65 protein-coding genes and 1 pseudogene (1 of these 66 running past the window's edge) are annotated in these 54,113 nt (G+C 65.7%); 48 read left to right on the plus strand and 18 right to left on the minus strand.

Going from position 1 to position 54,113, the window contains the following annotated elements:
* The 15 genes and pseudogenes from tuf to ASC78_RS25145 all read left to right on the plus strand — a co-directional run.
* Positions 1-174 (plus strand): annotated as a pseudogene (gene tuf / locus ASC78_RS27235) (elongation factor Tu); the annotation flags it as partial.
* Positions 175-195: 21 nt separating this feature from the next.
* A complete protein-coding gene (gene rpsJ, locus ASC78_RS25080; RefSeq protein ID WP_007838118.1) occupies positions 196-510 on the plus strand; it encodes a 30S ribosomal protein S10 in 315 nt (104 codons plus the stop codon).
* Between the two features lie 187 nt (positions 511-697).
* Positions 698-2,260, plus strand: a complete 1,563-nt coding sequence (locus ASC78_RS25085; protein WP_235505211.1) for a hypothetical protein — start codon at positions 698-700, stop codon at positions 2,258-2,260.
* 14 nt (positions 2,261-2,274) lie between these two features.
* On the plus strand, positions 2,275-2,817 hold the full coding sequence (locus ASC78_RS25090; protein ID WP_055807930.1) for a hypothetical protein: 543 nt from the start codon (positions 2,275-2,277) through the stop codon (positions 2,815-2,817).
* Between the two features lie 245 nt (positions 2,818-3,062).
* A complete protein-coding gene (gene rplC, locus ASC78_RS25095; RefSeq protein WP_055807931.1) occupies positions 3,063-3,743 on the plus strand; it encodes a 50S ribosomal protein L3 in 681 nt (226 codons plus the stop codon).
* A complete protein-coding gene (gene rplD, locus ASC78_RS25100; RefSeq protein WP_013543942.1) occupies positions 3,743-4,363 on the plus strand; it encodes a 50S ribosomal protein L4 in 621 nt (206 codons plus the stop codon). Before rplC ends, rplD begins: the two co-directional genes overlap by 1 nt.
* Positions 4,360-4,695, plus strand: a complete 336-nt coding sequence (rplW, locus tag ASC78_RS25105) for a 50S ribosomal protein L23 (protein ID WP_007838129.1) — start codon at positions 4,360-4,362, stop codon at positions 4,693-4,695. Before rplD ends, rplW begins: the two co-directional genes overlap by 4 nt.
* A 2-nt stretch (positions 4,696-4,697) precedes the next feature.
* Positions 4,698-5,522: a 50S ribosomal protein L2 gene (rplB, locus tag ASC78_RS25110; RefSeq protein ID WP_055807934.1), complete on the plus strand. Its 825-nt coding sequence runs from the start codon at positions 4,698-4,700 to the stop codon at positions 5,520-5,522.
* A 10-nt stretch (positions 5,523-5,532) separates the two neighbouring features.
* Entirely contained in the window at positions 5,533-5,811 is a 279-nt protein-coding gene (gene rpsS, locus ASC78_RS25115; RefSeq protein ID WP_007838132.1) for a 30S ribosomal protein S19, read from the plus strand.
* A 9-nt stretch (positions 5,812-5,820) separates the two neighbouring features.
* Entirely contained in the window at positions 5,821-6,153 is a 333-nt protein-coding gene (gene rplV / locus ASC78_RS25120; RefSeq protein WP_007838134.1) for a 50S ribosomal protein L22, read from the plus strand.
* Between the two features lie 17 nt (positions 6,154-6,170).
* Positions 6,171-7,097, plus strand: coding sequence for a 30S ribosomal protein S3 (gene rpsC / locus ASC78_RS25125; RefSeq protein ID WP_015867665.1), 927 nt, complete (start codon positions 6,171-6,173; stop codon positions 7,095-7,097).
* A 28-nt stretch (positions 7,098-7,125) separates the two neighbouring features.
* Entirely contained in the window at positions 7,126-7,542 is a 417-nt protein-coding gene (gene rplP, locus ASC78_RS25130; protein WP_015867664.1) for a 50S ribosomal protein L16, read from the plus strand.
* Between the two features lie 55 nt (positions 7,543-7,597).
* On the plus strand, positions 7,598-7,807 hold the full coding sequence (gene rpmC, locus ASC78_RS25135) for a 50S ribosomal protein L29 (protein ID WP_041946241.1): 210 nt from the start codon (positions 7,598-7,600) through the stop codon (positions 7,805-7,807).
* A gap of 9 nt (positions 7,808-7,816) precedes the next feature.
* Positions 7,817-8,086: a 30S ribosomal protein S17 gene (gene rpsQ, locus ASC78_RS25140; RefSeq protein ID WP_015867662.1), complete on the plus strand. Its 270-nt coding sequence runs from the start codon at positions 7,817-7,819 to the stop codon at positions 8,084-8,086.
* Between the two features lie 94 nt (positions 8,087-8,180).
* Entirely contained in the window at positions 8,181-8,687 is a 507-nt protein-coding gene (locus ASC78_RS25145; protein WP_055807935.1) for a peroxiredoxin, read from the plus strand.
* Positions 8,688-8,691: 4 nt separating this feature from the next.
* Here ASC78_RS25145 and ASC78_RS25150 read toward each other — a convergent pair whose 3' ends face one another.
* Both ASC78_RS25150 and ASC78_RS25155 read right to left on the minus strand, forming a co-directional pair.
* Entirely contained in the window at positions 8,692-9,279 is a 588-nt protein-coding gene (locus ASC78_RS25150) for a GNAT family N-acetyltransferase (protein WP_055807937.1), read from the minus strand.
* Complete coding sequence (locus ASC78_RS25155; protein WP_055807939.1) at positions 9,276-9,995, minus strand: cytochrome b/b6 domain-containing protein; 720 nt, start codon at positions 9,993-9,995, stop codon at positions 9,276-9,278. Before ASC78_RS25155 ends, ASC78_RS25150 begins: the two co-directional genes overlap by 4 nt.
* 159 nt (positions 9,996-10,154) lie before the next feature.
* Here ASC78_RS25155 and ASC78_RS25160 point away from each other — a divergent pair, with 159 nt between their 5' ends.
* A complete protein-coding gene (locus tag ASC78_RS25160) occupies positions 10,155-10,601 on the plus strand; it encodes a c-type cytochrome (protein WP_055807941.1) in 447 nt (148 codons plus the stop codon).
* A gap of 95 nt (positions 10,602-10,696) precedes the next feature.
* Here ASC78_RS25160 and ASC78_RS25165 read toward each other — a convergent pair whose 3' ends face one another.
* Positions 10,697-11,194 (minus strand): TlpA disulfide reductase family protein, encoded by a 498-nt coding sequence (locus ASC78_RS25165; protein ID WP_055807942.1) that lies wholly within the window; start codon positions 11,192-11,194, stop codon positions 10,697-10,699.
* A gap of 90 nt (positions 11,195-11,284) precedes the next feature.
* Here ASC78_RS25165 and ASC78_RS25170 point away from each other — a divergent pair, with 90 nt between their 5' ends.
* The 10 genes from ASC78_RS25170 (at position 11,285) to ASC78_RS25215 (ending at position 19,362) form a co-directional block, all read left to right on the plus strand.
* Positions 11,285-11,827: a hypothetical protein gene (locus ASC78_RS25170; protein ID WP_055807944.1), complete on the plus strand. Its 543-nt coding sequence runs from the start codon at positions 11,285-11,287 to the stop codon at positions 11,825-11,827.
* 180 nt (positions 11,828-12,007) lie between these two features.
* A complete protein-coding gene (locus tag ASC78_RS25175) occupies positions 12,008-12,463 on the plus strand; it encodes a PTS sugar transporter subunit IIA (RefSeq protein ID WP_055807946.1) in 456 nt (151 codons plus the stop codon).
* On the plus strand, positions 12,432-12,701 hold the full coding sequence (locus tag ASC78_RS25180; RefSeq protein ID WP_055807948.1) for an HPr family phosphocarrier protein: 270 nt from the start codon (positions 12,432-12,434) through the stop codon (positions 12,699-12,701). The genes ASC78_RS25175 and ASC78_RS25180 overlap by 32 nt, the downstream gene beginning before the upstream one ends.
* Positions 12,698-14,491 (plus strand): phosphoenolpyruvate--protein phosphotransferase, encoded by a 1,794-nt coding sequence (ptsP, locus tag ASC78_RS25185; protein WP_055807950.1) that lies wholly within the window; start codon positions 12,698-12,700, stop codon positions 14,489-14,491. Before ASC78_RS25180 ends, ptsP begins: the two co-directional genes overlap by 4 nt.
* Before the next feature lie 140 nt (positions 14,492-14,631).
* Entirely contained in the window at positions 14,632-15,003 is a 372-nt protein-coding gene (locus ASC78_RS25190; protein ID WP_055807952.1) for a hypothetical protein, read from the plus strand.
* A 42-nt stretch (positions 15,004-15,045) separates the two neighbouring features.
* Complete coding sequence (locus tag ASC78_RS25195; protein WP_055807954.1) at positions 15,046-15,513, plus strand: Spy/CpxP family protein refolding chaperone; 468 nt, start codon at positions 15,046-15,048, stop codon at positions 15,511-15,513.
* A 112-nt stretch (positions 15,514-15,625) separates the two neighbouring features.
* Positions 15,626-16,006: a DUF4260 domain-containing protein gene (locus tag ASC78_RS25200; protein WP_235505212.1), complete on the plus strand. Its 381-nt coding sequence runs from the start codon at positions 15,626-15,628 to the stop codon at positions 16,004-16,006.
* 112 nt (positions 16,007-16,118) lie between these two features.
* On the plus strand, positions 16,119-16,820 hold the full coding sequence (locus ASC78_RS25205) for a response regulator transcription factor (protein WP_055808441.1): 702 nt from the start codon (positions 16,119-16,121) through the stop codon (positions 16,818-16,820).
* 38 nt (positions 16,821-16,858) lie between these two features.
* Positions 16,859-18,211 carry a HAMP domain-containing sensor histidine kinase gene (locus ASC78_RS25210; protein WP_200934366.1) on the plus strand — a complete coding sequence of 451 codons (1,353 nt, stop codon included), beginning with the start codon at positions 16,859-16,861 and terminating at the stop codon, positions 18,209-18,211.
* A 107-nt stretch (positions 18,212-18,318) separates the two neighbouring features.
* Positions 18,319-19,362: an NADP-dependent oxidoreductase gene (locus ASC78_RS25215; RefSeq protein WP_055807959.1), complete on the plus strand. Its 1,044-nt coding sequence runs from the start codon at positions 18,319-18,321 to the stop codon at positions 19,360-19,362.
* A 7-nt stretch (positions 19,363-19,369) separates the two neighbouring features.
* On the opposite strand, the gene ASC78_RS25220 is transcribed toward ASC78_RS25215, so the two are convergent.
* The 15 genes from ASC78_RS25220 to ASC78_RS25290 form a co-directional block, all read right to left on the minus strand.
* A complete protein-coding gene (locus ASC78_RS25220; protein ID WP_055807961.1) occupies positions 19,370-19,693 on the minus strand; it encodes a hypothetical protein in 324 nt (107 codons plus the stop codon).
* A 79-nt stretch (positions 19,694-19,772) separates the two neighbouring features.
* A complete protein-coding gene (locus ASC78_RS25225) occupies positions 19,773-20,618 on the minus strand; it encodes a DMT family transporter (protein WP_055807963.1) in 846 nt (281 codons plus the stop codon).
* A 70-nt stretch (positions 20,619-20,688) separates the two neighbouring features.
* Complete coding sequence (locus tag ASC78_RS25230) at positions 20,689-21,402, minus strand: helix-turn-helix domain-containing protein (RefSeq protein WP_055807965.1); 714 nt, start codon at positions 21,400-21,402, stop codon at positions 20,689-20,691.
* 37 nt (positions 21,403-21,439) lie between these two features.
* Positions 21,440-22,570, minus strand: a complete 1,131-nt coding sequence (locus ASC78_RS25235; protein WP_055807967.1) for an SLC13 family permease — start codon at positions 22,568-22,570, stop codon at positions 21,440-21,442.
* On the minus strand, positions 22,551-24,089 hold the full coding sequence (locus ASC78_RS25240) for a class I adenylate-forming enzyme family protein (RefSeq protein ID WP_055807969.1): 1,539 nt from the start codon (positions 24,087-24,089) through the stop codon (positions 22,551-22,553). Before ASC78_RS25240 ends, ASC78_RS25235 begins: the two co-directional genes overlap by 20 nt.
* Positions 24,086-25,240: a DegT/DnrJ/EryC1/StrS family aminotransferase gene (locus ASC78_RS25245; protein WP_055807971.1), complete on the minus strand. Its 1,155-nt coding sequence runs from the start codon at positions 25,238-25,240 to the stop codon at positions 24,086-24,088. The genes ASC78_RS25240 and ASC78_RS25245 overlap by 4 nt, the downstream gene beginning before the upstream one ends.
* Positions 25,237-26,193 carry a Gfo/Idh/MocA family protein gene (locus ASC78_RS25250; RefSeq protein ID WP_055807973.1) on the minus strand — a complete coding sequence of 319 codons (957 nt, stop codon included), beginning with the start codon at positions 26,191-26,193 and terminating at the stop codon, positions 25,237-25,239. Before ASC78_RS25250 ends, ASC78_RS25245 begins: the two co-directional genes overlap by 4 nt.
* A 46-nt stretch (positions 26,194-26,239) precedes the next feature.
* Positions 26,240-27,115, minus strand: a complete 876-nt coding sequence (locus tag ASC78_RS25255) for a sulfotransferase family protein (RefSeq protein ID WP_162246116.1) — start codon at positions 27,113-27,115, stop codon at positions 26,240-26,242.
* Positions 27,116-27,129: 14 nt separating this feature from the next.
* Complete coding sequence (cysC, locus tag ASC78_RS25260; protein ID WP_082517655.1) at positions 27,130-27,732, minus strand: adenylyl-sulfate kinase; 603 nt, start codon at positions 27,730-27,732, stop codon at positions 27,130-27,132.
* On the minus strand, positions 27,671-28,447 hold the full coding sequence (locus tag ASC78_RS25265; RefSeq protein WP_055807979.1) for a hypothetical protein: 777 nt from the start codon (positions 28,445-28,447) through the stop codon (positions 27,671-27,673). Before ASC78_RS25265 ends, cysC begins: the two co-directional genes overlap by 62 nt.
* A complete protein-coding gene (locus ASC78_RS25270) occupies positions 28,444-29,919 on the minus strand; it encodes a glycosyltransferase family 4 protein (protein ID WP_055807982.1) in 1,476 nt (491 codons plus the stop codon). Before ASC78_RS25270 ends, ASC78_RS25265 begins: the two co-directional genes overlap by 4 nt.
* A gap of 35 nt (positions 29,920-29,954) precedes the next feature.
* Positions 29,955-30,956, minus strand: coding sequence for a lipoyl synthase (gene lipA / locus ASC78_RS25275; protein ID WP_055807983.1), 1,002 nt, complete (start codon positions 30,954-30,956; stop codon positions 29,955-29,957).
* 7 nt (positions 30,957-30,963) lie between these two features.
* On the minus strand, positions 30,964-31,665 hold the full coding sequence (gene lipB, locus ASC78_RS25280; protein ID WP_055807985.1) for a lipoyl(octanoyl) transferase LipB: 702 nt from the start codon (positions 31,663-31,665) through the stop codon (positions 30,964-30,966).
* Between the two features lie 10 nt (positions 31,666-31,675).
* On the minus strand, positions 31,676-31,984 hold the full coding sequence (locus tag ASC78_RS25285) for a YbeD family protein (protein WP_055807987.1): 309 nt from the start codon (positions 31,982-31,984) through the stop codon (positions 31,676-31,678).
* Positions 31,981-32,874, minus strand: coding sequence for a D-amino acid aminotransferase (locus tag ASC78_RS25290; RefSeq protein WP_055807989.1), 894 nt, complete (start codon positions 32,872-32,874; stop codon positions 31,981-31,983). Before ASC78_RS25290 ends, ASC78_RS25285 begins: the two co-directional genes overlap by 4 nt.
* 157 nt (positions 32,875-33,031) lie before the next feature.
* Between ASC78_RS25290 and ASC78_RS25295 the strand changes: the two genes are divergently transcribed.
* From ASC78_RS25295 to ASC78_RS25400, 22 genes are all read left to right on the plus strand, one after another.
* Positions 33,032-33,517 (plus strand): ATP synthase subunit I, encoded by a 486-nt coding sequence (locus ASC78_RS25295; RefSeq protein ID WP_055807991.1) that lies wholly within the window; start codon positions 33,032-33,034, stop codon positions 33,515-33,517.
* Between the two features lie 4 nt (positions 33,518-33,521).
* The gene (gene atpB / locus ASC78_RS25300; protein ID WP_055807993.1) at positions 33,522-34,391 is read left to right on the plus strand and encodes a F0F1 ATP synthase subunit A; all 870 of its coding nucleotides are present in this window, start codon (positions 33,522-33,524) and stop codon (positions 34,389-34,391) included.
* Between the two features lie 60 nt (positions 34,392-34,451).
* Positions 34,452-34,715 carry a F0F1 ATP synthase subunit C gene (atpE, locus tag ASC78_RS25305; RefSeq protein ID WP_007830191.1) on the plus strand — a complete coding sequence of 88 codons (264 nt, stop codon included), beginning with the start codon at positions 34,452-34,454 and terminating at the stop codon, positions 34,713-34,715.
* Between the two features lie 77 nt (positions 34,716-34,792).
* The gene (locus tag ASC78_RS25310) at positions 34,793-35,263 is read left to right on the plus strand and encodes a F0F1 ATP synthase subunit B (RefSeq protein ID WP_055807994.1); all 471 of its coding nucleotides are present in this window, start codon (positions 34,793-34,795) and stop codon (positions 35,261-35,263) included.
* Positions 35,264-35,271: 8 nt separating this feature from the next.
* Positions 35,272-35,802, plus strand: coding sequence for a F0F1 ATP synthase subunit delta (locus ASC78_RS25315; RefSeq protein ID WP_055807996.1), 531 nt, complete (start codon positions 35,272-35,274; stop codon positions 35,800-35,802).
* A 48-nt stretch (positions 35,803-35,850) separates the two neighbouring features.
* Entirely contained in the window at positions 35,851-37,404 is a 1,554-nt protein-coding gene (atpA, locus tag ASC78_RS25320) for a F0F1 ATP synthase subunit alpha (RefSeq protein ID WP_055807998.1), read from the plus strand.
* Positions 37,405-37,425: 21 nt separating this feature from the next.
* Entirely contained in the window at positions 37,426-38,301 is an 876-nt protein-coding gene (gene atpG, locus ASC78_RS25325; protein ID WP_055807999.1) for a F0F1 ATP synthase subunit gamma, read from the plus strand.
* 86 nt (positions 38,302-38,387) lie between these two features.
* Positions 38,388-38,768 carry a hypothetical protein gene (locus ASC78_RS25330; protein ID WP_055808001.1) on the plus strand — a complete coding sequence of 127 codons (381 nt, stop codon included), beginning with the start codon at positions 38,388-38,390 and terminating at the stop codon, positions 38,766-38,768.
* A gap of 124 nt (positions 38,769-38,892) precedes the next feature.
* Positions 38,893-40,293: a F0F1 ATP synthase subunit beta gene (gene atpD, locus ASC78_RS25335; RefSeq protein ID WP_055808003.1), complete on the plus strand. Its 1,401-nt coding sequence runs from the start codon at positions 38,893-38,895 to the stop codon at positions 40,291-40,293.
* A 12-nt stretch (positions 40,294-40,305) separates the two neighbouring features.
* Positions 40,306-40,725, plus strand: coding sequence for a F0F1 ATP synthase subunit epsilon (locus ASC78_RS25340; RefSeq protein WP_055808004.1), 420 nt, complete (start codon positions 40,306-40,308; stop codon positions 40,723-40,725).
* A 245-nt stretch (positions 40,726-40,970) separates the two neighbouring features.
* A complete protein-coding gene (locus ASC78_RS25345) occupies positions 40,971-42,140 on the plus strand; it encodes an ROK family protein (protein WP_055808006.1) in 1,170 nt (389 codons plus the stop codon).
* A complete protein-coding gene (locus tag ASC78_RS25350; protein ID WP_055808008.1) occupies positions 42,137-43,675 on the plus strand; it encodes a sugar ABC transporter ATP-binding protein in 1,539 nt (512 codons plus the stop codon). Before ASC78_RS25345 ends, ASC78_RS25350 begins: the two co-directional genes overlap by 4 nt.
* A complete protein-coding gene (locus ASC78_RS25355) occupies positions 43,638-44,663 on the plus strand; it encodes an ABC transporter permease (protein WP_055808010.1) in 1,026 nt (341 codons plus the stop codon). The genes ASC78_RS25350 and ASC78_RS25355 overlap by 38 nt, the downstream gene beginning before the upstream one ends.
* 43 nt (positions 44,664-44,706) lie before the next feature.
* A complete protein-coding gene (locus ASC78_RS25360; RefSeq protein ID WP_055808012.1) occupies positions 44,707-45,669 on the plus strand; it encodes a substrate-binding domain-containing protein in 963 nt (320 codons plus the stop codon).
* Between the two features lie 157 nt (positions 45,670-45,826).
* A complete protein-coding gene (locus ASC78_RS25365) occupies positions 45,827-46,993 on the plus strand; it encodes a Gfo/Idh/MocA family protein (protein ID WP_055808014.1) in 1,167 nt (388 codons plus the stop codon).
* 183 nt (positions 46,994-47,176) lie between these two features.
* Positions 47,177-47,770, plus strand: a complete 594-nt coding sequence (locus ASC78_RS25370; protein ID WP_055808015.1) for a hypothetical protein — start codon at positions 47,177-47,179, stop codon at positions 47,768-47,770.
* Positions 47,767-48,156, plus strand: coding sequence for a hypothetical protein (locus ASC78_RS27595; protein WP_055808017.1), 390 nt, complete (start codon positions 47,767-47,769; stop codon positions 48,154-48,156). The genes ASC78_RS25370 and ASC78_RS27595 overlap by 4 nt, the downstream gene beginning before the upstream one ends.
* A 105-nt stretch (positions 48,157-48,261) precedes the next feature.
* Positions 48,262-50,343, plus strand: a complete 2,082-nt coding sequence (locus ASC78_RS25380; RefSeq protein ID WP_055808019.1) for an NAD(+) synthase — start codon at positions 48,262-48,264, stop codon at positions 50,341-50,343.
* Positions 50,344-50,454: 111 nt separating this feature from the next.
* A complete protein-coding gene (locus ASC78_RS25385; protein WP_082517657.1) occupies positions 50,455-50,982 on the plus strand; it encodes a DUF3617 domain-containing protein in 528 nt (175 codons plus the stop codon).
* Positions 50,983-51,052: 70 nt separating this feature from the next.
* On the plus strand, positions 51,053-52,165 hold the full coding sequence (locus tag ASC78_RS25390) for a ligase-associated DNA damage response exonuclease (protein ID WP_055808445.1): 1,113 nt from the start codon (positions 51,053-51,055) through the stop codon (positions 52,163-52,165).
* Entirely contained in the window at positions 52,162-53,817 is a 1,656-nt protein-coding gene (locus ASC78_RS25395; protein ID WP_055808021.1) for an ATP-dependent DNA ligase, read from the plus strand. The genes ASC78_RS25390 and ASC78_RS25395 overlap by 4 nt, the downstream gene beginning before the upstream one ends.
* Positions 53,814-54,113 carry the beginning of a ligase-associated DNA damage response DEXH box helicase gene (locus ASC78_RS25400; protein ID WP_055808023.1) on the plus strand. Its footprint extends 2,454 nt past the window's final position, so only the first 300 of its 2,754 coding nucleotides appear in the window; its start codon is at positions 53,814-53,816; its stop codon lies beyond the right edge, outside the window. The genes ASC78_RS25395 and ASC78_RS25400 overlap by 4 nt, the downstream gene beginning before the upstream one ends.

Here is a 54,113-nt window from a genome sequence, read left to right on the forward strand (position 1 = left end):
ACCGGCGCGATCGAGCTGCCTGCGGACAAGGAAATGGTCATGCCTGGCGACAACGTCAGCATCACCGTGAAGCTGATCAACCCGATCGCGATGGAAGAAGGCCTCCGCTTCGCCATCCGTGAAGGCGGCCGTACCGTGGGTTCGGGCGTCGTGGCCAAGATCCTCGACATCTAAGCCGGACGCAAAGGAATCATCATGGCTACCAAGCAAAAAATCCGCATCCGCCTGAAGGCGTTCGACTACAAGCTGATCGACCAGTCGGCAGCCGAAATCGTCGATACCGCCAAGCGCACCGGCGCGATCGTCAAGGGCCCCGTGCCCCTGCCGACCCGCATGAAGCGTTTCGACATCCTGCGTTCGCCGCACGTCAACAAGACGTCGCGCGACCAGCTCGAGATCCGCACGCACCAGCGCCTGATGGACATCGTTGACCCCACCGACAAGACCGTGGACGCGCTGATGAAGCTCGACCTGCCAGCCGGCGTGGACGTCGAAATCAAGCTGCAATAAACATTGCGGCCTCGCGCCGCATCTTGTGACAAAGCCCGACTGCAGAAATGCAGGCGGGCTTTGTTTTTTGTCGCGCAGATGTGGCATCCTCGCCGGCGGCGGCCTCTCCCACCATGGAGAGGCATCGGTCTGCGGACAACAGGGGCAGCACGGCATGAGACAAAGCTTCTCTTTCGCGTCGGGTTTGATGGCGTGCTTCGCGGTAGCGGCGCTGCTGGCCGGTTGCGGCGGTGGGGGCGGGGGAGGCGGCGGCGGTGGCCTTCCCTTCTTGCCGATGACACCAATCACGCCGGGGACGGCGAACCAGGTGACGCTGAGCGGCACGGCCACCTATGAATTCGTTCCGAATCCGAACGGCACGCTGGTTTATGCCAGCGCCGCGTCCAGGCCCGTGCGCGGCGCACCAGTGGAAGTGCTCGATGCGGCAACTTCCACGCAACTGGCGGCGGCGACCACCGACGACAACGGTGCCTACTCGGTGTCGGTCCCGGCCAATACAGCGATTGCGGTGCGCGTCAAGGCCCAGCTGGCCCGTAGCGGCCCGGGCGCCAGCTGGGATGTCACGGTGCGCGACAACACCCGCTCCGACGCGCTGTACACCATGCAGACCCCTGCTTTCTCGTCGGGTGCGGTGGCCATGGTTCGCGACATCCACGCGCCGTCGGGCTGGGGCGGATCGGGCTACACCGGTGAACGGGTGGCGGGGTCGTTTGCCGTACTCGACACGGTCTACACCGCCATGCAGAAGGTGACGTCGGTCGCGCCGGCCACCGTGTTTCCGGCGCTGCGCGTGTACTGGAGCGTCAACAATGCGCCGTCCACCGGCAGCGTTGCGGCGGGGCAGATCGGCACCACTTTCTTCGTCAACAGAAGCAGTGGCCGCGAAATCTATGTGCTCGGGAAGGAAGATTCGGACACCGACGAATATGACAGTTCGGTGGTCGCACACGAGTGGGGGCATTACTACCAATCCGCCCTGAGCCGCGACGACTCGATGGGCGGTGAGCATGGACAGAACGACCGGCTCGATCGCCGCCTCGCCTTCTCCGAAGGTTGGGGCAATGCATGGTCGGGCATTGCACTTGGGCGCCGAAATTATGTCGATTCGATTGGCCCGCAGCAGTCATTGCCCGGCGCCAACATCGATCTCGCTGCCGGTGCCGCAACCACGCCGGGCTGGTACCGAGAACCTTCGATCCAATCGATTTTCTGGAATCTCAACCAGCAGGTCGGCTTCAAGCCGATCCATGACACGCTGACCGGAAGTCAGTTCAGGACCGGAACTGCCGTCACGTCGATTCATCCTTTCGCGGTGGCCTTCAATGCGGCGGCACCGGCGAGCGCGGCATCGCTGGCCGCCCTGCTCGCCGGGCAAAACATCCAAGCTACCAACGATCCTTACGGCGGAGCGGAGACGAACGACGGCGGAATGCCGATCACGCTGCCGATGTACAGGCCCGCGACCGTTGGCGGCACCCCGACGCAGGCTTGCGTTTCCAATACGCAGGGTTCCGACAACAAGCTGGGCAGCTTTTTCTACCTTCGCTTCACCGCGCCTGCCAGCCGCAGCTACCAGATCGACGTCAACGGAGGGCCTGCCGGGTCCAACCCCGATTTCGACATTTTCAGGGGCGGGTTCATCGCGCGAGAAAGCAACGCAGTCAGCCTGCCGGCCGGCGAGTACGTTCTTGCCGTCTCGGACCTTAACAATTCCGGCGCGCTGACATGCTTCAACGTCTCGATCCAGTAACAGGAAGGGCTGCCATGAACATCCGCTCACGTTCGCTGATGGGCATCGCATGCCTTGCGCTGGCCACGTTGTCGGCGTCCGCCGCGGCGGACGGCGATCCCGAGGGGCGCAGCGCCAAGCCCAGCCATTCGGCCGCGCAGCACCGGAACGCTCCCATGACCACGGCAGCGCAAAAGCCTGGAAGCTCCGGCGTCAAGCTCCGATACCGTCTCGACGCGGTGCCGCAGGTGGGCCGCGCGACGCCCATCGTGCTGGAGTTCGACCGCGTGACCGAGTCGGACGGCGCCACGGTTCGCCTGAGTGCCGACCGTGGACTGACGCTCCAGGGCAACACCACGTTGACATTGCCAAAAGGCAAGCGAACCACGGCCACCGTGGTCGTGGTGAGCGATGGTGAAGGCCTGGCCTACCTCAATGTGTTCATCACCCAGGGCGGCGCCTCGAGCGCAATTTCCGTCCCCGTCCAGACCGGCACGGCGGCACCGGCCCTGAAATCCACAGGGGAAATAAAGCCCACGCCAGGCGGCGACAGCATCATCACGATGCCGGTGAAGTAGGTAAAAACTGCACTTTTCGGGGGCGGAACACGCCCCCGGCCCCGCTTTGCAACGCTGCTTGCACGGCGCCCGCATCGCGGGCTATAATCGCTGGCTCTGCCCTTGTTGCGTCCATATGGTTGCATGTGGTTGCCGTGGGGAGTGGAGATTTATCAACCTTCTTTCGCAGGCTGGGAAACCAGCCAAACGCTGTCGCCAATTGAAGTGGCAGCGGCGAAGGAAGCTTCCATTTTTGGAGAAAACAAATGAGTCTGAGCAACTCCCTCGGGTTGCTGGGCCGCAAGGTGGGGATGATGCGTCTCTTCACCGATGACGGGGACGCAGTTCCTGTCACGGTGGTGGATGTGTCCAACAACCGTGTGACCCAGATCAAGTCGCAAGAGACCGACGGCTACGTCGCACTGCAAGTGACGTTCGGTTCGCGCAAAGCATCGCGCGTGACCAAGCCGCAAGCCGGCCACCTCGCCAAGGCGGGTGTCGAAGCTGGTGAAATCATCCGCGAATTCCGCGTGACCGCCGACACCGCTGACCAGCACAAGGCTGGCGGCGTCATCGCCGCGAGCAGCGTGTTCTCGGTGGGCCAGAAGGTCGACGTGCAAGGCACCTCGATCGGCAAGGGCTTCGCCGGCACCATCAAGCGCCACAACATGAGCTCGCAGCGCGCGTCGCACGGTAACAGCCGTTCGCACAACGTTCCCGGCTCGATCGGCATGGCACAAGACCCCGGTCGCGTGTTCCCCGGCAAGCGCATGACGGGCCACCTCGGCGACGTCACCAAGACGACGCAGAACCTCGATGTGTTCCGCATCGACGAAGCGCGTCAACTGTTGCTCATCAAGGGCGCGATCCCGGGCGCAAAGGGTGGCTTCGTCACCGTGCGTCCCGCCATCAAGGCCAAGCCGCAAGCGGCTGAAGGAGCGAAGTAATGCAACTCGAACTCCTGAACGAACAAGGCCAGGCCGCGTCGAAGTACGACGCCCCCGAGACCGTGTTCGGCCGTGACTACAACGAAGACCTGGTTCACCAGATCGTCGTTGCATTCCAGGCCAACGCCCGCCAAGGCACGCGCGCCCAGAAGGACCGCGAGCAGGTCAAGCACTCGACCAAGAAGCCTTTCAAGCAAAAGGGAACGGGCCGCGCCCGTGCCGGTATGACGTCCTCGCCGCTGTGGCGCGGGGGTGGCCGGATTTTCCCGAACATGCCTGACGAAAACTTCTCGCAGAAGATCAACAAGAAGATGTACCGCGCCGGCATGGCCGCCATCTTCTCGCAGCTCGCTCGCGAAGGCCGTCTGGCCGTGGTGGATTCGCTGACCGTGGATTCGCCCAAGACGAAGCCGCTGGCAGCCCGTTTCAAGGCAATGAATCTCGAGTCCGTGCTCGTGATCGCCGAAGAAGTCGACGAAAACCTGTACCTTGCCTCGCGCAATCTGGTCAACATCCTCGTGGTCGAACCCCGCTACGCCGATCCGGTGTCGCTGGTCCACTACAAGAAGGTGCTGGTCACCAAGGGTGCCGTCGACAAGCTCAAGGAGATGTTCGCATGAGCCGCGTGAACCCTACCGCCGCTGAACGTACGTTCGAAGAAGGCCGCCTGATGGCGGTGCTGGTCGCCCCGATCGTGTCCGAAAAGGCAACGATGGTCGGCGAGAAGTCGAACGCTGTCACTTTCAAGGTGCTGCAAGACGCCACCAAGCCCGAGATCAAGGCCGCTGTTGAACTGATGTTCAAGGTCGAAGTCCAGGGCGTGTCGGTGCTCAACACCAAGGGCAAGACCAAGCGCTTTGGCAAGTCCATCGGCCGCCGCGACAACGTTCGCAAGGCCTATGTGACCCTGAAGCCCGGTCAAGAGCTCAACCTCGTCGGGGAAGGCGCTTAATCATGGCCGTCATCAAGATGAAACCCACTTCGCCGGGCCAACGCGGCGCGGTGAAGATTTCGCGGGACCACCTGTACAAGGGTGCCCCTCACGCACCGTTGCTCGAGCCGCAGTTCCAGGCTGCCGGTCGCAACAACAACGGTCACATCACGATTCGCCATCGCGGCGGTGGTCACAAGCATCACTATCGCGTTGTCGACTTCGTGCGCAACAAGGACGGCATTCCGGCCAAGGTCGAACGCATCGAATACGATCCGAACCGTACCGCCCACATTGCCCTGGTCTGCTACGCCGACGGCGAGCGCCGCTACATCATCGCCCCGCGCGGTCTTGAAGCCGGTGCAACGCTGCTGAGCGGTTCGGAAGCCCCGATCCGCGCCGGCAACACGCTGCCGATCCGCAACATTCCGGTCGGCTCGACGATCCACTGCATCGAACTGCAACCCGGCAAGGGCGCGCAGATCGCGCGTTCGGCTGGTACGTCGGCCACGCTGCTGGCTCGCGAAGGCGTCTACGCCCAGGTCCGCATGCGTTCGGGTGAGGTGCGCCGCATCCACATCGAATGCCGCGCCACCATCGGTGAAGTCGCAAACGAAGAGCACAGCCTGCGCCAACTCGGCAAGGCCGGTGTGAAGCGTCACATGGGTATTCGCCCGACCGTTCGCGGTGTGGTGATGAACCCGGTCGACCACCCGCATGGTGGTGGCGAAGGCAAGACCGGCGAAGGCCGCCATCCTGTCGACCCATGGGGCAACCTGACCAAGGGCTACCGTACCCGTAACAACAAGCGCACGCAGGTCTTCATCGTGTCGCGCCGCAAGAAGTAAGGGATAGCAAATGACTCGCTCTCTCAAAAAGGGTCCGTTTGTTGACCATCACCTCGTGGCCAAGGCCGACAAGGCTGTGACAACGAAGGACAAGAAGCCGATCAAGACCTGGTCGCGCCGCTCGATGGTTCTGCCCGAGTTCATCGGCCTGACCATTGCCGTGCACAACGGCAAGCAGCACGTGCCTGTCTACATTACCGATCAAATGGTCGGCCACAAGCTCGGCGAATTTGCGCTCACGCGCACGTTCAAGGGGCACCCCGCGGACAAGAAAGTCCAGAAGAAGTAAGGAACGACCATGTCTGAAACACGTGCAGTCCTCCGCGGTGTCCGCCTCTCGGTCGACAAGGGCCGTCTGGTCGCTGACCTGATCCGCGGCAAGAAGGTTGATCAAGCGCTCAACGTTCTGCAATTCACGCAGAAAAAGGCCGCTGTGATCATCAAGAAGGTGCTCGAGTCGGCAATTGCCAACGCCGAGCACAACGATGGCGCCGATATCGACGAACTGAAGGTCAAGACCATCTACGTCGAACAGGGCGCAACGCTCAAGCGCTTCACCGCGCGAGCCAAGGGTCGCGGTAACCGCATCAGCAAGCCCACGTGCCATGTGTACGTGACGGTTGGCAACTAAGAACGCCTGGAAGAAATATGGGACAGAAAATCCATCCGACCGGCTTCCGCCTTGCGGTTACCCGTAATTGGTCCAGCCGCTGGTACGCAAGCGACCGCGATTTCGCGGGCATGCTGGCCGAAGACATCAAGGTTCGCGAATACCTGAAGAAGAAGCTGAAGAACGCTTCGGTGTCGCGCGTCATGATCGAGCGTCCCGCCAAGAACGCACGCATCACGATCTACTCGGCTCGTCCGGGCGTCGTGATCGGCAAGAAGGGCGAAGACATCGAGAACCTCAAGCGCGAACTGGGCAAGCAGCTCGGCGTGCCGGTGGCAGTGAACATCGAAGAAGTGCGCAAGCCCGAAATCGATGCCCAGCTGATCGCCGACAGCATCACGCAGCAGCTCGAAAAGCGGATCATGTTCCGCCGCGCCATGAAGCGCGCCATGCAAAACGCCATGCGTCTGGGTGCCCAAGGCATCAAGATCATGTCGGCTGGCCGCCTGAACGGTATCGAAATCGCTCGTACCGAGTGGTATCGCGAAGGTCGCGTGCCCCTCCACACGCTGCGCGCCGACATCGACTACGGCACCTCGGAAGCCAAGACCACGTACGGCGTCATCGGCGTCAAGGTCTGGGTCTACAAGGGCGACACGCTGGGTCGTAACGACCTGCCGGCCGTCGAAACGCCGCGTCCCGACGATGAGCGTCGTCCGCGTGGTCCGCGCCGCGATGGCCGCCCGGGTGGCGACCGTCCGGGTTCGGACCGTCGTGGTCCCGGCCCGCGCGCCGGTGCCCGTGGTCCGATCGGTGGCAACACCGCCCCGGCCGACGGCAGCGACAAGCCCGCAGAAGCCACTGGCGCAGCTCCCGCTGCTCCGGGTGCAGACTCGAAACCCGCCGTTAAGCGCGTCCGCAAAGCCGCGCCAGCTGCAGCAGCTGACGGTGCCAAGACCGAGTGATCGGTCTTAGAACTACGGAGTATTAAAAATGCTGCAACCTGCACGCAGAAAGTTCCGCAAGGAACAAAAGGGCCGCAACACCGGCGTCGCAACCCGGGGTAACTCGGTTGCCTTCGGTGATTTCGGTCTCAAATGCACCGACCGCGGCCGCCTCACGGCGCGCCAGATCGAAGCCGCTCGCCGCGCGATTTCGCGTCACGTGAAGCGCGGTGGCCGTATCTGGATCCGCGTGTTCCCGGACAAGCCAATCTCTACCAAGCCCGCCGAAGTGCGGATGGGTAACGGTAAGGGCAACCCCGAGTACTACGTCGCTGAAATCCAGCCTGGCAAGATCGTGTTCGAGATCGTCGGCGTGCCCGAAGAACTCGCCCGCGAAGCGTTCCGCCTGGCCGCCGCCAAGCTTCCGCTGCGCACGACGTTCGTCGCTCGCCAGCTCGGCGCCTGAGAGGAGAACATCCATGGCAACACGTAAGAAAAAAGAAACCGCGGCTCCGGCCAAGGTGACCAAGGCTGCAACCCTGCGCACGAAGGACGTCGCAGCGCTGCAAACCGAAGTCAAGGAACTGCAAAAGGCCCATTTCGGCCTGCGCATGCAGAAAGCCACGCAACAGCTGTCGAACACCTCGACGCTGCGCGTGACGCGTCGCGACATCGCGCGCGCCAAGACCATTCTTGCTCAGAAGCAGCAAGAAACCCAAGCCGCCAAGTAAGGAGTGAACATGACGGAAGCTAAAAAATCCCTCAAGCGCACCTTGATCGGCAAGGTGGTCAGCGACAAGCGTGCCAAGACCGTGACCGTGCTGGTCGAGCGCCGTGTGAAGCACGAGCTCTACGGCAAGATCGTGGCCAAGACGAGCAAGTACCACGCCCATGACGAAAAGGGCGAGTACAAGCTGGGCGACACCATCGAGATCACGGAAAGCCGTCCGATCTCGAAGACCAAGAACTGGGTCGTGACCCGTCTGGTCGAGAAGGCCGTGCTGGTCTGATCACTGGTTGATCCCCCTCGGGAAGCCTCTTGAAGGCAGCCCAACCCGAAACGGCCCACAATGTGGGCCGTTTTTCTTTTTCAGGAGCATCTAGATGATCAAAGTCGGCGACACCCTTCCTTCGGCAACCTTGCAGGAATATTCCGAGGTCGAGGGCGAAGGCTGCAGCATCGGCCCGAACCCGGTGGACGTGAGCAAGGCCACGGCCGGCAAGACCATTGCGCTGTTCGCGCTGCCCGGTGCCTTTACGCCTACCTGCTCGGCCAAGCACGTGCCCGGCTACGTGCAGCACTACGACGATTTCAAGGCCGCGGGCGTCGACGAAATCTGGTGCGTGAGCGTGAACGACGCGTTCGTGATGGGCGCCTGGGCGCGCGACCAGAAGACCGGCACCAAGGTGCGCATGCTGGCCGACGGCAGTGCCGATTTCGCCAAGGCGACCGGCCTCACGCTCGATTTGACCGGTCGCGGCATGGGCCTGCGCAGCAACCGTTATTCGATGCTCGTGAAAGACGGCAAGGTCGCCGCGCTCAACGTCGAGGCACCGGGCAAGTTCGAAGTCAGCAACGCCGAGACACTGCTGTCGCAAGCCCGCGGCTGAGTAACTAAAGATCCACCTTGAGGTAGTGCGCGCCCGCAATTGGGTTGTGATAGTAGGGCGGCACTTCCTCGAAGCCCAGGTCTTCATAGAGCGCGCGGGCCGATTCCATGTCGTCCAGCGTGTCGAGCAGCACGCAGGCATAGCCCGCGCCACGCGCGGCGTCGAGGATGGCTTCGGCGAGCTGCCGGCCGACGCCCAGCCCGCGGAAGCCAGGCCGTACAAAGAGGCGCTTCATCTCCGCGGCATTGGCGTAGTCGGTGTTGTCCAGCGGGCGCAGGGCGCAGCAGCCGGCCACGTGCGCCAACTTTCCATGGGGTCGCAGGAGGGTCGGCGCCTGTTGTCCGGCGGCCTCCTTGATATGGGCCGGATCGACCAGCGCGAGCAGCAGGGCACCGCGCGGCTCGGCGTAGTCCCCCGGCAGGCCGGCCACTTCCTCGTCGAAAGCCTGGAAGCACAGGTCGATGCCCAGCGAGGCCTCGTAGTCGCGAAAGATCGCGCGCGTCGCATCGATCTCGTGGGGTTCGTCGGGCGTCAGCAGCACGACGGCCGGCGTGTCGGCCAGTGGCAGGGGGCGCGAAACCGAGAAGCTCATACGCGCAGCGACGCGATCCAGTACGCCACCCCTGCGCACACCGCGAACAGCACCAGCGCCAGCACGCGCGAGACGGCGTCGTCGCGGCTTGGCGCCACCCGCCCGCCAGCGCCTGCCAGGGTGATCAGCTTGTCGCCCGAAACCATCGGCCGCACCAGGCGGTGCCGCTTGACCAGCACATAGAAGAGCACCGCCAGCACATGCAAGCTCACCAGCGCAATCACGAGCGTCTTGCCTTGGGATGCGTGCCAGCCGGTCGCAAGGCTCACTGCCTGGCTCGAAACGAAGCGCGTGAGCGGCCCCGCGGCTGAAACCTCGTCGTCCGCCACCAGCCCCGTGCCCACCTGCACTGCGAGCACGGCAAGCACCGCGAATACCGACAGGGCGCCCAGCGGCGTATGGCCGATCACGTGTTCGGGATGGGCTCGCCCGCGCAGGTAGGCGACGACGGAGCCGGGTCCATAGAAGAACGATGCAAAACGCGACCAGCGCCCGCCCACGAAGCCCCACAACAGGCGAAACAGCAGCAAGGCGAGCACCGTATAGCCCAGCCGGAAGTGCCACTCCATGACGCCGCCGAGGCCGGTGGCGATCAGCCCGATGACTGCGGCGCTGAGCGCCCAGTGGAAAACCCGCGTGGGCAGGTCCCAGATGCGTGCCCGGACGGGGGGGGCGGACGCTGCGGCCGTCAGGGAGGCCACGGAGGAGTCGGTCATCAAGAAGGCAGGGTGCGCAAAAAACTGCGGAAGGCGCAGATTAGCAAAGTCCGGGGCGGTTCATGCTTCGGGTTGTCGCTATGCACGCTGTAACGGCGGCCCCTACACTCGGCCCGGCGCCGCTTTGGGCGGTGCCGCACCAACTATAAGGACCCCCTGATGATTCGACTTGCTTCATTCGCCCTGGCTGCCGCGTGCGCCGCCATTTCGCTGCCGGCAGCGGCCCAGTTCGCCAAACCCGAAGACGCGGTCAAGTACCGCCAGAGCGCGCTGTTCGTGATGAGCCAGCATTTCAGCCGTATCGGCGCCATGGCCAACGGCCGCATTCCCTACGACGCGGCCGCCGCCATTGCCAATGCCGACATCGTGGCCGAGATGGCCAAGTTGCCCTGGGCCGGTTTCATTGCCGGCGCGGAGGGCGGCAAAAGCAAGCCCGAGGTCTGGAAGGAAGGCGCAAAGTTCAAGGAGCACCAGGACAAGATGATTGCCGAGACCGGCAAGCTGGTCGTCGCGGCCAAGGCCGGCAACATCGATGCGCTCAAGGCGCAGTTCGGCTCTACGGCTGGCAGCTGCAAGAGCTGCCACGACAGCTTCCGCAATCAGTAAGCGGGGCTGAAGAAAGGCAAAAGGCGCTCCATGGAGCGCCTTTGTTCATTCTGCGATACCGCGGAACCGCACGAGCCTGGTGAATAGGCCAAAGCTCAAGCTTCGGCGAGCAGCTTCTCGATCAACTTGTGGAGTTCCGCGAAATCAGGCTCGCCCACGTAGCGCTTCACGATCTCGCCCTTCTTGTTGACCAGGTAAGTGGTGGGCGTGAGCTTCACGTCGCCCCAGGCCTGCGCCACGCTGCCGGTGTTGTCGATGGCCACCTTGAACGGCAGCTTGCGGGTTTCGGCAAAGTTCACGACGTAGCTCGGCGGGTCGTAGCTCATGGCCACCGCCAGCGTGTCGTAGCCCTTCGACTTGTACTTGTCGTAGGTGGCGATGACCTTCGGCATCTCGGCCACGCAGGTCACGCAGCTCGTGGCCCAGAAGTTGACCAGGGTGACCTTGCCCTTCAGGTCGTCCGTGCTCCTCTTGCTTCCGTCGAGCAGCACAAAGGTCGACGCCGGCGCGGCCGTGGCGCCCGATCCCAGGTACACGCCCACGCCGGCGGCCAATGCAAGCGCGACTGCGGCGACGGCGATGTATTTTTTCATGGCTACTGAAGGAGAGGGGCGTGGCGATTTTAGTTCCGCCGGCCGGATCGTGCCGGGGCGTGCCTTGGGCGGCTCGATAATCCCTCTCAGATGCCATCTCCCGTCTCCCGTTACCGGCTCCCGCTGGCCGCAGCCGCCATGCTCGTGCTCGCTGCCTGCAACCCCACCTTCAACTGGCGTGAGGTTCCGATTGCCGACGCGGGCCTGGTCGCCCTGCTGCCTTGCAAGCCCGACCGCGCCAACCGCGCCTTGCCGCTCGGCGCCGAGTCGGTGCAGGTCGACATGGCCGGCTGCGAGACCGGAGGCGCGACCTTCGCCGTTGCCCATGCATCCGCCGCCAACCCCGCGCAGGCGGAGGCTTGGCTCGCCGCGTGGCGCGCGGCAATGCGCAACCAGCTGAGTCCCGCGCAGCTGACCGAAGGCTCCGCGGCATTGCAACGTGCGACCGCGGTTCCCGCACCGGTGCGGCTCGATGCGCAGCCGGCCCATCCAGGCAGCGCGTCCGTCCAGGTGCTCTGGTTCGCCCAATCTCAAAAGGACGGCCGTGTCGCGCTCTACCAGGCCACCGTACTTGGGCGGCCTTCATCTCCCGAGGCGGCGAAGACTTTCTTCGAGGGCCTGCGTCTTCCGTGAATCGTGCTCTCGTTTTTATAGCTGGCCCTGCGGCGGGGACAGTGACGGGGGCTGGTTTTCCGCTCGGCCTCGTGGGGCGCATGGCCAGGCACTGTCCGGTTTGCTGGCCTGCTGCGTTATGTCGTATATCTACTTCCTTTGGGCGCCCCCGCATAATCGGCGCGTAGTCCTCCGACCCGCATGAACAGCATCCTCATCATCGCCCACTCACCGTTCGCGCAGGCGCTGCGGCGGTGCGCGCTGCATGTGTTCCCCGACTGCGAGCAGGCCGTCGTCGCCCTTGACGTGCTGCCCAACGTCTCCCCCGAAGAAACGCTGGCCGCGGCCCGCATCACCCTGGAGCAGCAGCTCAATGCGCCGCGCTCGCAGGTGCTCGTGCTGGCCGACGTGTTCGGTGCAACCCCATGCAACGTGGCCCAGAAGCTGGTCGACGGTGTCCGCTCGCGGCTGGTGGCGGGCGTCAACCTGCCGATGCTGCTGCGCGCGGTCACCTATCGCCACGAGCCCCTCGAAACGCTGGTGCAGCGCGCCATCGCGGGCGGCACGGCCGGTGTCATGCAAGTCGCCGTGGCGGCACCCCAGAATCAGGCGAAGAGAAAGCACAGTGATCAAGAAATCCGTGACCATCAGCAATAAGCTGGGCCTGCATGCACGCGCATCGGCCAAGCTCACCAAAATCGCAGGCAGCTTTCCTTGCGAGGTTTGGCTCTCGCGCGGTGACCGCCGCATCAATGCCAAGAGCATCATGGGCGTCATGATGCTGGCGGCGGGCCTTGGGTCGACGGTCGAGCTGGAGACCAACGGCGACCAGGAGGAAGAAGCCATGGACGCGATCGTCCGGCTCATGAACGACAAATTCGGCGAAGGCGAATGACCTTCGCAGTCCACGGCCTCCCTGTTGCCCGTGGCATTGCCATTGGCCGCGCGGTGCTGGTGGTGTCCAGCCGCATCGACGTGGCCCACTACTTCATCAAGCCCGAGGAGATCGACACCGAGATCGACCGGGTGCGCACGGCGCGCAATGCGGTGGCCGACGAGCTCGCCAAGCTGCAGACCAACGTGGCGCTCATGGGTCCGAACGATGCGCCGCACGAACTCGCGGCGCTGCTCGAAGTGCACCAGATGCTGCTGCAGGACGAGGCGCTCACCGGCGGCGTGAAGCACTGGATCACCGAACGCCTCTACAACGCCGAATGGGCGCTGACCACGCAGCTCGAGATCATTGCGCGCCAGTTCGACGAGATGGAGGACGAATACCTGCGCGAGCGCAAGGCCGACCTCGAACAAGTGGTCGAGCGGCTTTTGCACCGCATGAAGGGCACGGCCGCTGTGCTCGCCCCCAGCCCGCCGCGCCGCAAGCGCCCCGCATCCGAGGACGATGACGATCCCACTGCAGGCGAAGGCATCGACGCGCCGCTGGTGCTGATTGCGCATGACCTTTCTCCGGCCGACATGCTGCAGTTCAAGAAGAGCGTGTTTGCCGGCTTCGTGACCGACGTGGGCGGACGCACCTCGCACACCGCCATCGTCGCGCGAAGCATGGACATTCCGGCCGTGGTGGGCGCGCGCACTGCGAGCCAGCTGGTGCGCCAGGACGACTGGGTCATCATCGATGGCGACGCCGGCGTGGTGATCGTCGATCCGTCGCCCATCATCCTGGCCGAATATGGCTTCAAGCAGCGCCAGGGCGATCTCGAGCGCGGGCGGCTCGCGCGCCTGCGCCACAAGCCCGCGGTGACGCTCGATGGCCAGCGCGTCGAGCTGCTCGCCAACATCGAGATGCCCGAAGACACCGTCGGCGCCGTCAAGGCCGGCGCGGTGGGCGTGGGGCTGTTCCGCAGCGAGTTCCTTTTCATGGGCCGCGAGTCGCAGCACCAGACCCGCCTGCCCGACGAAGAAGAGCAATACCAGGCCTACAAGCGCGCGGTCGAGGGCATGCAGGGCATGCCGGTCACCATTCGCACCATCGACGTGGGCGCCGACAAGCCGATCGACGGCAAGGCGGCCAGCAAGCAGGAGCACCTGAACCCCGCGCTCGGCCTGCGCGCCATTCGCTGGAGCCTGGCCGATCCGGCCATGTTCCTCACGCAATTGCGCGCCATCCTGCGTGCTGCGGCGCATGGCGAGATCCATCTGCTGATCCCGATGCTCGCGCACGCCAGCGAAATCCGCCAGACGCTGTCGCTGATCGACTTCGCGCGCACCGAGCTCGACAGCCGGGGCGCCGTCTACGGCCACGTGAAGCTCGGCGCAATGATCGAGATTCCCGCCGCGGCGCTCACGCTCAAGACCTTCCTCAAGTACTTCGACTTCCTGTCGATCGGTACCAACGACCTGATCCAGTACACGCTGGCCATCGACCGTGCCGACGAAGCGGTCGCCCACCTGTACGACCCCGCCCATCCCGCGGTGCTGAAGCTCGTGGCCGACACCATCGCCGAATGCCGCCGCCAGGGCAAGGGCGTGGCCGTGTGCGGCGAAATGGCGGGCGACGTGGCCTTCACGCGCCTCCTGCTCGGCCTCGGGTTGCGCAGCTTCTCGATGCATCCGTCGCGCATCCTTGCCGTCAAGCAGGAAGTGCTGCGCGCCGACACCGGCAAGCTCGAAGCCTGGGCCAAGAGCGTGCTCGAATCGGACGATCCCGCCGCCGCCTTGGCTGGATAGTTAGTTCTTCCGCATTCAATTCGCTCGGAGGCAGGGCGAATCGACATAAAACGAAACACGCCGAAACTGCAGCGAAAGGACTTGCCGCGCCGCGGCAAGCACCATCAGGTCTCCTCTTCCACTACAGAAAGGCCTGAAACATGAAGTCGCTCTCCCTCACCCAGATCGTCGCCCTCGGCTCCTTCGCCCTGCTGGCCGCGGCCGGTGCCAAGGCTGAATCCTACGAAGGCGTCCAGCCACTCGCATCGGCCATGAGCCGCGCCGAAGTCAACGCAGAGGCCGTTCGCACGGCTTCCGCGCCGGACCAGAACGTGGTGCGCGGCTCGCGCGGCGCCGAGACCATGGCCGTGTCGAGAGACCGCGCGGGCGTCGTCTTCGAAGCCATGCGCGCCGCCGCCGCACCCGACCAGAACGTGACCTCGGGCTCGCGTGTCAACAGCAAGGTGATCTCGACGCTGCAGAACCCGCTCGACGCACGTGCCGCAGCCGCCGGCAACAGCAACAAGCTTTAAGTCTCACGCCTAGAGGAGATCCCTCGGGCCGAAAGGAACATCATGAAACACTGGATCAAACGCACTCTCTTCGGTTTCGCTGGCCTCGCGCTGGTGGCGGGCAGCATTGCCGGCTGCGCCGGCCACCGGCATGGCTGGGGCAGCGGCGACCCCGCCGAGTTCCGCACCAAGATGGTCGAGCGCGTCGGCAGCAAGCTGGAGCTCGACACGCTGCAAAAGCAGAAGCTCACAGTGCTGGCCGAGAAGCTGCAGGCCCAGCGTGAAGTGATGCGCGGCGCGGGTGGCGCGGGCGATCCGCGTTCGCAGTTCAAGGCGCTGTTCGCGGGCAACAAACTCGATCAGGCGGGCGCCGCCCGGCTCGTCGACGAGAAGACCACGGCCGTGCGCAACGGCAGCCCCGAAATCATCGCGGCCGCCGCCGATTTCTACGACAGCCTGAACGCCGCGCAGCAGCAGAAGGTGCGCGACTTCATGGACCGCGGCGGCCGCCGCTGGGGCCATCGTGGCTAGGCTTGGCTCACCCCCAGGCTTCGCGCACGTCGTGTCGCTTCGCCAACCTCCTGCAAGGGGGCGATACCTGCGGCCCGGCGAAGCCGGTTCCGCGGTATCCCACGACCAGGCAGTGGCAGCGACGGGTGGCGTGCGCCTGCTGCTGCGAGCGGAAGGCGTGGTGGTGCTCGCCGCGGCGCTGGCGGCCTATGCGCAGTTCGGCGCCGGCTGGGGCGTGTTCGCGCTGTGGCTGCTCGTGCCCGACCTCTCGATGCTCGGCTACCTCGCGGGCCCGCGCGTGGGCGCGGCGCTCTACAACGCGGCGCATTCGTACGCCGGCGCCGTTGCACTGCTGGTGCTCGGCGTGCTCGCCGCAATGCCATGGGCGGTAGCTGGCGGGTTGATCTGGTGCGCGCACATCGGCCTTGACCGGGCGCTGGGCTATGGCCTCAAGTACGCAGCCGGCTTCGGCGCCACGCACCTCGGCCGCATCGGGCGGGCCGATCCGTGGTGAAGGCCGCACGATGCTGCGCGCCCAGGTGGCCGGCTATCAAAATGACAATGGCGGTGCAATGCCGGCTGGCCTGATCGTCAGCCAATTGTTCGCCAGGAGGCACAATCCCGCCATGCCGCGCATCCTGCTGATCGACGACGACGAACATCTCGCCGCGCCGCTGACCACCTACTTCGCACGCTTCGGCTGCACGCTCGAGAGCGCCGTGCGTCCGAGCGAAGGGCTCGCCAAATTGCGTGCCGGCCAGTACGACGCCGCGATTCTCGACGTGATGCTGCCCGAGATGGATGGCTTTGCCCTCTGCCGCGAGATCCGCAAGGAAAGCGACATCCCGATCGTGATGCTCACCGCGCGCGGCGAGGTGATGGACCGTGTGGTCGGCCTGGAGCTCGGCGCCGACGACTACGTGCCCAAGCCTTTCGAGCCGCGTGAACTGGTGGCGCGCGTGCAGACCATCCTGCGGCGACAGCGCAGTGCGCCCGCCGCAGCGACCAACGGCAACAGTGCGCAGCACCGCGTGTTCGACGGCCTGTCGATCGACCTCGACCGGCGCCAGGTGCTGCGCCATGGCGAGCGCGTGGAACTCACCGGCACCGAATTCGAACTGCTCGCGCTGCTGGCGGCCGAGCCCGGCAAGGTCTTCAGCCGCGACGACATCCTGAACCGCCTCCGCGGCCATGAAGCCGAGCTCTACACCCGCGCGGTCGACATCGTGGTGAGCCGCCTGCGCAAGAAGCTCGAGCCGCTGGACTGCATCAAGACGCTGCGCAATGCCGGCTATGCGCTGGCCGTCGCGCGCAGCGAGCCCGCATGAGATCTCCGAGGAGAGGCTGGCGCAAGGCATGGCGCGACATGAGCTGCCGCCGCGCGGAGTTGCACAGGCAATGGCACGAGCAATGGCACGAGAAGGTGCAGGGCAAGCGCCGCTGGCGCCGCTCACTGCGCATCCGGCTCGTGATGATGTTCCTGCTGCTGGCGGTGGTGATGGCGGTGGTGTTCATGGGCGGCATGAAGAAGTCCTTCTCCACCGGCTGGGCCGAGGCCGCCAAGCCGATGCTGGTGGACTATGCCGACCGGCTCGTCGCCGAGATCGGCACGCCGCCTGACATCGCGCGCGCGCAGGCGTTGGTGAGCCGGCTGCCGATCACGATCCGCATCGTGGGCCCCAAGGTCAATTGGGATTCAAATCCCGCAGGCGCCAACGGCCGGGGCAGATGGATGCACCACCTCGACGAGGAGCCGCTGAATGACAAGTGGTTCATCCGTCCGACGGCCGACGGCCACCGTGTCATCTTCGGCTGGGCGCCCAAGCTCTGGCAGCTTGCGCCGCGTGCGGCGGGCTGGGCCACGCTCGGCGCGCTGCTGCTGCTCATGGTCCTGGGCTACGTCTATGTGAGCCGTCTGCTGCGGCCGCTGATCGACATCCGCGAAGGCGCGCAGCGCTTTGGCCGCGGCGAGTTCACGCAGCCCATTCCAATCCGCCAGAACGACGACCTCGGAGACCTTGCGGGGCACATCAACACCATGGCCGACGACATCCAGGCCATGCTCGATGCCAAGCGCGGCCTGCTGCTGGCGTTGAGCCACGAATTGCGCTCGCCACTGACCCGGGCCCGGCTCAATGCCGAGCTGCTGCCGGCCACGCCCGAGGGTGCGGCCGAGCGCGAAGCGCTGCTGCGCGACCTGAACGAGATGCGCGACCTGATCAGCGACCTGCTGGAAAGCGAACGCCTCGCAAGCCCGCATGCGGCGCTGCAACGCGAGCCGGTCGACCTGGCCGTGCTGGTGCGCGAAATCGTCGCCGAGATGCCGGGCGCGCGGAACGTGCATCTCGACCTGGCGGAAGGCCTGCCGGCGCATTCGATCGACCGCATGCGTGTTCGCCTTCTGGTGCGCAACCTGCTGGACAACGCACTGCGCTACAGCACCGATGCGCCGCGGCCGCCGTGCGTGTCGCTGCGCGCGGTGGTGGACGGCAAGGTCCAGGGCATCGAGCTCGAGGTGCGGGACTTCGGGCCCGGCGTCGACGAAGCGCAGCTGGAGCGGCTGACCGAGCCGTTCTACCGTACTGACGGCGCGCGGGCGCGTGCCACCGGCGGCGTCGGCTTGGGCATGTACCTGTGCCGGCTGATCGCCGAGGCGCACGGCGGGACATTCGTGGTGCGCAACGCGCATCCCGGCCTGCAGATCGTCGTGCGAATGTAGGCTTCGGTCACGGTGTCTTGCGCTGTCGCCTGCGCTACCAGCCGACGGGCAATGCGGGGCTACGATGCGCCTCCGTGCCAGCGCCCGTCAATCAAGGAGACACCACCATGAGCAGCTCACTCGTCAACCACCAGGTACGCCTCGCCAAGCGCCCCGAGGCCACGGCCACCCGCGAGAACTGGAAGTTCACCACCGAGCCCGTGGGCGAACCGGCCGAGGGCGGGGTGCTGGTCAAGACGCTGTCGCTCTCGCTGGATCCGGCCATGCGCGGCTGGCTCAACGATGCGAAGAGCTACATCGCGCCCGTGGCCATCGACGAAGTAATGCGCGCTGGCGGCGTCGGGCGCGTCGTCGCCTCAAAGAATCCCGAGTTCGCGGTCGGCGACACCGTCTACGGCACCCTCGGCGTGCAGGAATACATCCTGATTCCGCAAGACCAGATCAAGCGCAACGGCCTGGTGAAAATCGACCTCAGGGTCGGCACCATCAACCAGTGGCTCAACGTGCTCGGCATGCCCGGCATGACCGGCTACTTCGGCCTGATGGACGTGGGCCAGCCCAAGCCGGGCGAAACGGTCGTCATCTCCGGCGCGGCAGGCGCGGTGGGGCAAACCGTGGGCCAGCTCGCCAAGATCAAGGGCTGCCGCGTGGTCGGCATCGCGGGCGGTGCTGCCAAGTGCGACTGGGTGGTGAAAGAGCTGGGCTTCGATGCCTGCATCGACTACAAGGCCGGCGCGTCGGCGGTGCGCGACGGGCTCAAGACCCACTGCCCGAAGGGCGTGGACATCTACTTCGACAACGTCGGCGGAGAGATTCTCGACGCGGTGCTGGCGCGGCTCGCACGCAAGGCCCGCGTGATCATCTGCGGCGCCATCAGCCAGTACAACAATGCCAACAGCATGCCCGGCGCTGGTCCCAAGAACTACCTGAGCCTGCTGGTGAACCGCGCGCGCATGGAAGGCATCGTGGTGTTCGACTACGCCGACCGGTACCACATTGCCATTGCCGAGATGGCCGGCTACCTGAAGGACGGGCGCATGAAGAGCAAGGAAGACGTCGTGAAGGGCCTGGAGACTTTCCCCGAGTCGCTCAACAAGCTGTTCGCGGGAGAGAACTTCGGCAAGCTGATCCTGCAGGTGGCCGAAGACTGAAGCCGGCTCAGGGCTCGCTTGGGCGCATGGGAATGTCGCCCATGGCGTCGTCCTCGCGCAGGCCACGAGCGGCCTTCAGCGTTTCGATGGAGAGGCCGTCACCGTGGCCGGCGAAGCCCTTGGCGACCCCCTCCAGCACCGTCGACAGGCCGATGTCGCCGTCGGCGCGGGCATCCATGCTGATGTTGAGCACTCGGGCCGCCATCTGCCGATAACTGATGGCGCCCGCGCCTTCGAGCGCCGCCACCAGGTCAAGGTACAGCGCCAGGTTCAGGTCGAACACCAGCTTGGGCGTGATCTCGAATTCATCGTTCTTGTTCTTGTTATCCATAGGGTGAGCCTCCTAAATTCCGAAGCCTCCACTCTAGCCACAAACAAGGCGCCGGTCTCGTCGGACGCGGACCTATTCATCAGCGCGCGCGCGTGCCCATCACGGCGGCCGAGATGATCAGCCCCGCCGCAAGGCCGATGCTCCAGGTGAGCGGGCGCCCGGTCACTGCCAGCAGCAGCGCGGTGGAGCCCAGCGGCGTGAGATAGCTCAGGATGCCGATCTGCCGCGCATCCCCGCGCTTGAGCGCCATGTCCCAGACGAAGAAAGCCGCGCCGAGCGGACCGAGGCCGCACAGCGCGACCAGCAGCCCGTCTTTCGCGGACAGCACGACCGAAGTCTCCAGCAGCGCATGGCAGGCGAGCGACAACACGCCGGAGACGACGCCGAAGAGGCCGATCGCGGAGGTCGGGAACGCCGCCACCCGCTTCGTCCAGAGCGAATAGCTGGCCCAGATGAAGGCCGAGCCCAGCGCCGGCAGGAAGCCCCAGGCTGAGGCACCTGTCACGGACGCGGCGCCCTCGCGTGCGCCGAGGATCGCGATGGCCGCGCCAGCAAAACCCAGCAAGGCGGCCACCAGATGCAGCGGCCTCAGCGACAGCCCGGGCAGCAGCGCCGGTGCCAGCACCACCATGAACAGTGGCCACAAGTAGTTGACCAGGTTGGCTTCCACGGGCGGGGCATGCCGCAACGCGATGAACAGCAGAAAGTGGAAGCCGAACAAGCCATAGATGCCGAGGGCCAGCGTGCGCGGCGGCACGTACCAGGCGCTGCGGTCGCGCAGCACCAGCGGCCAGCTGGGAATGCTGCCGATGATCAAAGCGAGGCCGGTCAGCAGGAACGGCGGCAGGTGCGAGAGCGCGGTGCCGAGCGAGGCGAGGGTGGCCCACAGCGCAATGGCGGCAAGGGCAAGAAGCGTGGCGGACATCGCACCGAGCTTAAGCGGCGCCGTCGTCGCAAAGCGCCGGTGAATCGTCGCGTGGCAACGACGTTTCCGTTCAGTGATCGAGCCTGCGCAGTGCCGCCGTGAGCGCGGAGGGCGAGCGGTAGCCCGTGTGGCGCGCCGTCTCCGCCACGCCCATGCCGCCCAGCCGCAGTTCGCGCGCGTGCGCGAGCCGCAGCATGCGCAGCCAGTGCATCGCGCTCATGCCCTGCTCGTCGCGGCAGCGCTGCGCGAACTGGCTGGGGCTCAGGCACGCCACGCCTGCGAGATCGGCAACGCCCAGCGGCTCGTGCCAGTGCGCCCGGGCCCAGGCGGCGAGCGCGGTCCAGTCGATGCGCCGGCTTCGCGCAGGGGCCGGCGGGGTCGCACCCCAGGCTTCGAGCAGGAGCGCGGGGCCATGCTGCAGCGTCAATGCGAAAGCATCCGGATGCTGCGCGCACTGCGCGAGGTACAGCGCCAGCGTCTGCAGCCGCGAAGCATCGGCGGGCGCGTGCTCGGCGCAACGCGCCCACGTCGGGTGGGTGGTGTCGAGCACGAGGCACTGGCTGCCGCTGCGCGATTCGAAGTCGTGCCGGTCGCCGGGCACCACCACTTGCGCCTCACCGGCGCCGACGCGCGCGCCGCGGCCTTCCACTTCGAGTTCGAGCACACCGGCCAGGCCGATCAGCACCTGGAAGTGGTCATGCGCGTGGCTGCCGCGCGAAGCGCCGTAGTCGCGCAGCGAAAGGCTGTGCGGCTCGGCGCGGGGGAGCATTGCTGGGGTTTGCATGGGCAGGATCGAATTGTCGTTCCGTGCTCCGCGGCTGTCATCCCAGCCGCAGCAGCAACGCGGAAGCCGCGCACACCAGCAAGAAGGGAATGCTGATGCGGTGAAACTCGCGCAGGCCGTGCGGCACCCTGGCAAGCCTCAATGCGATCAGGTTGGCCAGCGAGCCCAGCACGCACCCGAATCCGCCCACGCTCACTCCCGCGGCCAGTGCCGGCAAATCCCGCACGTGGCCGTCGAGCAGGATTGCGGCCGGCACGTTGCTGATGAACTGCGAGGCGACGATGGCGGCCAGGTAGGCGCGCCATCCCTCGGTGATCGGCCAATGGTTCAGCAGCGCCACGACGGCGGGCAGCTCGGCCAGCTGCCGCAGGTCCACGAACATCAACGCAATGATCGCGAGCAGGGCCCAGTCGATGCCGCGCAGCACGCGCGGATACGACACCAGGAACACGGCGAACACCACGCCAAGGCCTGCCAGCAGCCAATGCCGGTCCAGCGCGACCACAAAGCCGACGAACAGGACTCCTGCCAAGGCAAGCAGGCGAGGCTGCACCGGCGTGGCCTCGGCCTCGGGCTTGAGCGCGATGGCCGTGCGCGGCACCAGCAGCCAGACTGCCGCGAAGAGCCAGAACAGCATCACGGCCACGGTCGGCAGCATCATTCCCATGAAGGCAACGAAGCTCTCGCCCGAGCGGTGCCACAGGTAGAGGTTCTGCGGGTTGCCGATGGGCGTGAGCGCCGAGCCCGCGTTGACGGCCAGCGCCTCGAGAACCACGAGCCGTGCGAGCGGCAGGTGCGCCTGGTTGGCGAGTACGCGCGTCAGCGGCACCAGCAGGAACAAGCTCACGTCATTGGTCACCAGCGCGGAGAGCAATGCGGCACTGGCGGTGAGCAGAAGCGCGAGGCTGCGCTGACTGTGCGTGCGCGCGAGCAGGCGCTGCGCGGCGGCCTGCAGCATGCCGCTCTTTTCCACGCCCTGGGTGATGGCGAGCAGGCCCGCGAGCGCGCCCACGGTCTGCCAATCGACCAGCTTCAGCCAGTCCATGGGCGCACGCGGGCGCAAGAAGGCGAACACGACCGCGACGGCGGCCAGCAGCCACAGCAAACCGTTGCCGCCGCCCTGTTCGGACGGCGCCGTGGTCAGTGATTCAGCGGCCGACGAGCTCACGCAGTTCGCGCTTGAGGACCTTGCCGATCGCGCTGCGCGGCAGTTCGTCGATGAAGTGAAGGCGCGCCAGACGCTGCGTCTTGCCGAGCTGGGCGTTGGCCCATTGGAGCAGCGCCTCTTCGGTGGTGCCGTCGCCTTCGCGGCGCACCACGAAGGCCACCGGCGTCTCGCCCCATTGCTCCGACGGCACGCCGATTACCGCGACGTCGGCCACGGCGGCATGGCCCCGCAACACGGTCTCGAGGTCGCTCGGATAGATGTTGAAGCCGCCGCTGATGATCATGTCCTTCTTGCGGTCGAACAGCGTCAGGAAGCCATCGGCATCGAAGCGTCCGACGTCGCCGGTGCGGATGAAGCGCTTGCCGCTCGCGTCGAACCATTCGGCTTCGCGCGTCTTGGCGGGCTGGCGGTGGTAGCCGGTCATCATGCCGGCCGAATGGCCCACCACTTCGCCGGCCCGTTCGGTGTCGCCGCGCGGAATCTCGTTGCCGTCTTCGTCGATCAGCCGGATGTCACTGCCTTCGGCCGGGCTCCCCACCGTGTGCAGCTTGTCGGGATGCAGGTGCGCTTCGAGAATGCAGGTGCCGCCGCCTTCGGTCATACCGTAGAACTCGATCAGCCCACCGGGCCAGCGCTTGAGCACGTCGGCCTTGAGCGCGGCATTGAAGGGCGCGCTGGTGCTGAATTTGAAGCGGAACGACGAGAGGTCGTGTGCGTCGAAGCGAGGATGCGCCATCAGGCGCTGGTATTGCACGGGCACCAGCATCGTGTGCGTGACGCGGTGCTTTTCGGCCAGTTGCAAGTAGCCGAGCGCGTCGAATTTCGGCATCAGCACCACGCAGCCACCGAAGGCGATGGTGGGGAAGAACACCACCAGCGTCGTGTTGGAATAAAGCGGCGTCGACAGCAGCGTGACCGTGTCCGCACCGTATCCGTACTTGGCGCCGCGCTGTACATGGGCCCAGCGCATGCCGTGGCCCTGCACAATGCCTTTGGGCTCGCCGGTGGTGCCCGAGGAATAGATGATGTTGAAGGCCCAGGAGGGCTGCGTTTCGACGGCGCTCGGCTGTGCGCCCACAGGGGCCAGCCAACTCTCAAGGCTCTGCCCGGCGTTGGAACCGTCGAGCGCGACGCGCGGAATACCGCCTTCCTTCGGGGCGCCGACAACCTCGGCCGCCGAGGCGTCGGTGAAGAGGATGCGCGCATCGGCATCCTCGATCATGCGCGCCAGGCTGGCGGGGGTGGAGCCGGGCGCGAGCGGCGCGACTGCGACACCGACGCGCAGAGCACCCAGGAAAACCGCCGCGTAGTTCACCGAAGAAGTCGCGCACACCGCGATGGCATCGCCGGGCTTGAGCCCTTCGCGCTGCAGGCTGGCCGCGATGCGGTCCATCAGCGCGTCGAGGGCGCCGTAGGTCAGGCTTCGCTCGTTGTCGACCAGCGCAATACGCCCGGGCGCTTGCATCGCATGCTCGTGAACGAGCTGGGCGATGGTGCCAAATTCCTGCATCGTGTTCATGTCTGACTGTGCCTGTTTACGTCGCCGACGGCTTCTCGCACGGCGTGAATGATGTATTCGATTTCCTCGTCGCTGAGCATCGGGTAAAGCGGCAGGGCCAGCGAGCAGCGGGCCAGCCGCTCGCTGTGCGGCAGAGTGCTCGCGCCTCGCCAGCGCCCCAGCGCCTCGTGCAGGTGCAGCGGCTGTTCATAGTAGACGCGGGTGGCGATTCCCCTTGTCGCCAGTTGGACCGCCAGCGCGTTCCGCTCGTGCGAGCCGCGCAGGACAACGACGAAATAGTTCCAGGCATGGCCCGCCGCGTCACTCGGCAATTGCATCGGGCACCCGGCCCACGCCGCCAGATAACGCGCGGCGATGGCGCGACGCCGCGCGATGGCACCAGGGAAATCATCCAACGCCACATGAAGGAGCGACGCTTGCAACTCGTCCATGCGGCTGTTCTGGCCCAGGCATGTGTGCAATCCGTTCTGGTACCCGTGGTTGCGGAGCAGGCGCGCCTTCTCGGCATGGCGCGGATTCTTGAAAGCCAGGGCTCCCGCGTCTCCGGCGGCGCCCAGGGTCTTGGTGGGGTAGAAGCTCATCGCCGCTGCGTCGCCCCAGCTGCCGGCAGGATGCGCGCGTCCGTCCGCGCCGCAAGCGCTGGCACCCAGGCACTGGGCCACGTCCTCGATCAGAGGCAGCTGCTCGTCCCGGCAATAGGCGGCCAACTCGGGCAGCCCGGTGGGATCACCGAAGAGTCCGACCGCGAGAACGGCGCGGGTGCGGGGCGTTCTCGCGTCCCGGAATTGCGCGAGCGGCACCAGAAAATCATCGGCGGCACTGTCGACGAACACCGGACGCGCACCGGCGGCGATCACCGCTTCGGCACAGGCCGCAAAGGTGTAGGAGGGGAGCAGGACTTCGTCGTCCGGATGCCCTCCGGCCGCACTGCCGACGCCCAGACTCTTGAGGGCAAGCAGCAGTGCGTCTGAACCGGAACTCACGGCCACCACCTCGCGCCCTTGTAGCAAGTCCGACAGCCGCGCCTCGAATGCGCTGACCTGCGGACCGAGGACATAGGTGCCGCTGCGCAACACCGCGGCACATGCCTGGACAAGGCGTTCGGCCATGGGTTCGGCACATGCCGCGGAACGGAACAACGGAATATTCATGCGTGCAGCACCTGGGACGCGCGGATGACCGCGGCAAGGCCGTCGGCGCCGGAGGCAATGCGCCTGCCATTGCCCTGCACGGCATGGCGAAAATCCCGGTACTGGCGCGCCAGCGCATCGTCGCTGCCCGTCATCGCACGGTGGGACTTGCGCAAGTCCAGCACGTGTTGCCGGCCACCGTTGCACACCTGGAGCCGCGCGGCGGGAGGCATGCCGCTGTAGCCGCTCTCCAGTTCCGCGATCATGCCGCCCAGGCGCACCCGGGCGCGGACACTGTGCATGTCGATCCGCCGGCTGATTACGTGCAGCTGCGCTTCCGCCGGAATGGCGCAGAGCCACGCGAGCAGGTCGAGATCGTGCACCATCAAATCCAGCACGCTGTCCGCGGCCTTTGCCTCACGGCAGGAAAAGCGACGGAATCGCAAAAATGGATGAGCGCTGTCCTGATGGCGCAGGGCGGCGCGGCGTATCCACGACAGCGCGGCCGTATCGAACGCCGGATTGAAGCGTTCGATGTGTCCTGTGCTCAGGACCACGCCGCATTGCTGCGCCATCCGAAGCATCTGTACGCCGTCCCGCCGGTCGATGCACATTGGCTTTTCGACCAATACGTGGCAACCGCGCCGCATGAGCGCCATCGCCACTTCGGCGTGTGTTCCATCGCTGGTGGCGACCGTGGCCGACTCGATGCCCGGCGGCAACTCGTCTATGCCGGACAACAGCGGCAATGCCGCAAGGTCGGCGACGGGCCTAGCTGCGGGAGAGTTGTCCACCACGGCGCTCAGACGGAAGCCTGGCAGGCTTGCGAGCTTGCGCGCATGGGTGCTGCCGAAACGACCCAGGCCCACGAGGGCGTGAGTCAAGTCGGGGGTAGCGAGAGCGAGCTCTACTTCGGCTTCGCCGACGCAGGAGGCCGCCGAGCCTTGATCGAGTGAGGACATCGTGAGGGTCATGGAGGACGCGGCTGGTTCCTCAAGCGCGCAAATGCCTGTCGCCGAATCAACTGTTGCCCTGCAATTCATAGCCGAGCTGGATCAGGAGCTTGCCCGCGACGCGTTCGAAGCGCTGCACTTCTTCGTCGCTCATGGTCTCGCGCCAAGAACCAATGCGTCCGGTGCCCGGTCGCTCCATCGTTCTGCGCTGCTGGTGCAGACGCTGCGCATGGCTCACCGTGAAGCTGCCATCGAGAGAGACGCGCGCCCGATGTTCTTCCAGCCGCTTGGGCGCGCGCTCCTGATGGTTGAGCAGTTGATTCGACCACGGCAACTCCAGGAACTCGCACAGGCGGCGCAGTACCTGTTCAGGACGCGCCACCAGGTCTTCGTAGAACACCTCGATGTAATGGGTGCAAGCGGAGCCGGTGCTACGGGCCGCTTCGACCCGATCCGCCCAGGCGCGCGCCAATACTTCGGGTTCGTAGCCCGGGGAGAACCATTGTTGGCGCCATGAAGCTGCCACGTCACGGCCGTCGCGAATGAGGTGGACGAACCGGGCTTCGGGCAACAGAGCGGCGATCGTTCCGACGTGAAGCGAATAGTCTGGCGTCTTTTCGCCCCAGCGCGACTTGTCGAAACGCTGCGCGTAGAGCCGATAAAAGGCCCGCAGGCCATCGGCCACGGTGAAGGGTTCGAGCATCTGCACGGCTTCGGCGAGTGCCTCGCGTGCGAGACCGAAGTCCTGCCAGTTGGGGGCGCCCGGCGGATAAGCGGTGATTGTTTCGAGAAAGCGGGTGCGAAGATCGCCGTCCGATTCGTTCAGCGCCGCAACTGCGGCGAGGAAGCTGGTTTCGGGCGGGATCGCGAGGTCCGGATGGGCATCGAGCATCAACCTTAGCAGGGTCGTGCCCGAACGCGGCGCGCCCACCACGACCGGCATGGGAGGATGTTTGCTCATGTGGTTAAGTCCCCGATCAGGCCGAGCAGTTTGCTTACGGCGGGCCGAAGCCCCATTCGCATGGGGTCGATTGCGAGCCTCGGCGCTTCCGGGGCCTCGTAGGGCGCGCTGACACCGGTAAATTGGGCAAGTTCGCCTCGCCGGGCCCTGCAATAAAGTCCCTTGGCATCCGCCGCCTCGCACACGTCCAGCGGGGTGCTGACATGGATCTCCAGGAAGCGCTCAGCCCCGACGATGAAGCTCGCCTGTGCCCGGTCGACCCGAAGAGGGGAGATCAGCGCCGCAACGACGATCAGGCCGGCATCGTTCATCAGCCGGGCGACCTCGGCGGTCCGGCGGATGTTCTCGCTGCGCGAGCCCGGATCAAAACCCAGGTCGCGGTTCAGTCCGCGGCGCAACGCGTCGCCGTCCAGCACGGTGCAGTGGCGGCCGCTGTCATTCAGCGCCTGCGCCAACGTCCGGGCCAGGGTCGTCTTGCCTGCTCCACTCAGGCCGGTGAGCCACAGGGTAGGAGTCAGATCGGCACGCATCGATGCTTCAGCGAACGCGGCCGCGTAGCCGATCGGCCACCACCTGCAGGTGAGCACCACGAATGACATGCTTGTAGACGCCGGCAGCGACGCGCTCTTCACCGGCGATCTCGAAAAAGGGCTTGGCGACGGGGGCTTCGGCCTGCTCGTAGCGCGTGGGGCTGGCGGCAAACAGGCACTCCCTGCCATAGGCTTGGGCGCCGAATTCCGCAATGAAGCCATCGAGTTCCCGCTGCAACTGCCCGCCGAAGCGCTGGGCGTAGCCGTGCATGTCGGCCAGCTTGGCCTGCAGTTCCTGCGTATCGAGTTCGACCACGATATGGTTCTCGATCGCGAGTCGTGCCGGTGGACTGGGATGGCCGACAGTCGGGTAGCCAAAGGACAGAACCGGATGGCCGCGCGCCGTTGCGTGGGCGGCGACCTGATTGGCCAACAGGCGGCACAGGTCGTGGGAAGGGTTGTAGTCCTCGGCTTCGTCCGCGACGATGCACTCGATATCCTCCGAAATCACGTACGACGTCAGGCGGTCCAGCCACTGCGCGAACATGTTCGCGTCGCCGTCCAGCAGGGCCTGATAGATCTCGGCGTCGGCCACGGGCGATACCACCTGGGGAATCCAGTTCGCGTCTGCTTGCACCAGGTTGTCGGTCGTGGGGGCCAGCCGCGCCGCGTCATTCGATCCCGCGCCGTTGGTGAGCACCACGACATCCGGCCGTTCGTTCCGGAGCCATTTCCAGAGCAGAAGCTCGTGTCCCGGATGAGCGGCGATCAGCAGGTGCTTCATGGACGCTGAACTCTGGCTTGTATGAAGGTGGAAATTTGCCGCAGCGGAGCGGTAACGCGCCAGGACCGGCTAGCGTAGATTTCGTGCAGCCGTGCATCCATGCCCGCGGTGTTGTCGAGCGCCTGCCGCTCGGCGTTGGCCAGGTGCGAACCGGCTTCATCCAGCCGCGCGCTCAGCGCAGCGTGAGCCGTGGACGCCGCGGCCTGTGCGGACTCGGCATCCCGCTGCTGTGCGGCCAGCGCGGCTTCGGCTGCCTGCAACTTGACGGCCAGCGCAGCGGCTTGCTCCGACTGACGCTGCGCCTCGGCGCGCCAGGCCTCGATCTGGGCCTGATGCGCGCGCTGCTGATCGTTGAGTGCCTGATGCGCGCGCTGCTGATCGTTGAGTGCCTGATGCAGCCCCACGACGTGCTGCTGCAGCGACGCGAGGCCGAGGTGCGCGGTCGTGGCGCTCCCACGCCGGATCCAGTCGTCCATGTAGCGCGCCATTTCGCGCGCACGTTGCTCGGCTGGCAGTGCAATGATCTCTCGGCCGTCGGTTACCCGCCGCATGCAAGCCTCGAGGCCGGAGAGCGTGGCATCCAGTCCTCCGTTCGCGCGCATCCAGGCGGCCGACTCCCTTGCATCCTGCGCATCGAACTTGTCGAGCTCGACCATCACGTTCTGCCGCGTGATTGGCCGCGTCATCAGTGCCCGGCCGAAGTTCCAACGCCGTGCGTGTGCCACCGTGGCCGCCGTCACCATCTCACCGATGCCCGAGCTTGGGTCGAGCACCACCACGGCGTTGCCGGTGACCAGCGCCTCGGTGGCGCAGCGTCCCTTGCCGAACACCACGTCGTAACGGCCCAGCGCGGCGGCCGGGTCGGGCAGATGGTTGCCGGTGCCGCTGCCTATCACGTCCAGCGTAAGGCCGCGTTCCGCGCATGCCGCGCGAATCTCTTCGAGTTGGGCATCGTGCGATGCATAGTTGCTGAAGACCAGTGCCGCGCGAGGTGCGGCCGGCAATGGCGTGCGCAGCACGAACCGCGAAAGATCGACGCCGTTCTGGATCAGTTCGATGTGGTCGCGCTCGATGCCGAACTCATGCACCAGTCGTTCGGCGCAGTTTTCGTCGACCGCGATATGGCGCACCACCTGTGAAAACTGCGGCGGGCGGCCGTGCTCTGCGCTGCGGTCGTGGCAGATCGTGAGAACGGGCACGTCATGAAAGTGAAGCAGGGCGCGCACCGTCTCGTGGTGGGTGTTGCCGATGATCACGTCGGGTCGGGCGGCCATGTCGGCGACATCGGTGATGCACGCGATCGACGCATGGCGCAACTCGTCGGCCATGTCGCCGAAAGCCGTTGCAAGAATGGTGACAGCGTGGCCGCGCCGCCGCAGCCACAATGCAAGATCCCGGGTGAACATCTCCGCGCCCGTGCGGTGCACGAGGTAGCACATCGCGAGCAGGATGCGCAACGGGCGCCCGGTCATGGGGGCGGCTGCCTCCACTGCGAACGCGGACGTATTCAATCGTTGGCTGGCGTACCCGCCAGAACATGCCCGGCCTGCTGGTCCGCGTGATAGCTCGACCGCACCATCGCACCCACGGCGGCGTGGCTGAAGCCCATCTTGTAGGCCTCTTCCTCGAACATCTTGAAGGTGTCGGGGTGCACATAGCGGCGCACCGGCAGGTGCGAGCCCGACGGCGACAGGTATTGGCCGATGGTCAGCATCTCGATGTCGTGCGCGCGCATGTCGCGCATCACCTGCAAGATTTCTTCGTCGGTTTCGCCCAGGCCCACCATGATGCCGCTCTTGGTCGGCACGTTGGGGTGCAGCGCCTTGAACTTCTTCAGCAGGTTGAGGCTGAACTGGTAGTCGCTGCCGGGGCGTGCTTCTTTATAAAGGCGCGGCGCGGTCTCGAGGTTGTGGTTCATCACGTCCGGCGGCGCGGCCTTCAGGATGTCGAGCGCGCGGTCGTCGCGGCCGCGGAAGTCGGGCACCAGGATCTCGATCTGCGTCATCGGCGAGAGCTCGCGGATGTTCTGGATGCAATCGACGAAATGCTGGCTTCCGCCATCGCGCAGGTCGTCGCGGTCGACGCTGGTGATCACCACGTACTTCAGGCGCAGCTTGGCGATGGTCTTGGCCAGGTTCAGCGGCTCGTCCTTGTCGAGCGGGTCGGGGCGGCCGTGGCCCACGTCGCAGAATGGGCAGCGGCGCGTGCACTTGTCGCCCATGATCATGAAGGTGGCCGTGCCGTTGCCGAAGCATTCGCCGATGTTCGGGCACGAGGCTTCTTCGCAGACCGTGTGCAGATTGCTTTCGCGCAGGATCTGCTTGATCTCGTAGAAGCGGGTGGTGGGGCTGCCGGCCTTCACGCGAATCCACTCGGGCTTCTTGAGCACCTCGCCCTGTTGCACCACCTTGACGGGAATGCGCGAGAGCTTGGCCGCGGCCTTTTGCTTGGCCAGCGGGTTGTAGTTTTCGGCGCTTTGTGCGTCGCGGACGACTTCGGTGGTGCTCATTGGATTGTTAGGGCGCCAGGTAGGTGGTGAGCTTCTGGCTCAGGACCCGGGCAGCCTCTTCCCATGTGGTTTGAATGCCGATTGTAGAAAGATCGACCGTTTGGAGCCCCGCATACCCACACGGATTGATCCGCGAGAAGGGCTCGAGGTCCATGTCGACGTTGAGCGCGACCCCATGATAAGTGGCATGGCGGCTCACCTTGATGCCGAGCGCGGCGATCTTGCCGAGGCCCCGAAACGGGTCGCTGGCGGGCAGCGGACCGGTCAGTGCCGCATGCGAGAACGGGTCGTCGAGCCGCACGTAGATGCCCGGCGCGCCCGGCACGCGGTGTCCCGTCACGCCGAAGTGGGCCAGCGTGCGCAGCACCGATTCCTCGATGCGGTAGACGTATTCCTTCACGTAGTAGCCCGCCCGCCGAAGATCGATCAACGGGTAGCCGACCACCTGGCCAGGGCCGTGGAAGGTGACCTGGCCGCCGCGGTCGGTTTGCACCACGGGAATGTCGCCGGGGTTCAGGATGTGGTCCTGCTTGCCCGCGAGGCCTTGCGTGAACACGGGGGCGTGCTCGCACATCCATAGCGCGTCGGGGGTTTCTGGCTGGCGCTCGAGCGTGAACTGCTTCATCGCCGCAAAGGTCTCGGCATAGCCGACGCGGCCCAGCCAGCGCGGTGCGATGGAGGTGCCCGTCGGGTGCTCTGCCAGCGTCATCAGGTCCTGCCTAGAGAACGACCTTGACCGAAGGATGGGCCGACAGCGCGCGATAGAGATCGTCGAGCTGCTCGCGGCTGGTGGCGGTCACGGTGATGGTCACGCCCAGGTAGTTGCCCGCCTTGCTGTCGCGCAGCTCGACGGTGGTGGCGTCGAACGCCGGATCGAAGCGCTCGGCAATCTGGGTGATGGCATGCACGAAGCCATCGCCCTTGACGCCCATGACCTTGATCGGAAACTGCGAGGGATATTCGATCAGCGATTCCTTGCGCGGATCGGGAATGGGTGTGGTGACTGCGTCGGTGGTGTTCTCGGTCATGCCGGGGCTCCTTGCTTCTCAGCGTTGCGTTGCTTGGCCTGCTGGTAGGCCGCATACAAGCTCTTGTAGATGGGGCCGGGATGGCCATTGCCAATGGTTTTGCCGTCGAGCGCGATGACGGGCAGCACTTCCTTGCTGGCCGAGGACAGAATCAGTTCGTCGGCACTGAAGACTTCATCGCGCGACACGCGCCGCAGCGCAAAGGGAATGCCGCCTTCCTGGCACAGGCGTTCGAGCAAGCCGTAGCGGATGCCGGTGAGCACGAGGTTGTCCTTGGGCGGGCCGATCAGCACGCCGTCCTTCACTATCCATACGTTGCTCGACGAAGCCTCGCTGAGCCAGTCGCCACGGAACATGACGGTCTCTGCCGCGCCGGCCTCGACACTGATCTGCCGGGAGAGCACGGCGCCCAGCAGGCTGGTGCTCTTGATGTGGGCCTTCTGCCAGCGGAAGTCGTCTGCGGTCACGCAGGTCACGCCCCTGGCGCGCACCCCATCGGACACCGGTGGCAGCGGGTTCACCATCACGAAGACGGTGGGCTTGAGGCCCTTGACCATCGCATGGTCGCGCGGCGCAACGCCGCGGGTGACCTGGAAGTAGACGGCTTGCGGCGCATCGCCACCCGGGGCAATCAAGCGCATCACGATGCCGCGCCACTCGGCGAGCGTGAGCGGATTGGCAATCTGCAACTCGGCCAGCGAACGATCGAGCCGCGCCATGTGTTCTTCGAAGCAGAAGGGCTGGCCACCATAGGCGGGGACGACCTCATAGACGCCGTCGCCGAAAATGAAGCCACGGTCGAGCACGCTGACCTTGGCATCCTTGACGGCGGTGTATTCGCCGTCGAGGTAGCAAAGCGTGCTGGGAAGTGCGGCAGTGAGAGGGTGCATGCAGGAATTATGGTTGCGCGCGCCAAGTCGGGTTCTCGTCAGCCTTCGAAGCCTCGATTTGCAACGGCGACACTTCAAGTGGCCGGACGGGCTGGGTTTTTACTTATAATCAATGGCTTTGTAGAAATTCTGGGTCGTCATCCGGGCTTCATTCGAAATGAAAACAATCGCCCGAAAAGATGAAGGGGTCGCTGAAGACCTCGATACGGAATACAAGCCGTTGACCGCCGATGAGGCGCGTGAACTGCGAGCAAGGCATCCCTCGATTTCCCCTTGGCGGGTCATCGCGGGGCAGTTGGTTGTTGGTCTGCTGGTGGCGTTGGCCGCCTGGGGACTGACGGGGAGGCAAAATCTGGGTTGGTCCGCCGCTTACGGTGCGATCGCGGTGGTCATTCCTGCTGCGGTATTCGCACGGGGGTTGACCGGTCGGTTTTCTTCCCTGAATCCGGGCACTGCGGTGGTTGGGTTCTTCCTGTGGGAAATGGTCAAGATGGCCTTGTCGCTTGCGATGTTGTTCGCGGCGCCAGGGCTGATAACGGCGCTGAGCTGGCCTGCAATGCTGGTCGGCTTGGTGGTGACAATGAAGGCGGCCTGGTTGGCGGTGATGTTCTCGCCCCGGCGCCGGCAACATAGAGACGAGTAACTGAATGGCTGCTGAAAACGCTGCGGAACATGGTCAGACCGCGGGTGAATACATCATTCACCACTTGACGCACCTGCAAAGCTCCAAGCCCGGAGGTGTTGCGGATTTCTCGGTATTCAATTTCGACTCGCTCTTTTTCTCGATCGCGTTGGGCATGCTGGGTTGCTGGCTGCTCTGGCTGGCTGCCCGCAAGGCTACTTCGGGCGTTCCCGGGCGTTTTCAAGCGGCCGTCGAGCTTCTGGTCGAAATGGTCGACCAGCAGGCCAAGGGCATCGTCCACAACGCCACCAGCCGCAAGTTCGTTGCTCCGCTGGCGCTCACCATCTTCGTGTGGATCTTTTTGCTGAACGCAATGGACCTGTTCCCGGTCGACTTGTTCCCGGCAATCTGGGCCAAGATCTTCGGCATCGCGGGTGAAGATCCGCATCACGCCTACCTGCGCGTCGTGCCCACGGCCGACCTCTCGGTGACGATGGGCATGTCGGTTGCCGTGCTGCTGGTCTGCCTGTTCTACAACATCAAGATCAAGGGCCTCGGCGGCTGGGTGCATGAGCTCTTCACCGCGCCGTTCGGCAACCACTGGGCGCTGTATCCGTTCAACTTCGCGATGCAGATGATCGAGTTCGTCGCCAAGACGGTCTCGCACGGCATGCGTCTGTTCGGCAACATGTATGCCGGCGAACTGATCTTCCTGCTGATCGCCCTGATGGGCGGTGCCTGGTCGCTGTCGGCCACCGGCATCGGCCTGGCCATCGGCCACATCATCGCGGGCACGGCCTGGGCCATCTTCCACATCCTGATCATCACGCTGCAAGCCTTCGTGTTCATGATGCTGGCGCTGGTCTACATCGGCCAGGCTCACGATCACCACTGATCGTTCGGTTTCGTTTTCGTTTTTTGTTTTCTCTTCAACCAAAGTCCTCTAGGAGTCATCATGGAAGTTATTAGCTTTGTTGCACTGGCCGCCGGCCTGATCATCGGTCTGGGCGCTGTGGGCGCATGTATCGGCATCGGCATCATGGGCAGCAAGTACCTCGAGTCGGCCGCACGTCAGCCCGAACTCATGGGTGAACTTCAAACCAAGATGTTCCTGCTGGCTGGTCTGATCGACGCCGCTTTCATTATCGGCACCGGTATCGCGCTGTGGTTCGCAACGGCCAACCCGTTCCTGGCTCAGATCGCCAACCTGCCGAAGTAAGTCTTTCTCGTCGGACCCGTGACGTCGTTCCCTTCCGTGGAATGGCTTCGCATTCAATCCCAAAGAGAGGGTGAAAAGTGAGCATTACCGGTACCCTGATCGTTCAGATGATCGTGTTCCTGATCCTGGTCGGGTTCACGATGAAGTTCGTGTGGCCGCCGATCGCCAAGGCGCTGGACGACCGCGCTGCGAAGATCGCCGAAGGCCTCGCTGCAGCCGACATGGCCAAGTCCGAGTTGTCCGCCGCCAACAAGCGTGTGGAAGCCGAACTGGGCCAGGCACGCAATGAGTCCGCGCAACGTCTTGCCGACGCCGAACGTCGCGCCCAGGCCATCGTTGAAGAGGCCAAGGCCCGCGCGACCGAAGAAGGCAACAAGATCGTTGCTGCTGCACGCGTCGAAGCCGACCAGCAGGCACTGAAGGCGCGCGAAGCACTGCGCGAGCAGGTTGCCGCACTGGCCGTCAAGGGCGCAGAGCAGATTCTGCGCAAGGAAGTGAATGCAGGCGTCCACGCCGATTTGCTCGCCCGTCTGCAGACCGAACTCTGATAGAAGCCATGGCAGAACTCGCCACCATTGCACGTCCCTACGCCGAGGCGCTTTTCAAGGCGTCGTCGTCCGACGTCGCCGGAACCAGCGCATGGCTCGACAAGGTGGCCGCCATCGCGGCCAGCCCGGAGCTACAGCAGTTCGCCGACAACCCCAAGGCCACGGCCGAACAGGTTCTCGGTGTGGTCGCCGGTGCCTTCGGTGCACCGCTGACCGCCCACGCCCAGAACTTTCTGGGCGCGCTCCTGGACAACGGCCGTTTCTCGGTGCTGCCGGAAATTGCGAAGCAGTTCCGGGCACTGGCCAACGCAAAGAGCGGCTCGTCCGACGCCGTGGTCTACAGCGCCTTTCCCATCGACGCCGCGGTTCTGGCCAATGTGGCCGTCGCGCTCGAAAAGCGTTTCGGCCGCAAGCTGCAGGTCACGGTCCAGCAAGAGCCGGAACTGATCGGCGGCATCCGTGTGGTGGTCGGCGACGAGGTGCTCGACACCTCCGTCAAAGCGCGCCTTGAACAAATGAAAGTTGCGCTGGCGGCCTGACGGTCTTCAGCCCTCTACTTGTAGCCTCAAAGAAAGAAGGAAAGAGTCATGCAACTCAATCCCGCAGAAATTTCCGAACTGATCAAGAGCCGCATCGAGGGCCTTGGGGTCAGCGCCAACATCCGCAACGAGGGCACCGTCGTTTCGGTGACCGACGGCATCGTGCGCGTGCACGGCCTGTCCGATGCAATGCAGGGCGAAATGCTCGAGTTCCCGCCCACGGCAGACGGCACGCCGTCGTTCGGCCTGGCGCTGAACCTCGAGCGCGACTCGGTCGGCGCCGTGATTCTGGGCGAGTACGAGCACATCTCCGAAGGCGACACCGTCAAGTGCACGGGCCGCATCCTGGAAGTGCCCGTCGGCCCCGAACTCATCGGCCGCGTGGTGAACGCCCTGGGCCAGCCGATCGACGGCAAGGGTCCGATCAACGCCAAGATGACCGACGTGATCGAAAAGGTCGCTCCGGGCGTGATCGCACGGAAGTCCGTCGACCAGCCGATGCAGACCGGCCTCAAGTCCATCGACTCGATGGTGCCGATCGGCCGTGGCCAGCGCGAGCTGATCATCGGCGACCGCCAGACCGGCAAGACCGCCGTGGCGATCGACGCGATCATCAACCAGAAGGGTCAGAACATGACCTGCGTCTACGTCGCGATCGGCCAGAAGGCTTCGTCGATCAAGAACGTGGTGCGCGCACTCGAACAAGCCGGCGCGATGGACTACACCATCGTGGTGGCGGCATCGGCTTCCGAGTCGGCAGCCATGCAGTACGTGTCGGCCTACTCGGGCTGCACGATGGGCGAATACTTCCGCGACCGCGGCGAAGACGCGCTCATCGTCTATGACGACCTCTCCAAGCAAGCCGTGGCCTATCGCCAGGTCTCGCTGCTGCTGCGCCGCCCGCCAGGCCGCGAAGCCTACCCCGGCGACGTGTTCTATCTCCACAGCCGCCTGCTCGAACGCGCAGCCCGCGTGAACGCCGACTACGTCGAAGCCTTCACCAAGGGTGCCGTCAAGGGCAAGACCGGTTCGCTCACGGCCCTGCCAATCATCGAAACGCAAGCCGGCGACGTGTCCGCCTTCGTTCCGACCAACGTGATCTCGATCACCGACGGCCAGATCTTCCTGGAAACCAACCTGTTCAACGCCGGCATCCGCCCCGCCATCAACGCCGGTATCTCGGTGTCGCGCGTGGGTTCGTCGGCGCAGACCAAGGTCATCAAGGGCCTGTCGGGCGGTATCCGTACCGACCTCGCCCAGTACCGTGAACTGGCTGCGTTCGCGCAGTTCGCTTCCGACCTGGACGAAGCCACCCGCAAGCAGCTGGACCGCGGTGCCCGCGTGACCGAGCTGCTGAAGCAGGCCCAGTACAGCCCGCTGCCCATCTCGCTGATGGGTGCCACGCTGTTCGCGGTGAACAAGGGTTTCATGGACGACCTCGACATCAAGAAGGTGCTTCCGTTCGAACACGGCCTGCACCAGTTCCTGAAGTCCAGCCATGCTGCGCTGCTCGACAAGATCGAAAAGGCCAAGGCGCTCGACAAGGACGCCGAAGCCGAGCTGACCGCCGCCATCACGTCGTTCAAGAAGTCGTTCGCCTGATCGGCCGGACAAGGAGCACTCATGGCAGCTGGTAAGGAAATCCGCGGCAAGATCAAATCGGTGGAAAACACCAAGAAGATCACCAAGGCCATGGAAATGGTCTCGGTTTCCAAGATGCGCAAGGCGCAAGAGCGCATGCGTGCCGCCCGCCCCTACAGCGAGAAAATTCGCAACATTGCGGCCAATCTGGGCAAGGCGAATCCCGAGTACACCCACGCGTTCATGAAGAAGAACGATGCCAAGGCCATCGGCTTCATCATCGTCACGAGCGACAAGGGCCTGTGCGGTGGCTTGAACACCAACCTGCTGCGCGCCGTCACGGCCAAGCTGCGGGAAGCACAGAGCGCGGGCATCGCCATCGACTCGGTGGCCATCGGCAGCAAGGGGCTGGGCTTCCTGAACCGCATCGGTGCGCGCGTGGTGGCCCATGTCACCCACCTGGGCGACACGCCTCACCTGGACAAGCTCATCGGGCCGGTCAAGACGCTGCTCGACGCCTACGCCGAGGGAAAGCTGTCGGCCGTGTACCTGTGCTACACCAAGTTCATCAACACGATCAAGCAGGAGCCGCTCGTCGAGCAGCTGCTGCCGCTGGCCGCAGACTCGCTGCAAGTCGAGGCGGGTCAGCATTCGTGGGACTACATCTACGAGCCCGATGCGCAAAGCGTGATCGACGAGCTGCTGGTGCGCTATGTGGAGTCGCTGGTCTACCAGGCCGTGGCCGAGAACATGGCGTCCGAGCACTCCGCCCGCATGGTGGCCATGAAGGCGGCAACGGACAACGCGGGCAATGTGATCAACGAGCTCAAGCTGGTCTACAACAAGACCCGCCAGGCCGGCATCACCAAGGAACTTTCGGAAATCGTGTCCGGCGCCGCTGCGGCCGCCGGTGTTTGATGAGGCAATGTACCGGGCCACATTGCCATTCGAGGCTCGCTCTGCGGGCCCGATAACCGAAGGCCTTTTTTAGGGGACTCTGCATAATGAAAAAACTTCTCGTTCTGGTGGCCATGGCCGCCGCGCTGACCGCCTGCTCCAAGAAGGAAGAGGCGCCCGTGGCACCGGCGGCACCCGCCGCCACGCCAGCTCCCGCTCCGGCGGCGCCTGCGCCAGCTGCACCGCCGGCCGCAACCGCGCCGACGGCATCGGCTGCGGACCTGCCGCAAGAGTGCAACGACTACCTCGCCAAGGCACAGGCCTGCGCGTCCGCACAAAGCGGCGCAGCCGCTGATGCGATGAAGGCGAGCGTGGAGCAGACCAAGGCTGCCTGGGCTTCGTTGGGCACCGACAAGGCTGCATTGGGCCAAGCCTGCAAGGCTGCCAGCGATGCTTTCGCCGCACAGGCGGCGGCAATGAAGTGCTGATCGGAAGTATCTGAAATCAAGGGTGCCGGCCCGTCCGGCATTCTTGCAAAAGCGGCCCGCGATGGCACAAGGACGCTTCTGCAAGAACCTGTCGCAACATTATTGAGATCCAGAAGGAAACGCCATGGCTGAAGGAAAAATTGTCCAATGTATCGGCGCCGTGGTCGACGTGGAGTTCCCGCGTGACCAGATGCCCAAGGTGTATGACGCCTTGAAATTCGAAGGCGGCGGGCTGACTCTCGAAGTCCAGCAGCAGCTCGGCGACGGCGTGGTGCGCACCATTGCGCTCGGCTCGTCTGACGGCCTGCGCCGCGGCCTGATCGTGACCAACACCGGCGCGCCTATCACGGTGCCCGTCGGCAAGGCCACGCTGGGCCGCATCATGGACGTGCTCGGCCGTCCGATCGACGAGCGCGGCGAAGTGAGCCAAGACCTCACCGCTTCGATCCACCGCAAGGCGCCTGCATACGACGAGCTCTCGCCGTCGCAAGACCTGCTGGAAACCGGCATCAAGGTGATCGACCTGGTGTGCCCGTTCGCCAAGGGCGGCAAGGTGGGCCTGTTCGGCGGCGCCGGCGTGGGCAAGACCGTGAACATGATGGAACTCATCAACAACATCGCCAAGGCTCACTCGGGTCTGTCGGTGTTCGCCGGTGTGGGTGAACGTACCCGCGAAGGCAACGACTTCTATCACGAGATGGCCGACTCCGGCGTCGTGAACCTCGAGAAGCTCGAGGACTCGAAGGTGGCCATGGTCTACGGCCAGATGAACGAACCCCCGGGCAACCGTCTGCGCGTGGCGCTGACCGGCCTGACCATCGCCGAGTCGTTCCGCGACGAAGGCCGTGACGTGCTGTTCTTCGTGGACAACATCTACCGCTACACGCTGGCCGGTACCGAAGTGTCGGCTCTGCTGGGCCGCATGCCTTCCGCCGTGGGCTACCAGCCGACGCTGGCCGAAGAAATGGGCCGCCTGCAAGAGCGGATCACGTCGACCAAGGTCGGCTCGATCACCTCGATCCAGGCTGTGTACGTGCCGGCCGACGACTTGACCGACCCGTCGCCCGCCACCACCTTCGCCCACTTGGACTCGACCGTGGTGCTGTCGCGCGACATCGCTTCGCTCGGTATCTACCCCGCCGTGGACCCGCTGGACTCGACCTCGCGCCAGCTCGACCCGAACGTGGTCGGCGAAGAGCACTACAACGTGGCCCGCGCCGTGCAAGGCACGCTGCAGCGCTACAAGGAACTGCGCGACATCATCGCGATTCTGGGCATGGACGAACTGGCTCCCGACGACAAACTCGCCGTGGCCCGCGCACGCAAGATCCAGCGTTTCCTGTCGCAGCCGTTCCACGTGGCCGAAGTGTTCACCGGTTCGCCCGGCAAGTACGTGCCGCTGGCTGAAACCATCCGCGGCTTCAAGATGATCGTGAACGGCGAAGCCGACCACCTGCCGGAACAAGCGTTCTACATGGTCGGCGGCATCGACGAAGCGTTCGAAAAGGCCAAGAAGGTCGCTTAATAAGGAATCACCATGGCAGGCACCATTCATGTGGACGTGGTCAGCGCGGAAGAGTCGATCTTCTCGGGCGAAGCCAAGTTCGTCGCGCTGCCCGGTGAAGCCGGTGAGCTCGGCATCTATCCGCGCCACACCCCGCTGATCACGCGCATCCGTCCGGGTGCGGTGCGCATCGAAACGGCCGACGGCGGCGAAGAGTTCGTCTTCGTGGCCGGCGGCATTCTCGAAGTGCAGCCCAACGCCGTCACCGTGCTGTCCGACACTGCCATCCGCGGCAAGGACCTCGACGACGAGAAGGCCAACAAGGCCAAGGCGGCTGCCGAGGAAGCGCTCAAGAACGCCAGGAGCGACATCGACATCGCCATGGCGCAATCCGAACTGGCCGTCATGGCCGCCCAGATTGCGGCGCTGCGCAAGTACCGCCAGAAGAAGTAATCCAGCGAGCAAGAGCCGACGCTCTCACTCCGAAGAAGCCGCCTCCCGGGCGGCTTTTTTTTGCCTGCGTCCTGCAGAAGAAGGGCAGCTTCGATCTGAATTTGGTCGAAGTTCGGCCTTGTCCGGCTAAAGCCACGCGCCTAGTATTCGCATTCCGCCCGATCGGTACCCCCGGGGGCCGGCGGGCCAAAAGAATATTGGAGACACAGCGCGTGGCACCCTGGAGTGGCATCACTGCGGACGAAATGCGATTGCTGGAGACCACTTTCTGGTCGGCCGGCGGGTCGCGCCATGCCATGGCCGAGCAGCTCGGCTTCTCCAAGAGCAAGGCCAATGCGCTGATCGCGGGCCTCGTCGACCAAGGCCTGTTGGCCGAAGCCGGCCTGCAGCGTTCATCGGGCGGACGGCGCGCCGAAAACCTCCAGCTTCACACCGGCCTGGGCGTGCTCGTGGGCATCGACATCGGCGCCACCAGCCTGGACGTCGCGGTGCTGCGCCCCGACCTCACCGTGCTGGCGCAGCACGACGAACCCGCCGACGTGCGCGAAGGCCCGGCCGTGGTGCTGGCGCGGGTGCGCGTGCTCATGCGCGAACTGCTCGCGCGCTGCAACACCGGCGCTAGGGACGTGCTCGGCATTGGCATCGGCGTGCCGGGCCCCGTCAATTTCGAGATCGGCCAGCTCGTGAACCCGCCGCTGATGCCGGCCTGGGACAGCTTTTCGATCCGCGACTACCTGCGCGAGGACTATGCCGCCCCGGTCTTCGTCGATAACGACGTGAACCTGATGGCGCTCGGCGAGCTCTGGCGGTTGAAGCGCTCGCTCAGCAACTTTCTCGTGATCAAGATCGGCACCGGCATCGGCTGCGGCATCGTCTGCCACGGCGAGGTCTATCGCGGCGCGGCCGGTTCGGCCGGCGACGTGGGCCACATCTGCGTTGACCAGGAGGGCCCGCGCTGCCATTGCGGCAATGTCGGCTGCGTCGAGGCCATGGCCGCGGGGCCGGCCATCACGCGCATGGCCGTGCAGGCGGCGGAAGCCGGCGATAGCGCCTTGCTCGCCGAGTGCTTGCGCGTGCACGGGCGCATCGAGGCCGTCGACGTGGGCCAGGCGAGCCGTGCCGGCGACACGACGGCCAACGGCATCATCCAGCGCGCGGGCAACCTCATCGGCCAGATGCTGGCGTCGGTGGTGAACTTCTTCAATCCGTCGCATGTGTTCATCGGCGGCGGCATCACGCGCATCGGCCCGCTGTTTCTCGCGGCCGTGCGGCAGAGCGTCTACCAGCGCTCGCTCGCGCTTTCGACGCGGCACCTGGAAATCCAGTACACGCCACTGGGCGTGCAGGGCGGGCTGATCGGCGCCGGCGTGCTCGCGATGCACGAAACACTCAAAGTCCGCGGGGTGGCGCCATGACGGCACAAACAGCAACCAAGGGAAGCGTCGCGGTCGAATTCGACGGCGTGGTGAAAGCCTTCGGCCCGGTGCAGGTGCTGCACGGCGTGAGCTTTTCGCTCGCGCCCGGACGCGTCTACGGATTGCTCGGCGAGAACGGTGCCGGCAAGTCGACGTTGATGAAGATTCTTGCGGGCTACGAGTCGCTCACCGGTGGCGCGCTGCGCATCAACGGCGAGCCCCGGCACTTCACGAGTTCGCGCGATGCCGAGGCGCTGGGCATCGTGCTGATTCACCAGGAGTTCAATCTCGCTGAAGACTTGAGCGTGGCGCAGAACATCTTCCTCGGCCATGAAAAGAAGAAGGGCTGGCTGCTCGACGATGCGACGATGGAACGCGACGCTGCGGCAGCGCTCGCCGCCGTTGGCCTGCAAGTCGATCCGCGTACCAAGGTGCGGCGGCTCATCGTGGCCGAGAAGCAGTTGGTCGAAATTGCCAAGGCCATCGCACGACGCGCGCGCCTCCTGATCATGGACGAGCCCACCGCCACGCTCACACCCGGCGAGACCGAGCGCCTCTTCAAGCTCATCGCGCAGCTGCGCGCCGACGGCGTGACCATCGTCTACATCTCGCACAAGCTCGACGAGGTCGAGCAGGTGACCGACGAGGTGATCGTGATGCGTGACGGCCGCTTCGTGGCGCGCGCGCCCACGCCCCAGGTGACCCGCCACCAGATGGCCAACCTCATGGTGGGCCGCGAACTCGCCGACCTGTATCCGCCGCGCGACGTGGTGGTGGCTGCCGATGCAGCCGCCATGCGCGTGCGCAACTTCAGCGTGCCCGGCTGGGCGCACGACGTCGGCTTTGAGGTGCGCCCCGGCGAGATCCTCGGCTTTGCGGGCCTTGTCGGCGCCGGCCGCACCGAGCTGTTCGAAGGCCTCCTGGGCCTCAGGCCTGCGAGCGGCGATGTCGAGATGCTCGGCAAGCCGGTGCCGCACCAGACGGGCTGGCGCAATCCGCGCGACGCGGCGCGGCACGGACTCACCTACCTGAGCGAAGACCGCAAAGGCAAGGGCCTGCACGTGAACTTCGGCCTGCGCCAGAACCTCACGCTGATGGCGCTCGAGCGCTATGCCCAGCCCTGGCTCCAACCCGAGGCCGAACGCGGCGCGCTGGCCGAGGCCGTGAAGGACTACGGCATTCGCACCGGCTCGCTCGACGTCAAGGCATCTTCGCTCTCGGGCGGCAACCAGCAGAAGCTCGCACTCGCCAAGGTGCTGCAGCCCCGGCCCAAGGTGGTGGTGCTCGACGAGCCCACGCGCGGCGTCGACATCGGCGCCAAGCGCGACATCTATTTCCTGATCCAGCGACTCGCCCGCGAAGGGCTCGCGGTGATCGTCGTTTCGTCGGAGCTGATGGAACTCATCGGCCTGTGCCACCGCGTGGCGGTGATGCGCGCGGGCCGCCTCGTCGCCACGCTCAACGCCGACCATTTGACAGAAGAGGAGCTCATCGCTCATGCCACCGGAACAGCAGACATCCACGCCGCGGCCTGAAGCCGCGCAACACCGCGGCGAGAGCAAGCCGCGCTGGACCGAACGCCTGCACGGCCTCGGCCCGGTCATCGGCCTCGTGCTGCTGTGCATCGGCGGCACGCTGCTGAACAGCGACTTCGCCACCGTCGACAACGCCATGAACGTGCTCACGCGCACCGCCTTCATCGGCATCATCGCGGTTGGCATGTGCTTCGTGATCATCTCGGGCGGCATCGACCTGTCGGTGGGCTCGATGGCGGCTCTCATCGCGGGCAGCGTGATCATGTTCATCAACTGGGCGGGGCCGGCCTCGGGCTCGCCGCTCATGGCGGTGGTGATGGGCGCGGTGCTCGCGGTGGTGCTGGGCGCGCTGTTCGGCCTTGCGCACGGGCTCCTGATCACCAAGGGACGCATCGAGCCCTTCATCGTGACGCTGGGCACGCTCGGCATCTTTCGCGCGTACCTCACGTACTTTGCCGACGGCGGCGCGCTCACGCTCGACAACGATTTGTCGGACCTCTATGCGCCGGTGTACTACGCGAGCCTCGCGGGCATTCCGGTGCCGGTGTGGGTGTTCGTTGTGGTCGCGATCATCGGCGGCGTCATCTTGAACCGCACGGCCTACGGACGCTACGTGCAGGCCATCGGATCGAACGAGCAGGTGGCGCGCTACGCGGCGGTGGACGTCGACCGCGTGAAGATCCTCACCTACGTGCTGCTCGGCGTGTGCGTGGGCATTGCCACGCTGCTGTACGTGCCGCGCCTCGGTTCCGCATCGCCGACCACCGGCCTCTTGTGGGAGCTCGAGGCGATTGCCGCGGTGATCGTCGGCGGCACCGCGCTCAAGGGCGGCGCGGGCAGCATCACGGGCACCATGGTGGGGGCCATCCTGCTTTCGGTCATCAGCAACATCCTGAACCTCACCAGCATCATCAGCGTGTACCTGAACGCCGCGGTGCAAGGCTTCGTGATCATCATCGTCGCGTTCCTCCAGAGAGGACGCCGCTAGGCCGTTCCCGTTCCAATCCATCAACCACAAGGAGACATCCAGCATGACAAGCTTCACACGTCGCATCGCACTCACGGCCGTGGCGGCCGCGGCGCTCGCGAGCCTGCCGGCATTCGCCGCCGAGAAAGTGAACCTCGGCGTTTCGATTCCCGCGGCCACGCACAGCTTCATGGGCGGCATCAACTACTGGGCCAACCAGGCGAAGAAGGATCTGGAGAAGGAACACAAGGACCTGAAGATCACGATCAAGACCGCGGCCAACGCGCCCGAGCAGGCGAACCAGCTGCAAGACCTCTCGACCGTCACCAAGATCAACGCCCTCGTGGTGTTCCCGTTCGAATCGGCCGCGCTGACCAAGCCGGTGGCGCAGGTCAAGGCCAAGGGCGCCTACGTGACCGTGGTCGACCGCGGCCTCACCGACACCAGCGCGCAAGACGCCTATGTGGCGGGCGACAACACCGCCTTCGGACGCATCCCGGCCGAGTACATCGCGAAGCAGCTCGGCGGCAAGGGCAACGTGGTCGCGCTGCGCGGCATTGCCACCACGCTGGACAACGAGCGCATGGACGCCTTCAACGCGGTGCTCAAGAACCATCCGGACATCAAGCTGCTCGATGCCAAGTACGCCAACTGGAACCGCGACGACGCCTTCAAGGTCACGCAGGACTACCTCACGCGCTTCAAGAACATCGACGCCATCTGGGCGGCTGACGACGACATGGCCGTGGGCGTGCTCAAGGCCATCGAGCAGGCCAAGCGCGACGACATCAAGATCGTCTTCGGCGGCGCGGGCGCCAAGGGCATGGTCAAGACCATCATGGACGGCAAGGACAAGCGCATCGGCGCCGACGTGAGCTACTCGCCCAAGTTCATCTACGACGCGATCAAGCTCACGGCAGAGGCACGGCTGAAGGGCGAGAAGCTGCCCGCGACGACGATCATTCCTTCGGTGCTGATCACCAAGGAAAACGCCAAGGACTTCTACCACCCGAACTCGCCGTTCTGATTTCGCCTTGCTCCCTCTCCCCTTGGGGAGAGGGTTGGGGTGAGGGCCAGCAGCGATGGCAAAGGCAGAGGCGGTGTGTATGCGAACGCCGATGCCCTCACCCTAGCCCTCTCCCAGAGGGAGAGGGGACAGTTACCCAGGAATCTCGAGAAGATTGATGACCGATACACCTCTTCGCAAGCTGCGCTGCGCCATGGTCGGGGGCGGGCGCGACGCCTTCATCGGCGCGGTGCACCGCAAGGCGATGGCGCTCGACGGGCAGATCGAACTCGTGGCCGGCGCCTTGTCGTCGAGCCCCGAGAAGGCGCGCGCCTCCGGCCGCGACCTCGGGCTGGCAGACGACCGCAACCACGGCGACTGGCAGTCGCTCCTCGCCGACGAGTTGAAGCGCCCGCCGCAAGAACGCATCGACTTCGTCTCGATCGTCACGCCCAATCACGTGCACTTTCCGGTGGCAGAGGCCTTTGCAGAAGCGGGCTTTCACGTGGTGTGCGACAAGCCGCTGGTGCACACGCGCGCGCAGGCCGATGCGCTGGTGGCCGCCGTGAAAAAGCAAGGCACGGTCTTCGGTGTCACCTACAACTACACCGGCTACCCGATGGTGCGGCAGGCGCGCGAGATGGTTCGCTCGGGCCAGCTCGGCGAGCTGCGCAAGGTGGTCGTCGAATACAACCAGGGCTGGCTCGCGAGCCACGTCGAAGGCAGTGGCAGCAACAAGCAGGCCGACTGGCGCACCGACCCCGCGCGCAGCGGCGCGGCCGGCGCCATCGGCGACATCGGCTCGCATGCCGAGAACCTCGTTGCAAGCGTCACGGGTCTGGAGATCGAAAGCCTCTGCGCCGACCTGAGCGCGCTGGTGCCGGGCCGCATGCTCGACGACGACGGCAGCCTGCTGCTGCGCTTCAAGGGCGGCGCGCGCGGCGTGCTGATCGCCTCGCAGATCAACACCGGGCTGGAGAACGATCTGCGCCTGCGCATTTCCGGCGCGCTGGGCACGCTCGAATGGCGCCAGGAGCGGCCGAGCGAGCTGCTGCACCTGCCGCACGACGGACCCAAGCGCATCCTCACGCGCGGTTCGCCGTGGCTTTGCGAATCGGCGCAGCGCGCGAGCCGGCTGCCCGCGGGCCACCCCGAAGGCTTCATCGAGGCCTTTGCCAACATCTACGGCGGCGTCGTGGCCGACATCCGCGCGCGGCTCGCGGGCATTGCAGCCGATCCGCTCGCGGCAGACTACCCGCGCGTGGAAGACGGCGCGCGGGGCGTTCGATTCATCGAGAGCGCGGTCGCCTCTGCCGCGAGCGAGGCCAAGTGGACGGCCTGGTGAGTTGGTGAGCTTGCGCGCGGGCCGGCCGCGCGCATCGCGCAAGCTGTAGGTGGCTTCCCACAGCTGAATCTCCCTTCGGCGACTGGCTTGGCGCGGCCGCCGGAACAGCATCCCTCTACACCACTCGCGATGCCCCGCCGACTGCGGCGGACCACGAGTGCGTTCGATCGAAGGGAAACGCGTATGGATGCCGTCAACACGCAGACATTGTTGGTTCTGGCGGTCGTCGTGATCCTCGTAGTGGTCGCGCTGGCCGTGTTCCTCGCTCAACGAAAGCGACAATCCCGGCAGCTCCAAGAGCACTTCGGGTCGGAATACGGCCGCGTCGTCACGGAGCTGGGCAACCGCTCGAAGGCAGAGGCCGAACTCAAGAGACGCCAGCAGCGCGTCGAAGCGTTGCGCATCGTTCCGCTGGCGCCGGGCGAAGCGGCCAGGTTCAGCAGGACCTGGAACGGCCTGCAGGCCGAGTTCGTCGACAACCCGCAGGGGGCGGTGGCCAAGGCGGATGAACTGGTGCGCGAGCTGATGCTGAAGCGCGGCTACCCGATGGGCGACTTCGAGCACCGGGCGGCCGACATTTCGGTCGACCATCCGGCCGTCGTGAGCAACTACCGTGCGGCACAGGACATTCGAGCGCGAAACCTGCGCGGCGAAGCCGACACGGAGGAATTGCGCAAGGCGGTGGTGCACTACCGTGCCCTGTTCGATGACCTGCTCGAGGTGAGAGAAGTCGAACGGGAAAGAATGCCGGCACGGCCGGTGGAGGTCCGATCATGAACCGCGAATCGACCGAGGCAGACCGCGCCATCGCGCCGGACGACTTGGACCAACGCCCCATGCCCGAGACGAGGGCGGCCGAGACGAGAGCGCCCGCCAGGAGTGAAGACGACTCGCTGGAGCCGCTTTTCTCTCCGGATGCGGCGCGGGACTTCCGCGCCAACTGGGATGCCGTGCAGATCAGCTTCGTCGACGATCCGAAGCAGGCGGTGCGCCAGGCCGACCAGCTGGTCCGCCAGGTCCTGGATGACCTGGGGCAGACCTTTTCCAGCGAACGCAACGCGCTCGATGGTGGAACGGACACGGCGAACCAGGCCTCCACGGAGAACCTGCGCCTGGCCTTGAGGCGCTATCGGTCCTTCTTCCAGCGCCTGCTCTCCCTGTAGCCGCATGCGCAGGGCGCGCGCCGGGGCGCGGCCGCCGCCGTGCCCTGGCCGCTGCAACGGCGCGCGGTCGTGACCGCTTTCGCCGGCTGCTCCACAATCCGGTTCATGACCGAGCACGAGTTCCTCAATCCCTACACCCACGGTTTCGCACGGCTGGCCGTGGCGGTGCCGCGCAACCGCGTGGCCGATCCGGTGTTCAACGTGGCGGAAACCATCCGCATGTACCGCGAGGCGGCGGCCGACGGCGCGGTGCTGGTCGCTTTCCCAGAGCTGGGCCTCTCGGCCTATACCTGCGACGATTTGTTCCACCAAGCGGCGCTGCTCGATGCCTGCGAGCGCGCGCTGCTGGAAGTCGCCGCGGCCTCGCGGGACACCGGCGCTGTGGCCGTCGTGGGCCTGCCGCTGCGGGTGGACCATCGCCTCTTCAACTGCGCCGCAGTGGTGGCGGGCGGCCGCGTGCTGGGCGTGCTGCCCAAGACCTACCTGCCGAACTACGGCGAGTTCTATGAAGGCCGGCAGTTCAATGGCGCCGACACCGCGCTCTCGACCGACGTCGAACTCGGCGGCGAGCGCGTGCCCTTCGGCGCCGAGCTCCTGTTCCAGTCGCGGCAGATGCCCCTCTTCAAGCTGCACGTGGAGATCTGCGAAGACGTGTGGGTGCCGATTCCGCCCTCGAGCTACGCCGCGCTGGCTGGCGCGACGGTGCTGGTCAATCTCTCGGCCTCCAACATCACGATCGGCAAGGCGGACTACCGGCATCGGCTGGTCAGCCTGCAATCGGCGCGCTGCCTTGCGGCCTATCTCTATTCGTCGGCCGGCATCGGCGAATCGACCACCGACCTCGCCTGGGACGGGCAGGCGCTGATCTGCGAGGGCGGCGACATGCTGGCCGAGAGCGAACGCTTCAGCAACCGCTCGCACGTCATCGCGGCCGACGTCGACCTGGAGCGCCTGTCGCGCGAGCGTATGCGGCAGAACAGCTTCGGCACCTCGGTCCAGAAGCACAAGAGCGTGCTGGCGGGGTGGCGCACCGTCGAGTTCGATCTGGCGCCGCCGCGCCAGGTGCCGCGCGGCCTGCTGCGCACGGTGGAGCGCTTTCCCTACGTGCCGTCGGACCCGGCGCGGCGCGACGAGCGATGCGGCGAGGTGTTCAACATCCAGGTGCAGTCGCTGGTGCAGCGGCTCGAAGCCAGCCACATCGACAAGCTGGTGATCGGTGTCTCGGGCGGGCTCGATTCGACGCACGCGCTCCTGGTCTGCGCGCAGGCCATGGACCGGCTCGGCCTGCCGCGCGCCAACATCCTCGGCTTCACCATGCCGGGCTTCGCCACGAGCGGCCGCACCCTCGCGCAGGCGCACCGCCTCATGACCAGCATCGGCTGCACGGCGCGCGAGATCGACATCCGTCCGAGCTGCCGCCAGATGCTGGAAGACCTCGGCCATCCGTTCGGCCAGGGCGTGCCGCAGTACGACATCACCTTCGAGAACGTGCAGGCCGGCGAGCGCACCAGCCACCTGTTCCGGCTTGCCAATCATCACAACGGCATCGTGGTCGGCACCGGCGACCTGAGCGAACTGGCGCTGGGCTGGTGCACCTATGGCGTCGGCGACCACATGTCGCACTACAACGTGAACGCGAGCGTGCCCAAGACGCTGATCAAGCACCTGGTGCATTGGGTCGCGGCAACCGGGGTGCTGGGTGCCGACGGCAGCGCGGTGCTGCGCGATATTCTCCAGACCGAGGTCAGTCCCGAGCTCATTCCCGACGACGCAAAGAAGGATGCCCCCGACGGGTCGTCGAAGCAGCCCGGCCAGCGCACCGAGGATGTGATCGGCCCCTACGAGCTGCAGGACTTCCATCTCTACTACATCCTGCGCTATGGCTTCAGGCCGACCAAGGTCGCCTTCCTCGCCCATGCGGCGTGGGGCGACCGCACGCGCGGACGCTGGCCCGAGAACGACCTGCAGCCGGCGCGCAACGAGTACGCGCTGGCCGACATCAAGCGCCATCTGGGCACCTTCCTCTATCGCTTCTTCAAGATCAGCCAATTCAAGCGCTCCTGCGTCCCGAACGCGCCCAAGGTCGGCTCGGGCGGTTCGCTGTCTCCGCGCGGCGACTGGCGCGCGCCGAGCGACTCGGAAGCGGAGGTCTGGCTCGAGGACCTGAAGCGCGTGCCGGAGCGCTGAGCGCAGGGCGGCCAATGGGCTGCTGGCCGATTGCCGTATTCCGCCGATGGGGGCTTGTGGGTTAGAAAGCGGCTGGCTTTCATTTCTGATCCGTCTCTGCTGGAGTACACGATGAAGACCCACACCCGCTTCGGGATCGCCGCCGCGACCTGCCTCCTCTTCGTTGCCGGCGCGGCGCACGCGCTCGACTATCCGCCGCGCAAGCCGGGGCTCTGGGAGCTGTCGATCCAGTCGGACGACGGCGCGTCCAAGACCCCCGCCATGCAGACCCAGCAGTGCATCGATGGCGCCACCGACAAGGCCATGCGCGAGATGGGCAGCAGCTCCGGCCAGCAAGCCTGCTCCAAGCAGGACATGCGTACCGAGGGCGGCAGGATCGTGGTCGACTCGGTGTGCAGGATGGGCAACACCACCGCCACCACGCATTCGGTGATCACGGGCGACTTCGGCACCGGCTACCGCATGGAAAGCCGCTCCAGCTACAACCCGCCGATGATGGGCCGCAAGGAAGGCACGGCCATCGTCGAGGCCAAGTGGGTCGGGCCCTGCAAGGCCGGCCAGAAGCCGGGCGACATGATGATGCCGAACGGCATGAAGATGAACGTGCTGGAGATGACAGGCGGCGCAAGGAAGAAGTAGGCTCGCGCCGACACAGCTTCGCGTCGGCCCGTCTGCGCGAAGAGCGGGGCGCCCGCCTACGATGTGCGCCATGCCCGACGACCTGGTCATCGCCCGCGCCGAAGGCCTCTATTGCCCGCCGGGCGATTTCTACATCGACCCCTGGCGTCCGGTGGCGCGCGCCGTCATCACGCATGCGCACTCGGACCACGCGCGCATCGGCCACGGCCACTACCTCGCGCACCGGGACAGCGCCGGCACGCTTGCCGCGCGGCTGGGCGAGATCAGCCTGCAGACGCTGGACTACGGCGAAGCCATCGAGCACCACGGCGTGCGCGTCTCGCTGCATCCGGCCGGCCATGTGCTGGGCTCGGCGCAGGTTCGCCTCGAACACGGTGGGCGCGTGTGGGTGGCCTCGGGCGACTACAAGACCGAGCCCGACGGCACCTGTACGCCCTTCGAGCCCGTGCCGTGCGACACCTTCATCACCGAATCGACCTTCGGCCTGCCGATCTACCGCTGGCCCACGCAGGCCGCGCTGTTCGCCGAGATCGACGCCTGGTGGCGTGGCAACGCGGAGGCCGACCGAGCGTCGGTGCTGTTCTGCTATGCCTTCGGCAAGGCGCAGCGCATCCTGCATGGCGTGGACGCCTCCATCGGGCCGATCGTGGTCCACGGCGCCGTCGAGCCGCTGAATGCGGTGTACCGCGCCGCGGGCGTGGCCTTGCCCCAGACATTGCGCGTGACCGACCCGGGTGTCGATGCCGCGCTGCTCAAGCGCGCGCTGGTGCTGGCGCCGCCCTCGGCCCAGGGAACGCCGTGGATGCGCCGCTTCGGCAACTACGCCGACGCTTTCGCGAGCGGGTGGATGCAGCTGCGCGGCACGCGCCGCCGGCGCGGCGTGGACCGCGGCTTCGTGATGTCCGACCACGCTGATTGGCCCGGCCTGCAGCAGGCCATCGCCGGCACGGGCGCCAGCCGGGTGTTCGTGACCCACGGCAGCGTCGCAGTGATGGTGCGCTGGCTCACCGAGAACGGATTGGAAGCGCAGGGCTTCAAGACCGAGTACGGCGACGAAGATGACCAGGAAGCTCCCTCCCCTTCCGGGGGAGGGCCGGGGAGGGGGCAAGCGGCGCTCGACGTGGACGCGGCCGGCCCCCATCCCGACCTTCCCCCAGAGGGGGAAGGAGCAAGAGAGCTATGAAGGACTTCGCGGCGCTCTACCGCGAGCTCGACGCCAGCACGTCGAGCCTTGCCAAGCAAGCCGCGCTGCGGCGCTACCTGCGCGAAGCCGACCCCGCCGATGCGGCGTGGGCCGTGTACTTCCTGGCCGGCGGCAAGCCGCGCCAGCTCGTGCCCAACAAGCTGCTGCGCCTGCTCGCGCAGGAAGCGGCGGGCCTTCCCGAATGGCTCTTCGACGAGAGCTACGAGGCGGTCGGCGATTTGGCAGAAACCATCGCGCTGCTCTTGCCGCCGCCCACCGAGGCGCACGACCTCGGCTTGGCCCGCTGGGTCGAGGAGCACCTGCTGCCGCTGCGCGAAGCCGGCAAGGCGGCGCCGGACGAACTGCCCGCGCGGCTGCGTGCGCAGTGGCGGCAACTCGCGGCCGAGGAGCGGCTGGTGTACTTCAAGCTCATCACCGGCGCGTTTCGCGTGGGCGTGTCGAAGCTGCAGGTCACGCATGCGCTCGCGGCGGTCGGCGGCATCGATCCCAAGCGCGTGGCGCAGCGGCTCATGGGCTACACCCACATCGGTGGGCGCCCGCGGGCGGAAGACTATCGCGTGCTGATCGCGCCCGAGTCGGGCGCGGAACAGGTGCAGAAGACGAGCGGGCAGCCGTACCCGTTCTTTCTTGCGCATGCGTTCAACCTGCCGGTCGAGCAGTTCGATGCCGCGCTCGGTCCGCCGTCCGACTGGATCGTCGAATGGAAGTGGGATGGCATCCGCGCGCAACTGGTGAAGCGCGCGGGCGCGGTCTGGCTGTGGTCGCGCGGCGAAGAGCTGGTGACCGAGCGCTTTCCGGAGCTTGCCGTGCTGGGCGAGGCGCTGCCCGACGGCACGGTGCTCGATGGCGAGATCGCCGTCTGGCGCGAAGACAAGGTGCAGCCCTTTGCGGAACTGCAAAAGCGCATCGGCCGCAAGACGCTGGGCGCGAAGCTGCTGCGCGAGATCCCGGTGGTGCTGCTGGCCTACGACATTCTCGAACGGGAGGGGCGCGACCTGCGCGCGCTGCCGCAGTCGGAGCGCCGGATGCTGCTCGACGAACTCGTGACGCGCGTGCAGCATCCGTCGCTGTTGCCGAGCCCGATGCTCACGGGCATCGCATGGAGCGACCTGGCGCGCCAGCGGGAAGCGGCCCGCAGCATGGGCGTGGAAGGCATGATGCTCAAGCGCCGCGACGCGCAGTACGGCGTGGGCCGTACCAAGGACGTGGGCGTGTGGTGGAAGTGGAAGATCGATCCGCTCAGCATCGACGCGGTGCTGATCTACGCGCAGCGCGGCCACGGCCGGCGCGCGAGCCTCTACAGCGACTACACCTTTGCCGTGTGGGACGGCCCGCCCGAGCAGGACGACCGCAAGCTCGTGCCCTTTGCCAAGGCCTATTCGGGCCTGACCGATGCCGAGATGGCGCGCGTGGACGCCATCATCCGCAAGACGACGGTCGAGAGCTTCGGCCCGGTGCGCAGCGTGGAGCCCACGCTGGTGTTCGAGCTCGGCTTCGAGGGCATAGCGCGCAGCGCGCGGCACAAGAGCGGCATCGCGGTGCGCTTTCCTCGCATGCTGCGCTGGCGAGAGGACAAGCCGGTGGCAGAGGCCGATACCCTGCAGACGCTGGCCGCGCTGCTTCCATCATGACCGCCACGCCGGACCCCGCATTTCTCCCTCCCCCTCTGGGGGAGGGCAGGGGTGGGGGCAAGCGGCGTATCAAGGACCAGCCGCTTGTCGAAGGCCGCGTGCCCCCATCCCAGCCTTCCCCCAGCGGGGGAAGGAGCAAGGCAGCAGTCAAGGCGGCGCTCGATGCGTGGTTCGCCGCGCGCGGCTGGAAGCCGTTCAAGTTCCAGCGCGACGTGTGGAAAGCCATCGCCGGCGGCAAGTCCGGCATGCTGCATGCCACCACCGGCGCGGGCAAGACCTATGCCGTGTGGCTGGGC

Source organism: Variovorax sp. Root318D1 (genome assembly GCF_001424835.1).
Lineage (GTDB): Bacteria > Pseudomonadota > Gammaproteobacteria > Burkholderiales > Burkholderiaceae_C > Variovorax.

Excerpts from the sequence above, each read along its gene's own strand:
- ASC78_RS25160 (WP_055807941.1), top strand. The coding sequence starts at position 10,155 with ATGATTCGACTTGCTTCATTCGCCCTGGCTGCCGCGTGCGCCGCCATT.
- rpsS (WP_007838132.1), top strand. The coding sequence starts at position 5,533 with ATGACTCGCTCTCTCAAAAAGGGTCCGTTTGTTGACCATCACCTCGTG.
- ASC78_RS25215 (WP_055807959.1), top strand. The coding sequence starts at position 18,319 with ATGAGCAGCTCACTCGTCAACCACCAGGTACGCCTCGCCAAGCGCCCC.
- ASC78_RS25255 (WP_162246116.1), bottom strand. The coding sequence starts at position 27,115 with ATGCCGGTCGTGGTGGGCGCGCCGCGTTCGGGCACGACCCTGCTAAGG.
- atpE (WP_007830191.1), top strand. The coding sequence starts at position 34,452 with ATGGAAGTTATTAGCTTTGTTGCACTGGCCGCCGGCCTGATCATCGGT.
- atpG (WP_055807999.1), top strand. The coding sequence starts at position 37,426 with ATGGCAGCTGGTAAGGAAATCCGCGGCAAGATCAAATCGGTGGAAAAC.
- ASC78_RS25395 (WP_055808021.1), top strand. The coding sequence starts at position 52,162 with ATGAAGGACTTCGCGGCGCTCTACCGCGAGCTCGACGCCAGCACGTCG.
- rplB (WP_055807934.1), top strand. The coding sequence starts at position 4,698 with ATGGCCGTCATCAAGATGAAACCCACTTCGCCGGGCCAACGCGGCGCG.
- atpA (WP_055807998.1), top strand. The coding sequence starts at position 35,851 with ATGCAACTCAATCCCGCAGAAATTTCCGAACTGATCAAGAGCCGCATC.
- rpsQ (WP_015867662.1), top strand. The coding sequence starts at position 7,817 with ATGACGGAAGCTAAAAAATCCCTCAAGCGCACCTTGATCGGCAAGGTG.
- ASC78_RS25290 (WP_055807989.1), bottom strand. The coding sequence starts at position 32,874 with ATGCACCCTCTCACTGCCGCACTTCCCAGCACGCTTTGCTACCTCGAC.
- ASC78_RS25345 (WP_055808006.1), top strand. The coding sequence starts at position 40,971 with ATGCGATTGCTGGAGACCACTTTCTGGTCGGCCGGCGGGTCGCGCCAT.
- ASC78_RS25230 (WP_055807965.1), bottom strand. The coding sequence starts at position 21,402 with ATGCAAACCCCAGCAATGCTCCCCCGCGCCGAGCCGCACAGCCTTTCG.
- ASC78_RS25385 (WP_082517657.1), top strand. The coding sequence starts at position 50,455 with ATGAAGACCCACACCCGCTTCGGGATCGCCGCCGCGACCTGCCTCCTC.
- ASC78_RS25285 (WP_055807987.1), bottom strand. The coding sequence starts at position 31,984 with ATGACCGAGAACACCACCGACGCAGTCACCACACCCATTCCCGATCCG.
- cysC (WP_082517655.1), bottom strand. The coding sequence starts at position 27,732 with ATGTCATTCGTGGTGCTCACCTGCAGGTGGTGGCCGATCGGCTACGCG.
- ASC78_RS25265 (WP_055807979.1), bottom strand. The coding sequence starts at position 28,447 with ATGAAGCACCTGCTGATCGCCGCTCATCCGGGACACGAGCTTCTGCTC.
- rplW (WP_007838129.1), top strand. The coding sequence starts at position 4,360 with ATGAGCCGCGTGAACCCTACCGCCGCTGAACGTACGTTCGAAGAAGGC.
- ASC78_RS25250 (WP_055807973.1), bottom strand. The coding sequence starts at position 26,193 with ATGACCCTCACGATGTCCTCACTCGATCAAGGCTCGGCGGCCTCCTGC.
- ASC78_RS25170 (WP_055807944.1), top strand. The coding sequence starts at position 11,285 with ATGCCATCTCCCGTCTCCCGTTACCGGCTCCCGCTGGCCGCAGCCGCC.
- atpB (WP_055807993.1), top strand. The coding sequence starts at position 33,522 with ATGGCTGCTGAAAACGCTGCGGAACATGGTCAGACCGCGGGTGAATAC.
- ASC78_RS25150 (WP_055807937.1), bottom strand. The coding sequence starts at position 9,279 with ATGAGCTTCTCGGTTTCGCGCCCCCTGCCACTGGCCGACACGCCGGCC.
- lipB (WP_055807985.1), bottom strand. The coding sequence starts at position 31,665 with ATGACGCTGGCAGAGCACCCGACGGGCACCTCCATCGCACCGCGCTGG.
- ASC78_RS25390 (WP_055808445.1), top strand. The coding sequence starts at position 51,053 with ATGCCCGACGACCTGGTCATCGCCCGCGCCGAAGGCCTCTATTGCCCG.
- ASC78_RS25205 (WP_055808441.1), top strand. The coding sequence starts at position 16,119 with ATGCCGCGCATCCTGCTGATCGACGACGACGAACATCTCGCCGCGCCG.
- lipA (WP_055807983.1), bottom strand. The coding sequence starts at position 30,956 with ATGAGCACCACCGAAGTCGTCCGCGACGCACAAAGCGCCGAAAACTAC.
- ASC78_RS25090 (WP_055807930.1), top strand. The coding sequence starts at position 2,275 with ATGAACATCCGCTCACGTTCGCTGATGGGCATCGCATGCCTTGCGCTG.
- ASC78_RS25380 (WP_055808019.1), top strand. The coding sequence starts at position 48,262 with ATGACCGAGCACGAGTTCCTCAATCCCTACACCCACGGTTTCGCACGG.
- ASC78_RS25190 (WP_055807952.1), top strand. The coding sequence starts at position 14,632 with ATGAAGTCGCTCTCCCTCACCCAGATCGTCGCCCTCGGCTCCTTCGCC.
- ASC78_RS25370 (WP_055808015.1), top strand. The coding sequence starts at position 47,177 with ATGGATGCCGTCAACACGCAGACATTGTTGGTTCTGGCGGTCGTCGTG.
- ASC78_RS25240 (WP_055807969.1), bottom strand. The coding sequence starts at position 24,089 with ATGAACACGATGCAGGAATTTGGCACCATCGCCCAGCTCGTTCACGAG.
- ASC78_RS25165 (WP_055807942.1), bottom strand. The coding sequence starts at position 11,194 with ATGAAAAAATACATCGCCGTCGCCGCAGTCGCGCTTGCATTGGCCGCC.
- rplV (WP_007838134.1), top strand. The coding sequence starts at position 5,821 with ATGTCTGAAACACGTGCAGTCCTCCGCGGTGTCCGCCTCTCGGTCGAC.
- ASC78_RS25340 (WP_055808004.1), top strand. The coding sequence starts at position 40,306 with ATGGCAGGCACCATTCATGTGGACGTGGTCAGCGCGGAAGAGTCGATC.
- ASC78_RS25085 (WP_235505211.1), top strand. The coding sequence starts at position 698 with ATGGCGTGCTTCGCGGTAGCGGCGCTGCTGGCCGGTTGCGGCGGTGGG.
- ASC78_RS25220 (WP_055807961.1), bottom strand. The coding sequence starts at position 19,693 with ATGGATAACAAGAACAAGAACGATGAATTCGAGATCACGCCCAAGCTG.
- ASC78_RS25195 (WP_055807954.1), top strand. The coding sequence starts at position 15,046 with ATGAAACACTGGATCAAACGCACTCTCTTCGGTTTCGCTGGCCTCGCG.
- ASC78_RS25225 (WP_055807963.1), bottom strand. The coding sequence starts at position 20,618 with ATGTCCGCCACGCTTCTTGCCCTTGCCGCCATTGCGCTGTGGGCCACC.
- rplP (WP_015867664.1), top strand. The coding sequence starts at position 7,126 with ATGCTGCAACCTGCACGCAGAAAGTTCCGCAAGGAACAAAAGGGCCGC.
- ASC78_RS25350 (WP_055808008.1), top strand. The coding sequence starts at position 42,137 with ATGACGGCACAAACAGCAACCAAGGGAAGCGTCGCGGTCGAATTCGAC.
- ASC78_RS25365 (WP_055808014.1), top strand. The coding sequence starts at position 45,827 with ATGACCGATACACCTCTTCGCAAGCTGCGCTGCGCCATGGTCGGGGGC.
- rplD (WP_013543942.1), top strand. The coding sequence starts at position 3,743 with ATGCAACTCGAACTCCTGAACGAACAAGGCCAGGCCGCGTCGAAGTAC.
- ASC78_RS25155 (WP_055807939.1), bottom strand. The coding sequence starts at position 9,995 with ATGACCGACTCCTCCGTGGCCTCCCTGACGGCCGCAGCGTCCGCCCCC.
- ASC78_RS27595 (WP_055808017.1), top strand. The coding sequence starts at position 47,767 with ATGAACCGCGAATCGACCGAGGCAGACCGCGCCATCGCGCCGGACGAC.
- ASC78_RS25315 (WP_055807996.1), top strand. The coding sequence starts at position 35,272 with ATGGCAGAACTCGCCACCATTGCACGTCCCTACGCCGAGGCGCTTTTC.
- rplC (WP_055807931.1), top strand. The coding sequence starts at position 3,063 with ATGAGTCTGAGCAACTCCCTCGGGTTGCTGGGCCGCAAGGTGGGGATG.
- ASC78_RS25210 (WP_200934366.1), top strand. The coding sequence starts at position 16,859 with ATGAGCTGCCGCCGCGCGGAGTTGCACAGGCAATGGCACGAGCAATGG.
- rpsJ (WP_007838118.1), top strand. The coding sequence starts at position 196 with ATGGCTACCAAGCAAAAAATCCGCATCCGCCTGAAGGCGTTCGACTAC.
- rpsC (WP_015867665.1), top strand. The coding sequence starts at position 6,171 with ATGGGACAGAAAATCCATCCGACCGGCTTCCGCCTTGCGGTTACCCGT.
- ASC78_RS25330 (WP_055808001.1), top strand. The coding sequence starts at position 38,388 with ATGAAAAAACTTCTCGTTCTGGTGGCCATGGCCGCCGCGCTGACCGCC.
- ptsP (WP_055807950.1), top strand. The coding sequence starts at position 12,698 with ATGACCTTCGCAGTCCACGGCCTCCCTGTTGCCCGTGGCATTGCCATT.
- ASC78_RS25145 (WP_055807935.1), top strand. The coding sequence starts at position 8,181 with ATGATCAAAGTCGGCGACACCCTTCCTTCGGCAACCTTGCAGGAATAT.
- ASC78_RS25355 (WP_055808010.1), top strand. The coding sequence starts at position 43,638 with ATGCCACCGGAACAGCAGACATCCACGCCGCGGCCTGAAGCCGCGCAA.
- atpD (WP_055808003.1), top strand. The coding sequence starts at position 38,893 with ATGGCTGAAGGAAAAATTGTCCAATGTATCGGCGCCGTGGTCGACGTG.
- ASC78_RS25175 (WP_055807946.1), top strand. The coding sequence starts at position 12,008 with ATGAACAGCATCCTCATCATCGCCCACTCACCGTTCGCGCAGGCGCTG.
- ASC78_RS25270 (WP_055807982.1), bottom strand. The coding sequence starts at position 29,919 with ATGACCGGGCGCCCGTTGCGCATCCTGCTCGCGATGTGCTACCTCGTG.
- ASC78_RS25295 (WP_055807991.1), top strand. The coding sequence starts at position 33,032 with ATGAAAACAATCGCCCGAAAAGATGAAGGGGTCGCTGAAGACCTCGAT.
- ASC78_RS25360 (WP_055808012.1), top strand. The coding sequence starts at position 44,707 with ATGACAAGCTTCACACGTCGCATCGCACTCACGGCCGTGGCGGCCGCG.
- ASC78_RS25245 (WP_055807971.1), bottom strand. The coding sequence starts at position 25,240 with ATGAATATTCCGTTGTTCCGTTCCGCGGCATGTGCCGAACCCATGGCC.